Source organism: Chlorogloeopsis sp. ULAP01 (assembly GCF_030381805.1).
Classification (GTDB): domain Bacteria; phylum Cyanobacteriota; class Cyanobacteriia; order Cyanobacteriales; family Nostocaceae; genus Chlorogloeopsis.
In genome coordinates this window covers 403,699-461,369 of record NZ_JAUDRH010000004.1, presented here as the reverse complement: position 1 = coordinate 461,369, position 57,671 = coordinate 403,699, and the positions used below count along the sequence as shown (strand labels likewise).

The window sequence follows — 57,671 nt, the reverse complement described above, 5'->3', positions numbered from 1 at the left end:
ATATAGTGGTCTTAAAAAAGGATTGAATACTTCTACACAGGTTACTATAATTGCTAATGTAGCTAAGAAGATAGGAATATGCCAAAGTTTAATATTTGGTAAGCTTATTGTTTTTTTTCTTTGAGTTTCTGAGGTTTGAAAAGTTGGTGGCTGAGTTAATGGTGGGCTAATTTCAGTTTTACCCAAATCGTTAACAACCTCTTCTACAGACTGGTAGCGTCGCTCAGGATTGTTATAAACCATTTTTGTTAAAATCCCAGCTAAAGAGTTATTAATAACAAACTCATGAGTCCATACAATTTTGTCTTCGTCATCCCGTCTCAATTCTCTGGGATGCATTTTAGTAAGTAGCTGGATTGCTGTTAAACCTAATGAATAGATATCGCTATTAAAACGTGGTTTTCCTGCCATTTGTTCTGGAGGAGCATACCCAGGAGTTCCAATCATTGTTTGCGTATGTGGTGATTGGAAAGATGGGTAACTAATATCAACTTGTTTGACTGAGCCAAAGTCAATTAAGACAAATTGTTTGTTTTCATTCCTGACAATCAAATTGGATGGTTTGACATCTCGATGAATAATATTTCTTCTGTGCAGAGATGCGAGAACGTCAAGAATCTGTCGTAAAAAATTAAGAACCTCCTGCTCTGTCCATTGTTCATCAAGGAGTTCAGTCAAAGGTAAACCTTCTATATATTCTTCAACTAGATAAAAATTACCTTCTTCCTCAAAATAATTAAAAAACTTAGGAATAAGTTTATTGGCTTGTAAATTATTTAATATATTAACTTCTCTATGAAATAATTTTTTGGCTGTTTCAATATCAGCACTGAGAGGATCTAGTTTTTTTATGGCACACAAAAAGTTAGACAACACATCCTTGGCAAGATAAGTTATCCCAAACCCACCTCTTCCTAATTCTCTGAGGATTTGGTAGCGACTACACAATAATTGTTTTTGCACTTCTGCCATTTTATTATACATTCCTTACATCTTACTTAAAGTAATGTGTTTATTTGTTGACAAAAATCGCTCATGACTCACCCTCTCAGCTATATTTAAGTATTACATTTTATTTCAACTTAAATGACAGTTACTACAAACTATATTAATGTTACTTTTATTAAAAATATTGAGATTAATAAAAATTAATTCCTTTGAATGGGTAGGCAGTCTTTGAAACTAAATTTAACCATTTCTTTGTTGACTTTGAAGGTATTAATGTCCTTCTATACTGGCAAAACATTGGCTGTTAACTTAGCGACTGAACCTCTCAAAGTTAAAGGCTTATTCGCTAAAGTTGATAATATAAATAGCCAGATACAGACCAAAGTCAAAAAAGATAGAAACAGCTTAATTGCTGCACAAATTAGAAATAGTCAGGACGTAATAGCAGGAAATAGGAACGAAAATAATTTTTTAGGTCATAAATACCAGATCTTAACTCCTACTCAAAATAGTACAGCACCGACTTGGGTTGTGGCGCAACTTCCCAATCCTATTACTCCCACACCACCTCCACCAATACAACCCATTCCGACACCAGAACCATCACCAACACCTCCTCTAGAACAAACTCCTCCTCCAGCCATAGAATCTACACCCCGTCCTGAAATTCCTGGAAGCGTCACCATTAAACAATTTGAGTTTGAAGGAAATACAGCATTTAGCGACAAAAAGTTAAGTGAAGCAACAGCCAATTTTCTAAACCGCCCACTCTCCTTCACCGAACTCCTACAAGTTGAAAATATTATTACCAAGCTTTACACCGAGGCGGGCTATATCAATTCTGGTGCTGTAATTCCAGCGAATCAAACTCTATCAAAGGAAGGAGCAATTGTCAAAATTCAAATTATTGAAGGTGGAATAGAAGATATTCGAGTGGCAGGTACGAGGCGGTTGAACCCCAGCTATGTACGCAGTCGCATCGCCCTTGGCACCTCTAAACCTTTAAATCGCAATCGTCTTCTAGAAGCATTGCAACTATTACAACTTAACCCTTTAATTAAAAATCTTTCTGCTGAGTTATCTGCGGGATCGCGTCCAGAACTAAGTTTGTTAGAAGTCACAGTTCAAGAAACGGACTCTTTTCGGACAGAGTTTTTTGTTGATAACGGACGTGTTCCCAGTGTTGGCAGTTTTCGCAGGGGTATTATTCTGAATGAAGAGAATTTATCGGATTTGGGCGATCGCTTTAACTTTCAATACACCAATACTGATGGAAGCAACACCTACGATCTGAGCTATACACTACCGTTTAATCCTCGCAACGGTACTTTTACAATAGCTGGAGGCATAACAGATACAGATGTCATTGAACCACCTTTTGATCGCATCGATATTACTGGTGACTCTTTTTACCTAGATTTTGGCGTTCGTCAGCCGATTTTTCAAACTCCCACCCAAGAGCTAGCACTAGGTTTAACCTTTTCTCGCCAACAAAGCCAAACCAAACTACAAGGGGAGGATTTCCCATTATCTGCGGGTGCAGAAGACAATGGAGAAACGCGCATCTCTGCACTGCGATTTATCCAGGAATATACACAGCGCAGTCCGCAACAAGTTTTTGCTGTGCGATCGCAACTTAGTTTAGGAGTTGGTTGGTTTAATGCCACTGTGAACGAAGATCCTCCTGATAGTCGCTATTTCTCTTGGCGCGGACAAGGACAGTATGTACGATTGCTAGCACCAGATACTTTATTAGTATTGCGCTCAGATTTGCAGCTAGCAACTAGACCCCTCGTACCATTAGAACAATTTGCAATAGGAGGGCTGCAAAGCGTTCGTGGTTATCGACAAGACAGACTTTTGACCGATAGCGGCTTTTTTACCTCAGCAGAAGTTAGGTTTCCTGTGTTGCGAGTGAATGAAGTCCAAGGGCTACTACAAGTAGTACCCTTTGTGGATTTTGGTGTGGGCTGGAACAGTTCCGATAGTCCTAGTCCCGATCCAGATCCCAATACATTAATCGGTGCAGGCGTGGGATTACTGTGGCAAATGGGTAATAATTTTAACGCCCGTATTGACTACGGCATTCCTCTTGTCAGTGCAGACGACAGCGATCGAACTTTACAAGAACAAGGATTGTATTTTTCCATTAATTACAGTCCTTTTTAGGAAATTTTCAAACAGTCCCTATGAAACAAGTTTTACCGCTAGGCATGAAAAACCTTACTGTGTGTGATCGGATATCCCTTGCTATAGCAATGCTACCGTTTATACACAACTTATGTGGAGTTGCGCCGCAGGTATTTGATCCCCTCAACCCCCCTTACTAAGGGGGGCAAGAAGTTTCTCTTCAAGTCCCTCTTGTTACGGAGGCAAGAACCTTCTCTATAAAGTCTCCTTTTTTAAAGGATGAGAAACTTCTCTTAAAGTCCCCTTTGTTACGGGTGTAAGGAGCTTCTCTTAAAGTCCCCCTTTTTTTAGGGGGATTTAGGGGGATCGCATTGAATTTACAAGCGCACCAAATTTTTGACTTTTAAATTTTGAATATATTGATGATGAAATCAACTTGGTCATTATTTTTTACTACTTTATCTCTAACAATTTTGGGCAGTCTTGCACCAATATGTTCTGCCACAGCACAAATTACACCAGATAGCACTCTAGGTAATGAAAGTTCAACGGTAAGTCCCCTGAATACTAATATTGACATCATTAATGGTGGTGCTACTCGCGGCTCAAATTTGTTTCACAGTTTTCAGGAGTTTAATGTCGGTGAAAATAGAGCAGCCTATTTTTCCAATCCTAATGGTATTACCAATATTCTGACGCGAGTTACTGGTGGCAATCCCTCAAATATTCAGGGAATACTGGGTGTTGTTGATACCAATCTAAATTTAAGTACAGCAAATCTGTTTTTGATAAATCCCAACGGAATAAACTTTGGTCCAAATGCTCAATTAGTTTTGGGTGGCTCATTTTTTGGCAGTACAGCCAGCAGTATAGTATTTGACAATGGAGTTGAATTTAGTGCTGCCAACCCGCCAGCATCTGTGTTGACTGTGAATATTCCTGTGGGTTTGCGGTTTCGGGATAATCCAAGGGACATCACTACTAATCGTTCTGTAGTGGGTGATAGTGTTTTTCGTAGCATTCTTCAAGTGCAACCAGGCAAGACTTTAGCACTGGTAGGCGGTAATGTTAGCTTAGATGGCGGAATTCTTTTTGCACCAGGAGGAAGAATTGAGGTAGGGGGATTGTCAACAGCAGGAACAGTAGGAATAAATCCTGATGGCAGTCTGAGTTTTCCCGATGGTGTAGCGCGAGGGGATGTGTTTTTTAAAAATAACGCGATCGCCTTTGTAGCTGGTGCTGGTGGTGGTGATATTGCAGTTAATACACGAAATCTAGATATATTAGGACTCAGTAGACTTTTTGCTGGCATAGAAACGAATTCGGGAATAGCAGACCCAAAAGCAGGCGATATTACCCTTAATGCAACAGGTACGATCAGGCTTGAGGAAGCCAGTCTCATACGGAATAATGTTTATCCTAATGCTACAGGTAATGCTGGAAACATCAACGTCATAGCAAATTCACTATTGGTGACTGGTGGAGGACAACTGATTTCCAGCACCTTTGGCAAGGGGGATGCGGGCAACATCACAATCAATGCTGATATAGTTACCTTTGATGCCAACGTTAACCAAGGATTTCCTAGTGCAGCCTTCAGCACAATTGAACCTGGAGGTGAGGGTAAAGGAGGAGACATTAGCATTACTGCTAGATCACTCTCATTAACTAATGGTGGTGAGTTGAATACCTTTGTACGTGAAGCTTCAACAACAGCAGCTGGAGGCATTGGTGATGCCGGAAATGTGAAGCTGAATATCAGCGATACTATAAAAATTGCAGGAGTTAGTAATAATGGCATCCGCAGTGGGATCTTTAGTAATCTGGGTAATGGGGGAACAGGCAAAGCTGGAAATATCGAAATTTTTACAGGGTCACTTTTCGTCACTGATGGAGGGCAAATCAGTTCCAACACCGCAGGCAAGGGGGATGCTGGCAATATCACAATTAATGCTGATACTGTCTCTTTTGATCGCACAGATAATCAAGGATTTGCCAGTGCAGCCTTCAGTATCATCGAAGCAGGAGGTGAGGGTAAAGGAGGAGATATTAGCATTACTGCCAGGTTACTCTCGCTGACCAATGGAGGTAATTTAAATACCTTTGTGCGTGAAGCAACTACAACAGCTACTAATGGTATTGGTAATGCTGGAAATGTAAAGCTCAACATCAGCGATACTATAAAAATAGCAGGAATAAGTGACAAACTTGCCCCTAATGACGTCTTTGCCCGCAGTGGGATATTTAGCAATTTAGGAGGCGGGGCGAAGGGCAAAGCAGGCAACATAGATATCAATGCGGGATCGCTCTTGGTGACTGATGGCGGGCTAATTAGTTCCAACACCGCAGGTGAAGGGAATGCAGGTAATATCAGTATTGACACTAGGGAATCTGTGCTGGTAACTGGTGGAGGACAAATTACTTCCAACACCTTTGCAAAGGGAGATGCAGGCAATATCACAATTAATGCCACCGATACTGTCTCTTTTGATGGCACAGATAACCAAGGATTTCCCAGTGCAGTTTTCAGCACCATCGAACCAGGAGGTGAGGGTAAAGCAGGGGACGTCAATATTACAGCTAAATCGCTCTCACTAACTAATGGCGGTGAGTTAAATACTTTTGTGCGTGAAGGTGGTAGCGGTATTGGTAATGCCGGAAATGTGAAGCTCAACATCAGCGACCAAATCAAGATTTCAGGAATAAGTGACAAACCCGATCCCAATGACATCTTTGCCCGCAGTGGAATTTTTAGCGGTGTCGGTAGTGGGGCAACGGGCAAAGCTGGAAACATCGAGATTTTCACAGGGTCACTTTTTGTCACTGATGGAGGGCAAATTAGTTCCAACACTGCAGGCAAGGGAGATGCGGGCAACATCACAATTAAAGCCACCGATACAGTCTCTTTTGATGGTACAGACAAAATCTTTGCATTCCCCAGTGCAGCCTTTACTACTGTGGAAGCAGGAGGTGAAGGTAAAGGAGGAGATATTAGCATTACAGCTAGGTCGCTCTCACTAACTAATGGTGGTCAGTTAAATACCTTTGTGCGTGAAGCTACCGATACAGATCCTGGTGGTGTTGGTGATGCCGGAGATGTGAAGCTAAATATTAGCGATACGATCCAAATTGCAGGAATAAGCGATAAACCTCAACCGAATCAGATCTTTAACCGCGCTGCTATCTTTAGCAGTGTAGAAAGAGGGGCAAAAGGCAACGCTGGCGACATCGAGATTATTGCAGGGTCACTTTTTATGAGTGATGGAGGGCTATTGTTTGCCAGCACGGTCGGTGAAGGGGATGCTGGCAAAATCAAGATTAACGCCCGATCGCTATCACTGAAGAATGGCGCTCAAATAAGTACCAACAGTGATGTGGAGAATCGCCAAGCAGGGGATATAGAAATCACAACTACTAAAGATATCCGACTGGACAATCGAGCGTCAATCACTGCCCAAACTAGAGGGGGTCAAGGCAACATCATCCTCCGCTCCCGCGACCTAATCATGCGCCGCAACAGCAATATCTCTACTAATGCTACAGGTATAGCTACGGGTGGCAATATAGATATTACAACAGGCAACCTTATAGCCTTAGAAAATAGCGATATCAGCGCTAGAGCAGAAGAAAGCTTTGGGGGCAGGATTATCATTACGGCAGATAGCATCTTTGGCACCCAGTTCCGAGAGGATTTCACGCCAGAGAGCGATATCATCGCCTCATCCCAATTGGGGCCGCAGTTCAGTGGTACGGTACAAATTAATACCCCAGATGTTGATCCCAGTCGCGGGTTAGTGGAATTACCAGAGACTGTAGTAGATCCTCAAGATCAGATCGCTCAGAACCCCTGTCAAAAACTTGGTGGTAGTGAATTTATCATCACTGGACGTGGTGGTTTACCACCTAGCCCCAATGAAAGCTTCAGCAGCGACAATGTTCGGGTTGATTTGGTACAACCTGCTGTCACTAGCAGTAATGTCCAAAGTGCAACTATCAACCAACCGACAATTTCTTCTACTACCAATACTCAAAAAGTTGTCCCTGCGCAAGGATGGGTGTTCAACAAAAAAGGCGATATAGTTCTTACAGCCTACGATCCCGCTGCTACTAATCTTCCCCAGCGCACTTCTTCTAAAACTACTGCGTCTTGCCCCGCACCTTTCTAAGATTTGTCGGTATCTCGTAGGAGTAAAAATGAGGGGTTTATTATGTTACTTAATTATGCGGTTTTGTTCGGGAATTACGTAAGCAATACAAAGAAAGATATTAACAGACGATCGCCTGCATATCGTCAACCAATTTCAGTTAAATACCGTTGGCAAATAGGATATGCTTGGCGATCGCTCTTTTTCTTCACCTTACCTCTAGCTATCATCAGCAGTCTTGCACCAATATGTTCTGCCACAGCCCAAATTGTTGAAGATAGCAGTCTCGATGCTACAGGCAGAACGAGCATTACTCGTGATGTTTTAATTAGGGGTATAACAAGTGATCGCATAGATGGCGGCACTACTCGCGGCTCAAATCTGTTCCACAGTTTTGCGGAATTCAATGTCGGTGCAAACAGAGGAGTTTATTTTTCCAATCCGGCTGAGATTGAAAATATTCTCACTCGCATTACAGGTACAAATCGCTCGAATATTCTGGGAAGACTAGGTGTCTTAGGTAATGCTAATCTTTTTTTCATTAATCCGAACGGAATTGTATTTGGCCCCAATGCCCGCTTAGATATTGGTGGATCATTTATTGGCAGTACTGCGGATAGCATCCTATTTAACGATGGTTCCTTGTTTAGCACCAAAATTGCTGAGAGCACACCACTGTTGACTGTTAGTATACCCGTGGGTTTGCAAATGAGAGCAAAACCAGAAAGTATTGCCGTGCAAGGGGCTGGTGGTTTCCTCAGTAGTTTGCGGGGGCTTGGTTTGATCGTACCTCCTGGTAAAACTTTGTCACTTGTGGGTGGAGACATAAACTTAGACGGTGCTTTTCTTAATGCTCCAGGAGGACGAATTGAACTGGGTAGTGTTGCAGGAAATAGTCTAGTTAATTTAAGCCCAACAAACCAAGGCTGGACAGTAAATTATCAAGGTGTGACAAATTTTGGGAATATCCAAATTTCGAGGAGCTTTGTGGATATTAGCATTGAAGATAACAGTGGTATCCCAGTCCTAGCAGAGAAAGGTAACATCGCTATCCGTGCTTCCCAGTTAGATATAGGCAGAGCCTCTGTTGTCAGAGCCAATACCTTTACCTCTGCACCTGGCGGAGATATTAGTATTGATGTTCAAAAATTTACTATACGAGAAGGTGCGATCGTATCCAGCCGAGCGTTTGACAGTGGCACAGCAGGAAATTTGACAGTAAACGCTTCAGAGGAAGTACAAGTAATTGGCACTTCAGCCAGTGGTTTATTTGCTAGTAGTTTGACTACTTCATCTGAGGAAGGAGCCACAGGCGCAGCAGGAAATCTAACTATTAATACAAGTAAGTTACTAGTTCGGGATGGGGCAGTAATAACAACTGATACTTTTGGTGCAGGCAAAGGGGGAAACTTAACAGTAAATGCTACAGAGGAAATACAAATCATAGGTACCTCACCCAGAGGTCAATCTCCCACTAAGCTCTCTACTTCAGCACTTCCAGGCTCAACAGGAACAGCTGGTGACTTGACAATCAACACAGCCACTTTAATAGTACGCGATGGAGCACAGATTGGTGCTGGCACTTTTGGCGCAGGTAACGGGGGCAATCTAACAGTAAATGCCTCTAACAAAGTGCTATTAGCTGGTATCTCTGTCACAGGTCAGTTTCCTAGTGGCTTATTCACTTCAGCACAACCAGGTTCAACAGGAACGGCGGGAGACATAACAGTTAACACTCCTACTTTACAAATTCAAGACGGAGCAGGAATATCTGTGAGAAGTCGAGGACAAGGCTTTGCAGGAAATCTCAACATCAATGCAGATTCTCTCCGCTTGGAGAATAAGGGAACCATAACAGCCGAAGCCAGTTCAGGAAGTGGTGGTGATATCTATTTAAATGTGCAAGATTACCTGCTGATGGTAGGTGAAAGTATTATCTCTGCTACCGCACTCGATGGTAATGGTGGCAATATTTTTATCAATGACAACCCAAATTACCGAGGCTTTTTAATTGCCCCACCCAACGAAAACAGTGATATCACTGCTAATGCTGGCAGTGGGCAAGGAGGTAAAGTGACGATCAACTCTGCTGGCATTTTTGGATTTGTACCTCGCAGTCGCCAAGACTTAGAAAGGTTGCGTCCAAATGATTTAGATCCAAGACAGATACCAACCAACGATATCACTGCTGTTTCACAACAAAATCCGAGCTTGAGTGGTACTGTGACTCTCAACACTCCAGAAGTTGATCCTAGTCGCGGTTTAGTGGAATTACCAGAGACTGTCGTAGATCCCCAAGATCAGATCGCCCAAAATCCCTGTCAAAGAGGTAGTGGTAGCGAATTTATCATCACTGGACGTGGTGGTTTACCACCTAATCCGAATGAAATGCTCAGTAATGACAATATTCGTGTTGATTGGGTAGAGCCTGTCGGCAGTAGAGGTAATTCTCAAAGTATAAAAATTAATCACTCATCTACTCAGCTGAGTGCCAAAAAGATTGTTCCCGCTCAAGGATGGGTGTTCAATCAAAAAGGTGATGTAGTTCTCACAGCCTACAACCCCACTGCTACTAATCTTCCCCAGCGCACTTCTTCTAAAACTACTGCGGCTTGCCCCGCACCTTTTTAAGGTTTGTCGATATTTCAATTAGGAGTAAGAATGAGGAGTCTATTATGTTATTTAATTATGCGGTTTTATTCGGGAATTACTTAGATGATAACAAAGAAGTTATTAACAAACGATCGCCTGCATATCGTCAACCAATTTCAGTTAAATACCGTTGGCAAATAGGATATGCTTGGCGATCGCTCTTTTTCTTCACCTTACCTCTAGCTATCATCAGCAGTCTTGCACCAATATGTTCTGCCACAGCCCAAATTGTCGAAGATAACAGTCTCGATACCACAGGAAGAACCAGCGTTACTCGTGATATTGAGATCAGGGGTATAGTAAGCGATCGCATCGATGATGGGACTACTCGCGGCTCAAACCTTTTTCACAGTTTTGCGGAATTCAATGTTGGTGAAAATAGGGGAGTTTATTTTTCCAATCCGGCTGGAATTGAAAATATTCTCACTCGCGTCACAGGTGGCAATCCCTCCAACATTCGAGGGACACTTGGTGTTTTGGGTAACGCGAATCTTTTCTTCATTAATCCGAATGGAATTGTATTTGGCCCTAATTCCCGCTTAGATTTGGGCGGTTCATTTTTTGGCAGTACAGCCAGCAGTGTAGTATTTGACAATGGATTTGAATTTAGCACCACCAACCCGCAAGCGCCACTGTTGAGTGTAAATATTCCCGTAGGATTGCGATTTCGGGATAATCCGGGAGACATCACCACTAATCGTTCTGTAGTGGGTGATAGTGTTTTTAGTAGTTTTCTTCAAGTGCAACCGGGAAAGTCTTTAGCACTGGTAGGCGGTAACGTTAGCTTAGATGGCGCTATTCTTTTCGCACCAGGAGGAAGAATTGAGATAGGGGGATTGTCAACAGCAGGAACAGTGGGAATAAATCCTGATGGCAGCCTGAGTTTTCCCGATGGTGTAGCGCGAGGGGATGTATTGTTTAACAATGAGGCGATCGCTTCTGTAGTTGCTAGTGATGGAGGCGATATTGCAATCAATGCTCGAAAGTTAAATATTTTGGTAGGTAGTGGTTTATACGCAGGGATAAGGCAAAATTCAGGTTCCACTAGTAGTCAGGGGGGAAACATCACATTAAATGCTAGTGAGACAACAGTAGCAAATAGCTTTATTTACAACTTTGTGAATTTTGGGGCTGTAGGTAATTCAGGAAACATAAACATTGATACTGGACGATTAACCCTTACTGATAGCGCAGAGATTGCAACTTATACTTTAGGTCAAGGAAATGCAGGAAATGTGACTGTTAATGCTTTTGACTCAGTAGAAGTCATAGGTGGCAGTATTTTGGGTTCTCTTGTCCTAAGAGGGGCTATCGGTCAAGGGGGAGATTTGACGATCAATACTAAACGTTTGAGTATACGAGATGCATCTATACTAGCAACTAGTACACTTGGCAATGGAAATGCTGGCAACCTACTCATAAGAGCTAGTGACTTGGTAGAAGTGCTTGGCACAGGAGAGCCCGATGTAGATCCTTCTTTAAGGGCTAGCGTAGAAACAGGAGCCACAGGGAATGGCGGAGACTTAACTATCGAGACGAAAAACTTGGTGATTAGAAACGCCCAAGTAGGAACTTCAGTCTTTGGTAAAGGAAATGCAGGCAATCTCACAGTTCGCGCTACCGAGTCAGTAGAAATCATCGGCAAAGTCTTTAGAAGCAATCCAGATCCTGAAAAGCCACCAATTAGAAACCCTGCTGGCTTGTTTTCTCAAGTGAATAGACAAGGAGAAGGTAACGGGGGAAACATAACAGTTGAAACTCCACGTTTAAGTGTTGGTGATGGTGGCAAAATCCAAGTTGCTGTTTTCGGTAAAGGTAATGCAGGCAATATACTGATTCGTGCTTCTGATATCGACATCTATGACACACCAGGCAAGGCTGACTTCTTTCAGGGGGGTATATTTGCCGGTTTTCAAGTAGATGAGGATGAAACTACGGCTCCACCCAAAGGCGATTTTGGCGGCACAGTAACCATAGAAACTGATAGATTACGCGTTAGAGATGGAGGAACAATAACAGTATTTACTGAGGGTGATGGCAATGCAGGTACATTGCGAATCACTGCTAAGGATTATATAGAAGTATCCGGTGAAGTTTTTGGTAAAACAACCAACCGTAGATTCACGAGTTCAATCAGTGCAAGAGCGACAGCAGATAGTACAGGTAACGGTGGTACATTGATACTTGATACTGACAAATTAATTGTTAGGGATCAAGGACAAATAACCGTCAGCAGCGAAAATAACAAACCCGCAGGAAACTTAGAAATCAAAGCTCGCACCATCAAACTAGACAATCGAGGGGGCATCACAGCTACTGCCAGGGGAGGTGACGGTGGTAATATCACTCTCAACATCCGCGACTACTTATTTATGCGCCGCAATAGTGAGATTTCTACCTCCGCAGGTACAGCAGAAACTGGCGGTGGTAACGGTGGCAATATCTTTATCAATTCTCCAAATGGCTTTTTAATTGCCCCACCCAACGAAAACAGTGATATCACCGCCAATGCTTTCACCGGGCAAGGAGGTAAAGTGACGATCAACTCTGCTGGCATTTTTGGATTTGTACCTCGCAGTCGCCAAGACTTAGAAAGGTTGCGTCCCAACGATTTAGATCCAAGACAGATACCAACCAACGATATCACTGCTGTTTCACAACAAAATCCGAGCTTGAGTGGTACTGTGACTCTCAACACTCCAGAAGTTGATCCTAGTCGCGGTTTAGTGGAATTACCAGAGACTGTCGTAGATCCCCAAGATCAGATCGCCCAAAATCCCTGTCAAAGAGGTGGTAGTAGCGAATTTATCATCACTGGACGTGGTGGTTTACCACCTAATCCGAATGAAATGCTCAGTAATGACAATGTTCGTGTTGATTGGGTAGAGCCTGTCGGCAGTAGAGGTAATTCTCAAAGTATAAAAATTAATCACTCATCTACTCAGCTGAGTGCCAAAAAGATTGTTCCCGCTCAAGGATGGGTGTTCAATCAAAAAGGTGATGTAGTTCTCACAGCCTACAACCCCACTGCTACTAATCTTCCCCAACGCACTTCTTCCAAAACTACTGCGGCTTGCCCCGCACCTTTTTAAGATTTGTGAATTTTTTAAACTAAGTGGAGATGGAGATTATAATATGCGGCTTACTCAAACCGTTTTTATTCGCAAGTTAAAGAATTCGGTCAAAAGAATTTATAAAAAACGTTCATTATTTTTGGCAAGTTTGCTGTTTCTTTTTTCAGCAGTAACTCCGCCTGTAGTCGCCACAATTCCACCAGCAATCTCGATTGTACAAACTCAGCAAGATGCCAGACAATTAGCTAACAAAGCTATTCAATTATATCGCTCTGGAAAGATTCAAGAAGCGGCAGATTTATGGGAAAAAGCAGTGCCTGCCTTTGCTACTCAAAAAGATAGCTTAAACCAAGCAATGGCTTTGAGCAATCTTTCTTTAACTTATCAACAATTAGGACAATGGGAGCAAGCTAAAAAAGCCAGTGAAGATAGTTTATCTGTGCTGAAGATTCAACCCCAGAGCCAAGAGAAATTAAAAATCTTAGCTCAAGCATTAGATATTCAAGGCAATTTGTACAGAGAAATGGGACGGGCAGCAGATGCTCTCAGTAATTGGCAAGAAGCGACAAAAATCTATGGTCAAATCAATGAATCAAACAAATTAGACCAGAGTAAGATTAATCAAGCTCAAGCTATGCAAGATTTGGGTCTTTATCCCCGTGCTTGCAATAATTTATTGGAAGTTTTAAATCAAGAAGTAGGGGTTAAAAATTGTCAAGAATTCAGTCAATTAAGTTCTCAAGAGTTAAGAACAAAGTTTGAACAAAGTACTAGCAATTCACCTTCTTTAAATGTCATATTGGGATTGAGAAGTTTAGGCGAACTGCTAAGAGTTATTGGTCAACCAGAACAATCAGAAATTGTTTTGGAACGCAGTTTAAACTTAGTGCAAAAATTGAATTCCCCGGAAGAACAAGCTGCTACTTATCTGAGTATAGGTAACACGGCAAAAGCTTTAGCTGAAAGTGAAAGGGTACGTCGTAGACGAGAAAATTATGACCAGAAAGCGTTAGATGCTTATAGTCAAGTACTTAAGCTTAGTAAATCTGCAATTACGCGACAGCAAGCACAACTAAATCAACTCAGTCTCTTGCTTAAACTGAAAAGATTTTCTGAAGCAGAAGCTTTATGGACATCTTTGAATTCTCAACTCAGTAACTTACCACCAAGTCGCACGGGAATTTATCAGCAAATCAACTTAGCTCAGAGTTTAGTAAGATTAGCGCAAACAGAAAAATTCCAATTAAAGGCTAATTCTCAACTTCCTAGTTTTAACGATATTGACCAAATTTTAACTCGCTCTGCTGCACAAGCTAAAAGTTTGGGAGACAATCAAGCCGAAGCTTATGCTTTAGGAAATCGTGGTGCATTGTATGAGAGGAGCGGGAATAAGGAGGATTTATCACAAGCGGCAACATTCACGAATCAAGCTTTGAGTAAAGTTTCTAGCCTAGAAGCGCCACAGATAAGCTATCAGTATTTTTGGCAACTGGGTAGGATACGTAAAGCCCAACAAGAAATTCCAGATGCGATCGCTGCCTATACCAAAGCTTATAACGCCTTGCAGTCATTGCGCAGCGATTTAGTAGCGGTGAATCCAGAAGTACAGTTTTCTTTTCGAGATACTGTCGAACCGATTTATCGACAATTAGTCGAGTTAGAGTTGGAGTATGCTGATTCCCTAAAGAAAGCGGGAAAAAATGAAGAAAGTCAAAAACGGATTACTCAAGCTCGTGATGTGATTGAATCTCTGCAATTGGCTGAAATCAACAATTTCTTTCGCGAAGCTTGTGTAGAGGCAAATCCCAGAAATATTGATGAAGTAGATGCTAGCGCCGCAGTTATTTATCCGATTATTTTGCCAGATAGGTTGGAGGTAATTCTCAGTCTTCCAAATAAATCTCCACAGCTTTATACAACTAAGATTACTAAACCGGAACTGGATAAGACTGTAGAACAGATGCAGCGTTTTCTGAGGGTTCCTCAAAGTGATATTGAAGAATCTTTGCCTTACTACCAAACAGTTTATAATTGGCTAATTCGACCTTTAGAAAAAGACTTGGCAAGCAGTAAAGCCAAAACTCTAGTGTTTGTGCTAGATGGAGAACTACGAAACATTCCTATGGCTGTGCTGCACGATGGCAAAAATTATTTATTAGAAAAGTATGCGATCGCTTTGACTCCCGGTTTGCAACTATTCAACCCCAAACCCCTAGCAGACATTAAGATTCAAGCTTTAACCGCAGGATTAAGCCAAGTTCGCAATGATTTACCAGCACACGAAGGTTTTGAACCGTTGCCTAACGTACCTTTAGAACTAGAACGAATTAAGAAGCTGGGAATTTCAACTAAGTCTCTTCTCGACAATCAATTTACTAGCAAAGAGATTCAAACTGAGATTGATGACTCTGCTTTTCCAATTGTTCACTTAGCTACTCATGCTCAATTTAGCTCCAATGCTGAAGATACCTTTATTCTATTTTGGGATAGACGCATTAATGTCAAACAGTTGGGTAGCTTACTACAAGACAATACACTCAAACCGCGCAGACAAATAGAATTACTAGTTCTCAGTGCTTGCGAGACAGCTATTGGCGATCAAAGAGCTGCTTTAGGACTAGCGGGGGTTGCGGTGCGCTCTGGTGCTCGTAGTACACTTGCAACATTATGGTCAGTGCAAGATGAAAGTACTGCTAAATTCATGGGCGAATTGTATAGCCAGTTAGAACAAGCCAAAAAGACAAAGCTCAACAAAGCACAAGCCCTCCAGCAAGCACAACTAACTCTTCTTAAAGATAAACAGTACAGTAATCCCCATTTCTGGGCTCCTTTTGTTGTTGTCGGCAACTGGCAATAAGGAGCAGGGAACAGGAGACAAGGGATAGGGAACAAACAAGGTTGGGGAAAATAATGTTGTGTAATTAATTCTGTCTAGGAACTTAATAGGAAATATTTCTCGTTACCACCGTGAAATGAGGATACTGGTAACGAGAAAAAGACTACATTGTAAATACATGAGTGAGAAATGCTATTAACTAAACGCTAAAAATCATCCGGGATGAGTACTTGGTCAATTTCAATAATCACACCATTCGTGGTAGTAGTAGAGGGATGTTTGGCGATCGCATTATTTAACTGAACTGTGCCATCAGCCCGATCGCTGATTTTAACCTCTGCGCCTTCCACAGTTTTGATTGTCCCACTATTCACTTGCTTGGGAGTGATTTCACCAGAGACCAAATGATATTTTAAAATTTTAATTCGGTTGTCTGGCTGGCTGTATCGCTTGAAGACGTTATCGGGTAAAGAATCAAAGGCACTATCTGTTGGAGCAAAAATCGTGAAATAACCCGGTTTTTTTAGCGAGTCAAAAAGCCCAGCCTCTTTCAATTCATCAACCAGATTTGCAAATTTTTTATCTTTGGTAAGAGTATCTGCAATGGTACTGTTAGAGGTACGATAGGGATAGTTCTTATAAGCTGACGGTTGAAACAAAGCAAAGCGTGGAAAGAATCTTCTCGCTAAAACCGGAGAACTTATTAATGTTGTGACACCAACAATTCCTATAAGACACGCTAATTTGACCGATGTTTTTTTGCCTGTCAAGGCACGAAAATCCTTATCAAACATAAGTGTATCTAACCAATGCGGTATTTTAATGCTAATACTACAATGGCTCGGTAATATATTTCGGAAAAAAAGTTTATAAAATATGTTAAGTTTTGGATATATTTTATTGATTACTTGCTAATATTAGAAGCTTTGTATTATTTATTATATTTATATTGAGTAACTATACTTAAAATATAGTAAATACAGAATGGAAGTTTGTTTTTTTAACTTGAGCTCTGTTAATCTAACCTCAAAAATTCAAGGTACACAAAAGTACAATTTAATACCTCTATACATTGAAATAATAACAAGTCTGCTTTTCCATAAGTTAGCTTCTCAACAAAATATAGGAATCCGGTTGATGACTGAAAAAATTAAGTATTTGTATGGGAGGTAGTTTGCGGTGTAGATTTTCTGACCGCAAAACTGCCTTCGTTGTGTTATGACTTTAGTTTAACGCACCCAACCTTTGAAAACGTTGCCTTACGTTTCGCGACAACATACCCTACGTGTCGTCATTATCTATAATCACCTTTTGGAGAATTAGTATTAGAGAGGGATGTGCTTCATTAACTTGCAATCCGCTATATATGTGATCGTACTTTATTCGGAGAGGTTGCAACGGTGCTAATAAAACTCCTCCAGATTGTTGCCCTTGTTGCACCTGCGTAGCGATCGCGTTAGGGGACAGGAAAAAGGAGTAAAATTCTAAATACTTCTCCTACTCTCCCCCTTTTCCACTCTTCAATCTCCCAAGCTCTTACTCCCCTCTACCTTATTTACTTTTGCTTCTCCACAGGAGCTAATTTTAGAGATACCTGTCGAAGTTGAATATTAAGCGTGGCTTGCAATTTCATCTTTTTCCCGTCCCACATCCTGCTATGAAGCCTACTTGAATAAACTTTGCCTGAGTGTGATCTTGCCGTAGTTACAACAAAATTTTACTACTCAAGCAAAGCTTTGGACAAGTACCACTGCTTTACCTAGCTTTTGGGAGCTGGTAAATGGATGCGCAATCTGAATAGACGCCATACGTTTAATTTTGGTTCCTAGCGAAGCAATAGATAATAGTGAATTGCGAGTTCCACAATAATAGATTGATATCTCTAGCTGGGCAGACGATTAATATCTGGCAGTTTAAGTCGAACCAGATGATCGGTATATTAGATATTTGGGGTTATTGCAAACACGAACAACTCAAAAGTCACGGCAACTACGATGCAAGCGATCGTGTGGATTGCGCATTATATCAACAAGCAAATCAGATACAACTATTTGGCGTTTTGAATTGTACAACACAGCACCAGGAGCAGCTATTCCTGGAGGTTTTAAACTAAAACTACTCACTGAAAATTTACAACCTTTTTCTAACAACGGAGATATCGCCACAACAACTATAGAACAACTGTTTGTAGAAGTTATCTTATAACCTGGTGAAGGTATGGTTTGAGAAATAGAACCGCTTCCTGAAAACTACGATCAAGAAATTCTCAGAATTTAAGTTTTGTCTAGATTGTTACATACTACTATTATGGTGGAAAATTGTTATATATATCCACCAAAAAATCAATGAGAGAACAAGACAATAAGCAAATACGCATTTGGGCAATGCTCTGTCATCTCTCAGCTTTGTTATGGATACCATTGGCTTTATTAGTATTGCTCAAAATACCTTTATATCTACCTTTACTCAATTTATTAGGGCCGCTCATCATTTGGCGATGGAAAAAGGCACAAAACCCTTGGATTGATTTCCAAGGAAAAGAAGCTTTAAATTTTCAACTTTCGCTGACAATTTATACTTTAGTTGTCATTATTATTTCCTTATTTTTAGTTTTTACAACCTGTGGAATTGCTTTGACAACTGACATGAAATCGCAACAATTAGAAATAATTTTTAATACATTATTAACTTTTTTAGGTATCTTAATTTTATTATTAATGCTAATGCAATTAATTTTAGTAATTTTTGCAGCAATAAAAGCCTACAAAGGACAACATTATCGTTATCCTTTCACCATTAGATTTTTACAGTAAATTTGTTCTCTATTCTTCGCACAAGATGAGCCACATATACTTGGAGATTTTCTCGTTAATAGATGCAGTTTTTTATCATGGGTAATTCAGTAGATTTAATACAAGTGGTTTTGCTCATCTATGAAATGCATTAAGTAGAACAACCAAAGTTAAAGTAAAATTCATTCTGTAAAATACCTAACTTCTTTGAGAAGTCGAACATCTATATTTTTAGTTTAATTATATTGAATTTTTCCTAATATTTTAGTTATTTTTTTAACATTTTCTCTTTTCTCAAATATTTTAAGCATTTATACTTTTTTTATCACTGATTTTTCTATTATCAAGACATCATAAGATTTAACTTAATCATCTCTAAAAATTAAAACTATAATTAAATTTAACCGAAGAAAATACTTCTCTAGAAACTTCTTAGGAGAGTAAGTAATGACTCAAGAATATTCCACAAAATGGTGGGCTGCTTTTTCATGCCTTGCTTTCATTGAAGGCATTTTGCTGGTGATGTTATTTTCGGGACGAGGTTCGGTATTAATTATAGCAGCATTGATTTTTATTGCTCTATTAATGTTTTTTCTGCCACGGGCAGATGATGTAGTAGCACTGACATTCGACCGAGATAAAATAGACAACAAAATCAATTCTCTCAACAAAAAAATGTCTACTACTAAGAATAGAGTTGATAAGTTATTTATTTTATCAATGCCAGAATCAATGTATAAAACTCTCCAAAAAATTAACTCTGGTAGCTATGGTAATTATGATTTATCAGCAAAATTAGAAAGGGAACTATATTTCCTACGAGATATAGGTTACATAGATGATATAGAAGAAATTCGCGATATCCCTTATAAGGGAAATAATCTTTCTAACTATGTAAAAATAACATCAGCAGGAAAGCAATTTATTGAACTGCGTAAGAGCATCGAAGAAGAGAATAGTAAGAAGAAAGATTAAGTAGGTCGATACAAATAAAGCTAACTAGTGAGCCACTGCGATGCGCGGGTTAAGCGCGCTGTAGCAACTGTCGTCGGCTTTGCCGACTTGTAGACGCCCGTCAGGGCGGCTTCCTGGAGGGTAGCGACTGGCGTGAACTGGCGTAGACGCCCGTGCTTGCCGCAGGCTAGGGCGGCTTCAAGGTAGGGTACCCGTAAGGGTTAGGATCGTCATTTGTCCTTTGTCATTTGTCATTGGTAAAGGCTTCAAGCATAGTTACTTTTCGTAACTCGCTTTACACTTAGTACGATATTAACTGTCTTGAACAATCTCTAAACCGATCTCTAGAATTTGCCCTCCGCAGTTGTAAAAAAAGGCGATCGCTTGTTTACACTAACTCTGGCTCACCTAGCCAAAGTATGTGATCGCATCATTAATATTGGTTAATTAGTTCTAAATAGCCGTTTACAGCATTTTCTACAGAGAACTTGTGAGCTTGTTGTTGTAAAGCTTCAATATCTGTGGGATACTTAAGTGTAGATATAATGGCACTAGCCATATTTATTTCATCCCCGACAGGCACTAATTTACCAAACTTGCCACCCTCCAAAATTTCACTAGGGCCGCTAACACAATCTGTAGAAACGACTGGAGTACCACAAACCATCGCTTCTACCAGTACAAGACCGAATGCTTCAAAAGTAGAAGACAGGACAAATACCGCAGCTTTGGACATATAAGCATAAGGATTCAAGATAAAACCAGGTAGAGCAACTTCCGAGGTTAAACCCAACTCTGCAATTAGCGCTTCCAGTCGCGATCGCTCATATCCTTCACCCAAAATCATCAACCGGGCTGTTATCTGCTTGCGCACAATCGCAAGTGCTCGAATGAGAGTCGGAAAATCTTTCTCTTGACTCAAACGCCCTACTCCTAAAATCACCGGAGGCGCTCCCTCCACAAACCATTCATGCTCTATCGGCTCTTTTGCTTGTTCAAGCAGTTGGGGAGTTACGGCTGGATTGTATATCACTCGCATACGTTTTAAGGGTTGTCCAGCCATCCGCTCTAAATCATCTGCAACTCCTTGAGATACGGGAGCTATGGCATCAGCCCAGCCATAAAACCAGAGGAAATTTCTCAATAAAAAGGCTGTCGGACTGACTCTTACTCTCCACGGACTGTTCTCTAGAAAACTTGACAAAATAGTATGAGAACTGATGACAATCTGCGTTCTCACTCCTGCCAAGTACTTAGCCATTGACCCGTAGTTAATATCATCTCCAGTTACTAAAGCGTCGGGTTGGACTTTTCGTAAATACCGTGCCAAGGATAACAAATACGAGAACTTATATAAACCCCGATTTCGACACTGAAGTTCTACCAATCGTGCCTTGGGAGGGAGCCATTTCAATGCTTCTCCCTCTGCCTTTAAAACAATAATATCTACCGCCAAGCCGCGTTCGACAAAACCCTGGGCTAAACTCAGAGTAGCTCGATTGCCACCGTCAGCATCAAGGGTTATGAGCAAAAAGCTCACAACTTTTTCCTGTTTGCTAGATTTGTTCACTAACTTTTACCTAGCTTGACCAAAAATTAAGTATCCCGCAGTAGGATTGAGGGACGATTTCAAAATAGTCGAGAATAGCAATATAGCCACTAAGAAGAAAATATGCTTAACACTCACTATCTGTTTCTAATCCCTATCGCTTATTTTGATAGAAATCGGACATTATGAGATCTCCACACAGATAGATGATTTTATTAATCTGTGATTGCAAAAATATGACCACTAGACCTGAACAAAATAAACTCTTCTAAACTCAAGCCTAAAAAGTCAAAATATTTCAGGTGAGACTTACGATTCTCAATAATTAATACGTGTGTACTGCTTTTACCCAACAGTTTAAATTTAGTTATGGCTCATCCTCAGAAAAAGTCACTCTCATCTCAAGCAATAGTGACATTACTTATAAGTAAGTTGTATAGGTATAAATAATAACAATACAAGCTTATTAGTAGAACGATAAAAAAGACACGAACACTAAGTTTTAGAATAACCGTTGTATCTCTCGTCACTGATTAAAAAAAGTAGAATAAAAACGTCACAATTACTGCCAACATAAACAGCAGAGGCGTGTTAACTTGTTAAGTTCACCGTCTCCTCTCTTTGCATCACCAATGCATCTGTACCATTTATACCCCGAACACCTTGAAGAAATTGTCAAGAGCAGCAGTATAGATATACACATTGCTCAACTTAACTTTATTTCTCTTCAAGATGAAATTGCCTACGATTATTTGTTAATTTCTGAGCATTTGCCACGTACCAACACAGGTATGGTTAAGAGTGGCTGGCTGCATCGGTACGCTCATGTTGCCTCTGGTGGTTGGTGGTGTTCTGGGCTAGATCCCCTAAGTAATTGGCAAGCGATGGAGTGGGGTTGCTTTAAGCCAAGACAGCCCCGATTGAATGAGAAAGGCAAGTCTATCAAGTACGAACATCCTCCCTGCACAGCAACGCGAGTCTTTTGTCTGCGAGTTCCTCTGCACGTCTGGCAGCAAGTTGCCCAGCGTTACAATCAAGCTATGCCTGAAAATATCAGCATAGCTGAAAATGGTGAGGCTGTGGGTTTTTGGCAATGGGTGATGGAACAAAACATACCCGTGATTATCTGTGAGGGCGTCAAGAAAGCTGCTGCACTATTAACACAAGGATATGCAGCTATAGGCATTCCTGGAATTACCAGTGGCTACCGCGTTACCAAAGATGAATTGGGCAAAGTTATCAGTCGTCAGATCATACCCGACTTAGCTGTATTTGCGCTCAAAAAGCGCACGTTTTATATTTGCTTCGATTTTGAAACTCAACCCAAAAAAATTGCGGCGGTAAACAATGCCATCTCTCAACTAGGTTTTTTATTCCAGGCAAAAAATTGTCCTGTACAAGTCATCGATTTGCCAGGGATGGAAAAAGGGGTTGATGAGTTTATTGTTGCTAAAGGTGCGATCGCTTTCGAGAAAGTATATCGTCAAAGCATGGATTTAGAAGTTTACCTTGCTCAAACAAAACCCCATAGCGAGTTAACTGTTGCTCCGGCACTTACTCTCGACTGTCGTTATTTAGGAGAAATAACTTTTCCTGATTCTGGAATAGTAGGAATAAAATCAGCAAAAGGAACAGGTAAAACTACAGCCCTGCAAGCACTTGTCAAGCGAGTAAAAAGTAGAAAGAAACCAGTTTTATTAATAACTCACAGAATCCAACTTGGGCGATTTTTATGTGAAAAGATTGGTATTCAATGGGGAATGGGTAAAGAAGATATAGAGAGTGGGAGAGTCGCAGAAGAAGGAATTGCTAAATTACTTTCTCCTTTTTCAGATTTTTCAGGGCAGGGACAAAGCACCATCCCTACCAAGTCACTTGGATTATGTGTTGATTCTCTTTGGAAAATTCATCCTCAAGATTGGCAAGGAGCAGTGGTTATTTTAGATGAAGTAGAGCAATCTTTATGGCATCTACTAAATAGCAGTACTTGTAAAGAAAAGCGCGTCAAAATCTTAAAAGTATTTCAGCAGCTAATTTCTACAGTGTTGACTACAGGTGGATTAGTTATTGCTCAGGATGCTGATTTATCGGATGTTTCTTTAGAATATTTACAAGCATTAGCAGGAATTAAACTAACACCCTGGGTAATTGTTAATCAATGGAAACCACAACGCGGTTGGGATGTAACTTTTTACGATTCTCCTAATCCAACTCCACTAATTCACCAACTAGAATTAGATTTACTTGCAGGAAGAAAATGCTATGTTACAACTGATAGTCGCTCTGGACGCTACAGTTGTGAAACTATAGCAAGTTATTTGAAAGAGCGATTACAAAAACTGCAACAACAATTTCCCAAAACTTTAGTAGTGAGTAGTCTCACAACCAACACTCCAGGGCATGAAGCAGCCGATTTTATAGGAGCTATTAATCATAAAGTTACTGAATACGATTCTGTTTTTGTCACTCCTAGCCTGGGAACAGGAATTAGTATTGATGTTAAACATTTTGATTGTGTTTACGGAATTTTTCAAGGAGTAATTCCTGACTCAGAAGCACGACAGGCATTGTCAAGAGTACGCGATGACGTGCCGCGAATAGTATGGTGTGCCAAGCGCGGTATTGGTTTAATCGGTTCTGGCAGCACCAATTATCGGTTGCTATCTTATTGGTATCAAGAAAATCAAAAAGAGAACTTGTCTTTACTTAGTCCCCTTCATCATATAGATGTGGATTTACCATTAGTTTACGATCCAATTCATCTACGAACTTGGGCAAAACTAGCAGCAAGAGTTAATGCTTCTATTAGCTTGTATCGAGAATCTATGAAAGATGGCTTAACGAATGATGGCCATCAAATTCAAATGCGTAGTAATGCAGTTCATAATAATATTATTCGAGATTTACGTCTGGCTTTTTTAGCAACTGATCCAAATGATTTGCCAACTCGCAGAAGGCTGATTATAGAAATTGTGAAAGTGCAAAAAGATTGGTCACAAAGACGGTACAAAGCCAAAGATATTAAGCGTAAATTTAGAGAAATAAAGCAACAAAATCAATTAGCGGCAGCAATTGCTGTAGTTCATGCTCCAGATATTGATTACATAGAATATGAGCGGTTATTAGCTAAACATTCATTAACTAATGAGGAGCGAAATCAAATTGATAAATATATTCTCAAACAAAGATATGGTGTGAGTGTCACTCCTCAACTCAAGTTATGGGATGACAAAGGCTATTATGGCCAATTACTAACCCATTATTATCTTACACATCAGAGTGAGTATTTTCGCATTAGAGATAAACAAGAATGGCATCAACAATTATCTTGGGGAGAAGGAAAAGTTTTTCTACCAGACTTAAAAATTTACACTTTGAAAGTAGAAGTATTAAGAGCTTTAGGAGTCCTCAATTTTCTAGAACCACAACGAAAGTTTACTGAAAATGATGCCGAGCTACTTGTATTTAGAAATACTGCTGTTAACTTTAGTAAAGATATCAAAAGAACACTTGGTATTAATTTAGTTAGAAAAAATGAAAATACTTCGGCGTTAAGAATACTCAATCGATTATTAAAGTTGCTGGGTTTGAAGCTAAAGCGGATCAATGAGTTTTATCAAATCGACTCAGAGACACTAAATGATGGCAGGGAAAAAATATTTACTGTTTGGCAGCAACGAGATGAATTAATGTTAACCGCTCATAAAGGCATAGGATCTAATATTACGAATTATCCCTTTGACAAGCAATCTGAAAAGCAGTGGCTACAACCAGAATTAGCCCTGCGGTAAGGTGTCTTTGTAGATTATTCAGATTATCAAAAATAGCTTTAGACTCTGATGGAGAACTCTACCACATACTCAAACTAGGAACTCCTTACTAGCTACTGGGAAAGAAATTCTTCCCAATCCCCAATCACTAATCCCCAGTCCCCTTGAGAAGTACAAATTTATTGTTTCAAAATTTAGCTTCCCAGTGCTAGCATTCCCAAATTATTGCGTTTTTGGGGATTGCGATTGGAAACTCATCAACTTGACTTGTTCTCACTCTCGGAAATTAGTTCTGCACCAACTAGTAGAACACCTGTGTTGCTGATGGATGAGAAGACTTTAACAAAGTGGAAATCACAAATCACCATCCATCAACAACAAGTAAGAGCAAGCAAACCAACTCAACAAGCTACCTTATTTCAAATGCCATCAGCACACATCGATCCTGGTGCGATCGATCCCTTTAATTTGTCGCCATGTTCTTTATCATTTTATCGATTGCCAACAAATAACCCTGGTGAAGCCTGTCTGTACTTTGTCATAGACATAGCAGCAAACTTGCTACTCTATATCGGAGAAACTTGTAAATCTAATAAAAGATGGAAAGGTGTACACGATTGCAAGCAATACATTGAAAATTACTTGGACTTGCACTACCGTTATGAATTAAAAACAGCAGTGAATATAGCCTTTTGGTGGGATGCGCCAACTAAAACGCGATCGCGCCAAAGGCTAGAACTGACACTCATTCAAAAATGGAAGTCTCCCTTTAATAAGGAGAACTGGAGACTCTGGGGGCAACCTTTTGGGTAACTAGAAAAGACGGAGTCGCGGCTATACAAATCTAATTCACCTAGCCAGTTTAGTTTGTATAGCTGCGATATGTATATTTATAAAAGCGCTATATTCATATTTATTGAAGCAAAGCGCACAAACTGACAATCATACAGAACTCCGCAATTCAACCTAAAAAATTACGCGAAGCATGGGAGCAAGGTTTGCAGCAGGGATTAACCCAAGTTGCACTCAATATGCTGCGGGAAGGCATCGATTTAGCTTTAGTAGTAAAATTAACCGGACTAACACTTGAAAGAGTTAAGAATTTGCAAGCCAGTGATGCAGATGATTCTCAAATACTAATAAAAGATTTTCTTGAATTGAGTGAGACATCATTAAACAACATTTGGCTCGATCCAGAGGAAGACGAAGCTTGGAAGGATCTATAGAAAAACTTGGTAAAGGCGATGTCGTCTCAGTGCCTTTTCCATTTTCTGATGTATTTACCACTAAAAGACGACCTGCTTTAGTAATTGCAGAATCAGATAGTAACAATATTATGGTCTGTCCTATCACCAGTAAAGCAGGTAGAGATTATGAAATTAAGTTAGAAGACCAAAACTTCAAGGTTGGTAAACTAAACCTAAGTCATTGCTATATTCGCCCTAACATTATTGCAACCGTTGAGAAAAATAATATTATTCGCCATATAGGAAAAGTGAAGGGCGAAAAAACTAATGAAGTCATGACTGTAATTATTGAAATTCTTCAAAAGCCTCCCGAACCTCCACCAGCATCAAAAGCTTTAGAACGAGGCAAAAGTCCAAAAGTATAAAGTTTGTAAGCTTGGTGAAAGTGCAATATGACGTTCAAAGTAGCAACCAGCCTCAGAAAGAATCTTTTTTAACTCAGAAGTAAATGACACGCCCATCTAGGAAGTTGCCTTGATTAATTCTTGTCAAATGTCCACTTCGCTGTATCTGTAATTTTCATAGCTGCAATAGCGATCGCACATAATTTGGTAATTGCAACTAACCATCACAGAGACTTTGAGCAAATCTAGAGCCTAGAAGTAGAAAGGCTCCAAGTTTCATTGTTACCCTACTTCTAGAAGCACGGAGGAAATCAATTATGTTGAAAGTCTTTGCTGACAGGGGTGGTACATTCACAGATATTGTTGCTGTTACTGATAATCAGGCAATTATAGACAGACTCTTAGAACATCAAGAACGTTTTTTGATTGTTCCCCTTCCTAACCAGCAATGTGTAATAGTCTACAAACTACTCTCAGAAAATCCCGAAAAATACCAAGATGCAGTAATCCAAGGTATTCGAGATATTATAGGACTTTCAGACAATAAACCCATTCCAACCGAAGCGATAGAAGTGGTAAAAATGGGGACAACTGTAGCAACAAATGCACTGTTAGAAAGGAAAGGCGATCGCGTGGTGCTTCTCATCACCAAAGGGTTTAAAGATGCCTTGCGAATTGGCTACCAAAATCGCCCTGATATTTTTGCCCGTCAGATCGTTTTACCAACCATGCTTTACGAGCAGGTAATTGAGGTTGATGAACGCTATGATGCTCAAGGCAACGAACTAACTCCAGTAAATCTCGAACAAGTCAAAAATGACTTACAAGCTGTTTACAACACGGGAATTCGTAGTTGTGCCATTGTTTTTATGCACAGTTATCGCTATCCCTACCATGAACAACAAGTTGCCCAACTCGCCCAAGAAATCGGATTTACGCAGATATCCGTATCTCATCAAGTTAGTCCTTTAATGAAATTGGTAAGTCGAGGAGACACAACAGTAGTAGATGCTTATTTAACTCCTATTCTGCGTCATTATGTTAACCAAGTAGCAAGTCACTTGCCCGGAGTCAGATTAATGTTTATGAAGTCTGACGGCGGCTTAGTCGCAGCTGAACAATTTCAAGGAAAAGATAGTATTTTAAGTGGCCCTGCTGGAGGTATTGTTGGTGCAGTACAAACTAGCCAAAGAGCAGGCTTCGATTCGGTTATTACTTTTGATATGGGCGGAACAAGTACAGATGTAGCCCACTTTAAAGGAGAATATGAACGACAACTAGATTCCGAGATTGCCGGAGCGCGGATGCGAGTTCCCGTCTTAGCGATTAATACCATTGCTGCTGGGGGTGGTTCAATTCTCTTCTTTGATGGCTCCCGTTATCGCGTCGGCCCTGAATCTGCGGGATCAAATCCTGGGCCTGCTTGTTATCGGCGTGGCGGCCCTTTAGCTGTCACAGATGCTAATGTTATGTTAGGCAAAATTTACCCTCAATATTTTCCTTCTGTCTTTGGCCCCGATGGCAATTTACCCTTAGATAAAAATGTTGTCATATCTAAATTTACAAAATTAGCCCAAGACATTGAAACTGCTACAGGAGACACTCGTACTCCCGAACAAGTCGCCGCCGGATTTATTGCGATCGCTGTCGAAAATATGGCAAACGCGATTAAAAAAATTAGTTTGCAAAGAGGATATGACGTCACCAAATATACTCTTTGTTGTTTTGGAGGCGCAGGAGGGCAAGTAGCTTGTTTAATTGCCGATACTTTGGGGATGAAAAAGATATTCCTTCATCCCTATGCTGGGGTTCTCTCTGCTTATGGAATGGGATTAGCTGATGTGCGAGCAATTAGAGAAGGAGGAGTAGAAAAGCTTTTAACGCAAGCATTAATACCGCAATTGGTGCAGTTAATGGAGACTTTAGAAACGCAAGCTAGAAGTGAATTACCTCTCCCCAACCCTCCCCTTATAAAGGGGAGGGTGTCCGATAGGGCGGGTTGGGTTGAAGCCAACAGCGAAGAGGAAGTAGTGCGAAAACTAAATTTAAAATATGAGGGAACTAACTCTACCTTGACAGTTAATTTTGCCTCGGATGTGGAATTGATGCGACAAGAATTTGAGGCTGAACATAAATCTCGTTATGGTTTCATTCAAGTAGAGAAAAACTTAATTGTTGAATCTGCATCAGTGGAAGTAATTCAGAAAATGGATACTCCCGAAGAACCCTTTATTAGTCGTACTCGTTCTATTGGTGAACCTGCCCAATCTGTTAAAACAGTCAAGATGTTTACTGCCGAAAAATGGCATGACACTCCCATTTATCGACGGGAAGATTTACAACCAGAAGATACTATTAACGGCCCTGCAATTATTGTTGAAAAAATTAGCACGATTGTAGTTGAACCTGACTGGGAAGCAATATTAACTGAACGCAATCATTTAATTTTATGCAGAAGGTAAGTAGAAGGATTGAATTAAATTAAAGTTCCTAGTACAGGCTTGAGCCGCTTACTAGGAACAAAACTCTAATCTTACATTTAATTATGTCTACCTATACCTTTTTATCTGAGTTAAAGTAACCAGTTTTTGATTTGAAGCAGCGATCGCCAGCCACTAAAACCTGCTATTCCTAAAGCCAGGAGTGTAAATGCGATCGCAATACCAGCCGACAACAGTTGCTTCTGCATACCACTCAAGAATGCAGTCGTCGCAGTCTATCCTAAAACCACTATTCCTAGCGACGCTGCTAAACTTACCATCCCAAGAGCGATCGCCGCAGTTGGTACTTTTTGCAAAATTCTAGCCAACCAGGCTCCTCCAATACTAGCTACCCCAAGACCTACTAGGATAAGTATCGAGGTTCGGAAGGTTTCAGATGAATAAAATGCTAAACCAATCGCACCTAGCACTAAAAAAAAGTCAGATAGCCTATTAAAATCACATATAGCAGCAAACCAAGGATTTTGGCAACAGTTAACATAAACCTAATTTCGCTAGATAGGTATTTTTTACTGAATAATTTAAACCAAGTCTATTCGTAATTTCCTTTAATCGTCATATATCAACAAACAGAAATCAAAAATGTACATTACATCTCAACCCGATCCAGTCCGTTTAGAAATATTTAAAAATCTATATCAATTTATTGCCGAACAAATGGGGATTGTTCTCCAAAATACGGCAGCGTCGGTAAATATCAAAGAGAGACTAGATTTTTCCTGTGCTATTTTTGATTCTTCTGGATTATTAGTTGCCAATGCACCCCACATTCCTGTACATTTAGGTTCCATGAGTGAAAGTGTCCGCAGTTTAATTAATGATAAAGGCGACACAATACAACCAGGAAATGTCTATCTATCTAATAATCCTTATAACGGCGGAACTCATCTTCCTGATGTGACTGCAATTACCCCCGTTTTTATAGACAGTGGCAATAATATCTCATTTCCCAATCCCCAGCCCCCAATCATCAGTCCCCTTTTTTATGTTGCTTCTCGTGGACACCAAGCAGATATTGGTGGCATTACTCCCGGTTCAATGCCTCCTCACAGTAACACAGTAGAAGAGGAAGGAATTATTTTTGATAATTTTCTTTTAGTTGAACAAGGAAACTTTCGGGAAATCCAAGTTCGAGAGATACTTTTAAACCATCCCTATCCTGCTCGCAATCCTAACCAAAATATTGCTGATTTTCAAGCACAAATTGCTGCCAATGAAAGAGGAGTACAAGAACTCCGTAAAATGGTTTCTCAATCTGGAATTGAAACAGTCCAAGCTTACATGAAATTTGTGCAAGACAATGCCGAAGAGTCAGTTAGGCGGGCAATTGATGTTCTCAGAGATGGTTCATTTATTTATGAAATGGATAATGGAGCAAGAATTCAAGTTAAAGTGACAATTCACCGAGAAAATCGCAGTGCCACAATTGATTTTACTGGCACATCTCGTCAATTAAATAGTAACTTTAATGCTCCTAAAGCTGTCACTCAAGCAGCAGTTTTATATGTGTTCCGCACTCTTGTCGATGATAATATTCCTCTCAATGCTGGGTGTCTAAAACCTTTAGAAATTATAATTCCTCAAGGCTGTATGCTGAACCCAACCTATCCGGCAGCAGTGGTAGCGGGTAATGTGGAGACTTCTCAAACTATTGTTGATGCTTTGTATGGTGCTTTGGGTGTAATGGCTGCGTCTGCCGGAACGATGAATAATTTTACATTTGGTAATGAGCAATACCAGTACTATGAAACTATCTGTGGTGGTTCTGGGGCAGGGGCTAACTTTGATGGTACTGATGCTGTTCATACCCATATGACTAACTCCCGCTTAACCGATCCAGAAGTTTTAGAAACCCGTTATCCTGTGCAGGTAGAAAGCTTTAGTCTTCGTCCCCATAGCGGCGGCAAAGGAAAGTATTCGGGTGGCAATGGGGTTATTCGTCGCATCAGATTTATAGAACCAATGACAGCTAATATTCTCTCTAGCCATCGTTTGATTCCTCCTTTTGGATTAAATGGTGGGGAAGCCGGAATTGTGGGATGCAATTGGATACAACGTCAGAATGGAACTAAAGAGGATTTAGATAGTACAGCAACAGTCGAAATGCAACCTGGGGATGTGTTTGTGATAGAAACTCCTGGGGGAGGGGGATTTGGTAATATTTGTCCTGAAATCCTCTAGCAAAGCAATACACTTGCTACTCCAAGTAGGTTTATGTAAGTAAATAAATTATCAAACTTGAAAAACAACAATTAATTATTAACAAATCATAAAACTGAATTATAAGATGGCCATCAAATTTAAATATTATGTAAGTTAATCTATGCTGATTTAGCAAAAACTTATTGATTTGCCGAAAACAGGCAACATATTTTTATTTATTTTCAGTAAAACTACTGGTTTATATCTAATTATTAATTCTCTTTTTTACATAAAACTTTGATTGTATGAGGATACAAAAATCAGTAAAGCCTCTAATCCTGTTTAAAAGAAAAATTGTGAATATAGAGGCTAAGTAAGAAGTAATGAGGCATTAAATCGTGCTGTTTAAAAAATCTGCTTTTATAACCACTTTATCTACTCTCGCTATACTTTGTTGTGCAGGATCAGCACACGCGATTACATTCAAAATGACTACAGGAATAGCAAGTCCTGATGGTAAAACAGATCAAGGTGCCTGGTCTGAGTTTTCTGGACTTTCGGATTTCAAAACGGTTGACTTCAATAATGGCCAACTACCAACCAGTGGGTTTGCCAAATACTCACTAGTTGGCAATGGCAGCAGCAGCGTTCGAGCAGATATGTGGGCTCCAGTTGGGCCTAACGGGGAGAAAAACACCTCTAAATATTTAGCAATTTTTGAGGGTCAAAATGCTGTTATTGAATTGGATGATTATTTAAACTACTTCGCTATCAATTGGGGTGCTGCTCACTCAGGTAACATTTACTCCTTCTATAATGGCGACACGCTTGTGAAGTCTTTCTCGACTGCCGATATCGATCAAGCTGGTGGTTTTGCTATCTACTCTCCTTTGCATCCTGGTAACAACGAAGCAGGTGCCAAATTAGTTAACACCCAATACTATCAGGGTAATGGTTACGTTCACTTTTACTCAGAAAGCAGCAACGATATTTTTAACAAAATTGTGATCTCACAAGTTGGAGGAGGTGGATTTGAAACTGACAACCACTCTTTTCATAAAGGAACGGGAAGATTTACAGGCTTTGATCCTAAATCTGTGCCTGAGCCAAGTACAGCTTTAGGTATTATGGCTGTAGGTGGTATCTTCTTGTGGAAGCGTAAAAATCAAAAAGCTGCACAGTATAGACAATAGTCTTGAAAGCAAATAATCTGGGAGTTCTTTGATATACCACTTTGCATAGGCTTTAATTTTTACTTGAATTATAAACTCGTAAAATGAGAAAATAAGGGGCAAACTAATAAGTATGTCCCTTATTTATATTTCTTATGCACAATCTCGAAAAAGCCCAAGCAGAGTATGAAAATTTTATTCACCAGTTTCAAAGCGTTATTATCAGTACTGTGAATACGCAAGGAGTACCAAATGCTAGTTATGCTCCTTTCGTCATGGATGAATCCAAGAATATATATATTTATGTCAGCGAGCTTTCGACTCATACTCAAAACCTTTCTGCTAATCCTCGTGTCAGTGTGATGTTAATTGAGGATGAAGGTAAAACAGAGCAAATCTTTGCCCGTTGTCGCTTAACCTTTGATTGTATGGCAACTTTAATAGAACGGCAGACAGATGCATGGCAAGAAATTGTTTATCAATTCCAAGCTCGTTTTGGAGAAATTATCGATATATTACGCGATTTAGCTGATTTTCGGATTTTCCAACTCACTCCTCAACAAGGGCGTTTTGTAACTGGTTTTGGAGCAGCTTACTCTATTAGCAACGAAAATCTTAGCCAATTGAAACATATTACAAGAACATAAGTAGGTTGGTAAAAATAAAATTAACTAGTTAAGGTTTTTATTAGTTACTAGTCATTAGTAATAGTTACAGCTATTTTATATTCCTTAACGTGCGTTGCTTTTATTCTTATCTACTGCTTCGTGACGAAGAAAAAAGAGTTACTTTCCGATATTTGTTTATTAGGTTAAGTATATTAATACTTCTTTTACTTCTTTTATTTCTATTTTCAAGTTTGTAATATCAGAGAAATATTGCAAAAATTTTATATACTTCCAATTTTTCTGATGAGTCTGCCTTACAAATATTTTAATTATTTGGATGTTTTGTTAGTTTTTAATTATTTTGTCATTAAACAATTCCATTTTATTTATAAAACAAGAAATTGAAAATCTGAATTCCTTAAAGAATTGAAGAAGTCGGAGTTCTTGCTGCTCACAAATGATTGAGAATTACTCAATTTGGGTACTTTAAGAATAGATGTATCTCAAAAATCCCATGTTCAATACTAGCAGGCAATGGATTAGAGCTTTTGCAGTAGTACCCACGCTGATATTTTTGGCATTTCCTCCACGGACAACAGCTGTAGATCCAGGAGCTTGTTTTATGGTTACTTCTTCTGGTAGAACCATTGGTTTAGGAAAGCTTTGTGGTGTCACTCCTGTAGACAGTGGAGTAATTCGGGTTCCTATTAAACGCCGTATTGGTAGAACTCCTGTTGTTAGTGTTACTTTCAATGGGAAGCAAAGCTTTGAAATGATTTTTGATACAGGAGCTAGTAATACATTGATAACTATGGGTATGGCTGACGCTTTGAAATTAAAAGCTACGGGAATGGTAGAAGCACACATAGCTGATGGTAGCAAAGTACAATTTTTAACGAGTAAGGTAGAGTCTATAGCTGTTGGTAGAGCCGTAGCTAATAATTTACAGGTGGCGATCGCTCCAAAAGCCAGCGTTGGATTGTTGGGACACGATTTTTTCAGCAATTATGACGTTAAAATCATGGAAAAAGAACTGGAATTACGTCAACGCTGAAGTATTGACATAGTTATGAGAAAGAATATGCAACTGTTAGTTGCTGGAATGATTGTTAGCTTAGGATTTTTACCATCGCTAGCACAAGCACAAAAGCCAGTATCTGATTACCAAGTTTCTACAATGGTAGAAGCATTGCGACTGGCTGCACCAAAAACTGATACCAGCAACGATGGGCTTTATAGCGCATGGCAAGTTAAGCCAGAAACCCTCAAAAGTTGGTCAAAATATTGTTTGAAAAAAGAAGTGACACCAATGCAGTTTGAAAACAACCCTGCACTGGCACGTCAAGTTGTTTCATGCATTATGCGCCGGGAGTTAAACAATCAGTATACCGCTCGTCAAAACAATGAAATTGCTGCTATGCGGGGGGTTGCTTGTTGGTGGATGACTGGCTATTACACAGGCTGCAAAGATGGTTTGACTGGAGCCTACGTGCAAAAAGTAGTTGATTATTATCAGCAGCAGCGCTCCAAACCAGTATCTAACACTTCCCAAATCAAATCGTAATTTTGAATTTTTTTGCAGAAATTTCTTTAGCGATCGCAATCATTTACCAACTTGGCGATAATTTCGTCTCTCACCTGTTTGTCTTTGATTTGACTTATAGCTTGGGCGATCACAAAAGTGGCTTCTGCTGCCTTTTGATATGCCAGTTTGATATCTGCATTTGCTTGCTCGCTCATAGTCTTATGTTAGTGACTCAGCACATATTATTATCTAGATTAAGATAAAAGATATAAGTCTTTCTTCATCCAGTTGACTCACCTGATCGGGTGAATCTAATTAGGGGTGGGTGTAAGAGAATAAGAAAATTTCTTCCTACAGCTATAATTACAGCGGTTTTTTAAACCTCACCCTGCCCTCTCCGAATTCGCAGGGAGGGGATTGGAATGATATTGTGCTCTAATACTATTTCACGAAAAGGCTGATATGGATGTACCCCACCGCCTACGGCACCTCCCCTTACTAAGGGGAGGTTGGGAGGGGTTGAATATGAATCACTCAAAAAGTGAAATGATATAACAACTGTAAGATTAACTTCTCAAAAATGCTTCTAAATCTGGTACATTTACCCAGTTTGATGTTTCATTCGATTCATGAGATAAATCCATCAAAAGCTGGGAATAAACTCCTTCTTGCAGTGATGGTGTTATTTGCTCACACTTTGTGATTCCCTGCACCCATTGGTCTACTACTCTAATAAAAGCAGAAATGCGACCATCGGCATAATTTTTGGGAAATAACAACCTGTTGGGAATTTCTATTTCCGTTAAAGGTTTACCGGGTTGGGATGCCCAAACACGGAAGCCATGTATATAATCTTTTTGATTTTCGCTGCCTAATACTAAAGTACCGCGATCGCCATATACCTCTAACCAATGAGTTCGTGGTGCATATACTACCGCACTGATGGAAACTTGGCAGGGTGTACCATCAGCTAATTCCAGCATCAACATGCAGGTGTCATCTGTATCAACTGGCTTGAATTCACCTGTGCTGGGATCGCTGCGCTGAGGAATAGCAGTATTAAAATGGGCGTTTAATCTGCGGATCGGGCCAAATAGCCAATTAATATAGTCAAAGGTGTGGGAACCTAAAGATCCCAATGCACCCCCTCCTTTTTCTTTTTGAGAATACCAGTTCCAAGCTCTTACGGCATCGGCGCGAGAAGAACCCAACCAATCAATTCTAATTAGACGTTTATTGCCGACATATCCTTGTGATAACAGTTCAGCAAACAATTGCCATCCCGGCACAAACCGAAATTCAAAATCTACAGTAGCAACAACACCTTTTTGTTTTGCTAACAAGTAAAGTTCTTTGGCTTCAGTTGCATTAAGAGTTACTGGTTTTTCTATTAACACGTGTTTCCCAGCTTGCAGAACTTCCTTTGCCATTTCATAATGCAAAAATGGTGGAGTAGCAATGCTGACTGCTTGCACTTCGCTTAAGGAAACAATATCTGCAATTGTGTTGCAGGCGTGGGGAATATTGTGGGATTGGGCGATCGCTTTGGCTTGATCCAAATCTCGATGATAAACAGCAACTACCTGGGTGCGAGGATGTGCCTGGAATCCAGGAATATGGACTTTTTGACCAAATCCTGTGCCGACAACTGCAACACCAATTACATCCTGATTAACCATAGATTTGATTGTTCTGCGTAGACTAGTCTATAACAATCTACACCTTTATTTCCACTAACTATATGCAACTGCTGTTTGTCCTAAGACTTCGGGCGATCGCACTCTCAAACTCATGCGATCGCACTGCACGCTCAAAAAAGGTTGAGCAAAACCAAGACTTGAAAACGGACTTTCTACTGGAACTTCTAACTTAGAACTAATCAACCCTAAATTTGATTCTAGTTCAGCAATAAAAGTCAAAAGTTCAGAATTTTTAGTACTAAAACTAGATCCACCTAGCCACTGTCGCCACGCAAATAATGGCTGATCATATTTCAAATTACACAGTATTTGATTGTTTTGACGAACAATAACACTGTTATCTTTTTCCCAAGTAAACTGGGCTAATTCCTTCGGTAGTCCCCAAATTTCTCGACCGCCAGCCACAGAATCAGGATTATCTACATAAATATGGGAAACCCAACCACCTACTGTACCTCGATAACCCACAAATGCGGGTACAACAATTAACTCACTGTACTCCAGTTCAGACTCGGAACCATAATAGGACAAATATACACCACCTACCGTTTTACCAGACCATACAGAAATTATTTCTAATTCGGAGGGGATGAGGTGACGCACTCGGTCAATATTTAATAGATGTAAGGAAATGAGTGCATAACCTTGTAGTATCCAAGGTGCTGGAGGATAAAACATTAGGAATTACTAGTAGTTGATTATTGTGAAAGGCGCAAAGCCTTGCGCCCGGAAAGGATTTGTTAGCAGTTAGTAGTTTTTCTAGCTACTAAATACTGTAAAGGCGGATTTAAAAGATAAATTATCGGTTACAACCGAAACATCATCAACAAAACCCACCTTTACTATCCACTATCACTAACCAGTAACCACTTTAAAACCTAAACTCAAAAAAAATGCCCACCCTAAGATATACCTTTAGGATGAAACATTTATAAGTAAAGGCACAGCAATTGCCGTACCTCTACTGTTTTATTTGCTTTCAGTAAAATCAGCGTCAATTACATCATCACCGCTACCACCAGGTGTGGAAGTACCATCATCGGCAGCACCAGTACCAGCACCAGGAGCAGCACCACCAGCTTGTTGATATATATTACTACCAACCGCGAATAGTGCCTGTTGCAATTCTGGCATCAACTTTTTGATTTGCTCGTCGTCTTCTTTGGTGATGGCTTCGCGCAGATCTTTCACCAAACCTTCGACTTTGCTCTTGTCGGCTGCATTGACTTTATCACCTAAGTCCTGTAACTGTTTCTCGGCTTGATATGCCAAAGAGTCAGCTTGGTTCTTACGATCAATTTTCTCCCGACGATCTTTGTCATTAGAAGCGTTTTTCTCGGCTTCGTTAACCATCCGCTCGACTTCGGACTTATCGAGGGTAGAAGCACCAGTAATGCTAATAGACTGTTCCTTACCAGTACCTTTATCTTTGGCGGTAACGTTCAAAATACCGTTGGCATCGATATCGAATACAACTTCGATTTGGGGTACGCCACGGGGTGCAGGAGGAATACCATCAAGGCGGAAGGTTCCAAGGCTCTTGTTGTCAGAAGCCATTTCCCGTTCACCTTGGAGAACGTGAATTTCAACGTTAGTTTGCCCATCCACGGCAGTAGAGAATACTTCCGATTTCTTGGTAGGAATAGTGGTGTTACGAGGAATAATCTTAGTCATAACGCCACCCAAGGTTTCTACACCCAATGACAGTGGTGTTACATCTAACAACAAGATACCCGTGACATCACCAGCAAGCACACCAGCTTGAATAGCAGCACCAACTGCTACAACTTCATCAGGGTTGACGCTTTGGTTAGGATCTTTACCAATGACCCGCTTTACTAACTCTTGTACTGCGGGAATGCGGGTAGAACCACCGACTAAAACAACCTCATCAATATCGTTTTTGCTTAACTTAGCGTCGCGAAGTGAGTTTTCTACAGGAATGCGGCAGCGATCAATCAAGTCAGAGCAGAGTTCTTCAAATTTGGCACGAGTCAGTGTAGTATCCAGGTGCTTGGGGCCATCCTGAGTAGCAGTAATAAATGGTAGGTTAATCTCTGCTTGGGTGACGCTAGAAAGTTCAATTTTAGCTTTTTCTGCGGCTTCAGTCAGACGTTGTAAAGCTTGTCTGTCTTTACGTAGATCGATACCTTCTTGTCTTCTGAATTCTTCTGCTAAAAAGTCAACGATTTTCTTATCGAAATCGTCACCACCAAGGTGAGTATCACCAGAAGTAGATAGTACTTCAAACACGCCGTCCCCTACTTCGAGGATAGACACGTCAAATGTACCACCACCAAGGTCAAATACGAGAATAGTTTCGTTACTCTTTTTGTCTAACCCGTATGCCAAAGAAGCTGCGGTAGGTTCGTTGATAATCCGCAACACTTCAACACCAGCAATTTTACCAGCGTCTTTGGTAGCTTGACGCTGAGAGTCATTAAAGTATGCCGGAACAGTAATTACCGCTTGAGTTACCTGTTCGCCCAAATATTTGCTAGCATCTTCTACCAGCTTGCGGAGAACTTGTGCTGAAATTTCTTCGGGAGCAAACTGTTTGCCAGCAACGGGGCAATCTAATTTAACATTACCACTGCCATCCCGCAACACTTTGTATGAAACTTCTGTTGCTTCGTGGGTGATTTCATCAAATTTTCGGCCAATGAAGCGTTTGACAGAATAAAAGGTGTTTTCCGGGTTCATCACCGCTTGCCGCTTTGCGATTTGCCCAACTAAGCGATCGCCATTTTTAGCAAACGCCACCACAGAAGGCGTTGTCCTAAAACCTTCTGCGTTAGCAATAACCGTGGGCTTACCACCTTCCATTACTGCTACGCAGGAGTTTGTTGTACCTAAGTCTATTCCAACTACTTTTGCCATTGTCAGCGCTGGCTCCGTATAACTACAAATGAATGAGAGTATAAAGGCTGGTTTTTGAACTAACTGGATTTAGAAAGCAGCCAGTCCAGCATCAATACCTTTGGTTTTACTAAGGTCAAAACCCAATACTATGCTGATATATATACTGAGCCTGTGTAGCCAGTCCATGAAGGGTGGTTTTCCGAACCTTAGAAAGGACGGTTATGCTTCATGTTTCCAGTCGGCTCATATAAATTGATTTGCTTTCACTGTGTCTAATGTATGAGAATTAATACTGTCAGGGTTGGGGGTGAACCGTAACGCTTTGGTGGTGTTTGCCGTCTTATTAGGCATTAGAAAGCCACAAAGAGCGTAATTCTGCAAAATCAAGCATTAACTCCTTTCACACTATGACAATGTCCATCGAGTCAAAATGAAAAGTTGCTTGACTCAAACTTCCCAGTAGGCGATCGCCAATCTTCCTGTCCTGCATTAACTCTCACAACTGGGGAAACTCTGCGTACCTCAGCGCTTCCTTTGCGTTACTCTGCGTTAAGACGAAAAATAAAAATGCTAGTCTAATACCAAAATTAGCATTAGACTGCAAATGCCGAGAACGTGCATGTTCTAAATATCAACTTGCATATTCAAAGTACGCACCAAAAAAGCCCACTTATCTGCTACTTCTTCAATCATCTTAGTTGTAGGTTTGCCAGCTCCATGTCCCGCCTTCGTCTCAATTCTAATTAACACTGGCGCATCACCAGCATGAACGGTTTGCAGAGCAGCAGCAAACTTGAAACTATGAGCTGGAACAACGCGATCGTCGTGATCGGCAGTGGTAATTAAAGTCGCTGGGTAAGCAGTACTAGGCTTGAGGTTGTGCAATGGCGAGTAAGCATAAAGTACTTTAAATTCCTCCGGGTTTTCCGGCGAACCATACTCACAAACCCAAGCCCAACCAATAGTAAATTTGGGGAAGCGCAACATATCCATCACACCGACTGCTGGCAACGCCGCAGCAAATAAATCAGGGCGCTGAGTCATGCAAGCACCGACTAATAATCCGCCATTGCTTCCACCCCCAACCGCCAATTTTATAGTTTTAGTGTAGTCATTGGCAATCAACCACTCAGCAGCAGCAATAAAATCATCAAACACATTCTGCTTTTTCAGTTTCATCCCTGCTTGATGCCATTCTTCCCCATACTCACCTCCACCACGAAGACTGGGAACGGCATAAACACCACCCATTTCCATCCATACCAAATTACTAACAGAAAAACTTGGAGTAAGAGAAGCATTGAAACCACCATAACCATAAAGATAGGTGGGATTATTGCCATCTAATTTAATACCCTTTTTATGGGTGATAAACATCGGCACTTGTGTACCATCTTTACTTTGATAAAAAATTTGCTTTGTTTCGTAATCAGCAGGGTTAAAATCTACATTTGGTTGACGGAAAATTTCACTTTTGCCGCTCACCATGTCATAGCGATAAATAGTTGCTGGCGTCGTAAAGCTGGTAAAACTATAAAAAGTTTCGGTGTCGTAGCGCTTGCCACCAAAGCCACCTGCCGAGCCAATACCAGGTAATTCTACCTCACGTACAAATTCACCACTAAGATTAAAAATTTTGATTTGGCTGTGAGCATCTTTAAGATAATCAGCAACAAATTGGTTATTGATAATGCCAACGCTTTCTAAAGTTTCTGTTACTTGCGGAATAATTTCTTGCCAATTTTCTAAAGTAGGTTTTTGAGTATCAATGGCAATCATTCGTCCGCGTGGAGCATCTAAATCAGTGCGAAAATAAAAAACATTTCCATCATTATCAATAAAACTATAATTTGCTTCAAACTTGTTAATCAGTTCTATTACTTCTGAATTTGGATTAGTTAAATCCTTGTAGAAAACCAAATTTTTGGGATCTGTTCCCAACCAAACGGAAATAATTAAATAGCGTCCATCTTCTGTAACGCTACCATCAAAACCCCATTCTTTCTCGTCAGGACAATGGTAAATTAAAGTATCTTCAGATTGAGATGTACCCAAACGATGATAGTAAAGCTTTTGATAGTAGTTAACATCTGCTAATTTAGATTTTTCATTCGGCTCATCGTAGCGGCTATAGAAAAAGCCTTTATTGTCATTTGTCCACGATGCACCAGAGAATTTAATCCACTGTAGATGGTCTTCTAAGTCTTGGCAAGTTTCGATATCGCGTACTTTCCACTCTTGCCAGTCAGAACCAGCAGTAGATAAACCATAAGCTAAAAGTTTACCATTTTCGCTAATTGCTAATCCCGAAAGAGCGACAGTGCCATCTTCAGAAAGAGTATTGGGATCGAGTAGAATTGTTGGTTCTTCGTCGAGAGATTTGAGGGTGTAAAGTACGCTTTGATTTTGTAGTCCGTCATTTTTAAAGTAAAAGTAGCGCTCTCCTTCTTTAAAAGGAACACTGTATTTTTCATAGTCCCACAGCTTGGTAAGGCGTTGTTTAATTTTTTCCTTAGCAGGAATTTCTTCAAGATAGCCAAAAGTAACTTTGTTTTGTGCCTCCACCCAAGCTTTAGTTTCTTCTGAGTCTGGATCTTCTAACCACCGATAAGGATCTACCACCGCAGTGCCGTGGTAATTGTCTACTTGATTGCTTTTGCGGGTAGATGGGTAGATGAGAGGTTTTGCAGCTGGCATAGTCTGGAATGGAAATCTTCTTTGTACATGGTACTTAGAAGATGAAGACTTGGAGCGATCGCTCATACCATTTTAGATTTCGGATTTTGGAAACTGGAATTGGAAATCGCCTTGGTGTATCCGAGTTAGGTGAATTCACCTGCCCTTAATTATTTTTTAAATTGGTATCAGTGGAAATAATGTAATATTAGGAGTTGGCAACCAGCAAAATACTAAAATTGTTGTCAAAAAAAATACTAAATATAGTCGCGAACCGAAAAGCAATTTAATCATCAATTACGTTCATGATTGGAACTTTGATTGTAAACTCGGCTCCTCTCCCTGGCTGAGAGTTTACTTCCAATGTCCCATTGTGTTTTTCCACAACAATCTGATGAGCGATTGATAAGCCAAGCCCGGTTCCTTTACCAACAGGCTTTGTGGTAAACAAAGGCTCAAATAATCTTTGTTTGATTGATTCTGGCATACCTAAGCCATTGTCAGCAATCCGAATTATAACCCAGCCATCAGCATCTATCTCTGTTGCAATCTGAATCTGAGCAACCCAATTGCTCAATTTGTCAAGTTTTATGGCGTCGTCAAGGGCATCAATTGCATTTGCCAAAATATTCATAAACACTTGATTCATCTGCCCTGGATAGCAGTTTACCTCTGGCAATGTGCCATAACTTTTGATGACTTCGATACAGGGGCGATCGCCGCTAGCTTTGAGACGATGTTGCAAAATCATTAACGTACTATCAAGTCCTTTGTGCAAATCCGCAAGTATTTTGACATCTTGATCCGAACGCGAGAAGGTACGCAGTGATATAGACAGATTCTCTATTTGCTCTGTGCCTAGCTTGAGTGAGTACAAAATTTTTGCCATATCTTCGAGAGCAAATTCTAGCTCCAAGTCTTTAATAGCAGTAGTAATTTTAGCTGTCGGATTTGGATACTCTTGTTGATACAATTGCAGAATTTCAATTACTGCTGCAATGTATTCTTCTAAGGGCGGGATATTATTGGCTATAAAGTTGATGGGGTTGTTGATTTCGTGGGCAACTCCGGCGATTAACTCTCCCAGTGTTGATAGTTTTTCTTGTTGCACCATTTGAACCTGTGCTTTTTGCAAGGCAGTGGTGCGATCGCTTACTTGCCGCTCCAATGACTCAGTAAGTCGTTTCAGTTGCAAATGTACGCGCACTCTGGCAAGAACTTCCTCCTGTGCAAACGGTTTAGGAATATAATCGACTGCACCAAGGGAAAATCCTTGAGTTTTGCTGTCTGTATCCGCCAAGGCTGTAGTGAAAATCACTGGAATATTTTGGGTAACAGGATTAGCTTTGAGGCGACGGCAAGTTTCAAATCCGTCAATTCCTGGCATTTGAACATCCAGTAAGATTAACTCTGGTGGATTGCGTTGGGCTTGAGCGATCGCACTTTCTCCATCAACTGCAATTCGGTACCGAAAACCAGCATTGCTTAGAGCTTCGGAAAGAACGGATAAGTTTGTGGGGTTGTCATCCACAAGTAAAATAAATCCAGTGTCTAAGTCCGTTGTCATAATCTATCTGCTCCTGGTTGAGGGTTTAAGCGTCAAAAAAATGGGATGAAGTTTGAATTAATTGATGTATTGCTTAATGAAGGTTTCCAGGCGCTTGACTTGGAAATTGCTAGCAAGCTGCACAACTTGCTGGGCAAATAAAGTCAGCTTGTCATCGGATGCAGATAGTTGCGGAGCCATTTCTTGAATTTTTTGAATATCGCCATCCTGCACTAGATTGAGTAACTGCTGTAAAATCTCCTTGGCAGGAGCAATTATCTCTGCTGGATGATTTGAACTGGCAAAATTTGCTTTTGTCTTTGTCTCTACCTTATTTTCATATACCCATTCCAATTGCAAATATTTTCGCAGCAGTTCCAGCAGCGTTTCAGTTTCTATAGGCTTTGGTAGAAACGCATTTGCACCAGCATCAATACTTTTATATTGATCAGTTTCAAACACACTGGCAGAAGAGGCAATCACAACAATTTTCTCAAATTGGGGAGACTGATGCAGACGATTGATTAACTCAAATCCATCCATTACAGGCATCATCAAGTCTGTGATAATTAAGTCTGGCTTGTGGGCGATCGCCTGTTGTAATGCTTCCTCACCTTGACTAGCTTCCACTACGACAAATCCAATTGGCTCTAACAAATTGACAAGCACCGAGCGGTTTTCCCATTTGTCGTCCACTACTAGAATTGTTCGCTTTTCCCCTCGATAGCCTACAACTGTTCCCTGTTGCATTACTCTAGAAGTCTTAGCCCAGTCTTTGGCTTCCTGCAAATCCACCTCAAAGTAAAAAGTGCTGCCTTTGCCAAACTCACTTTCCACCTCAATTTGACTGCCCATTAAACAGACAATCTTTTGGCTAATTGCTAATCCCAAGCCTGTGCCTTCAGCCTGTCGTTTCCGATCTCCTACCTGTTCAAAGGGCTGAAAAATTTTGTTGAGTTGCTCGGCACTCATGCCCACTCCAGTATCAGTCACTTCAAAGCGAATTTTGTAGTTTGTAGTTTGTTGCTTTTCTTGAGCAATAATTGATGACTGTTGACTTATGACCTTAACTTTGAAAGTGACACTGCCCTGCTCGGTAAATTTAATTGCATTACCAAGTAGATTGATCAGAACTTGACGCAAGCGTTTTTCGTCAGCACGAATGCCCACAGGCAAATCTGATTCCAATTCAATCTGAAGCGCGATGCTTTTCTGTTCTGCCCGGATACGGCAAATTTCCGTCACACTATCTAGAAAGGCAGGAAAGTAGAAATCAACAGGATTTAGCTCCAATTTTCGAGCTTCAATTTTGGAGAGATCTAGGACATCATTAATGAGAGTCAATAGATGAGAACCGCACTGCTGAATGATTTCTACCCCTTTGCGCCCTTTATTAGTCAAAGGTTCCGTACGTTGAAGGATCTGCGTATAACCCAGAATGCCATTGAGGGGTGTGCGTAGCTCGTGACTCATATTGGCGAGGAATTCACTCTTGGCTTGGCTGGAGTTTGTCGCAACTTCCTCTGCTTGGCGTAGCTCTTGCTCAATTCGCTTACGTTGAACAATTTCACTAGCGAGCGATCGGTTGACAGCTTCTAACTGAGCAGGGCTGGGTAGCATTAGAGCTTGTGGGATGAGATTAATTAACGCAAACGTCGTATATATTGAAATAATCGCAGTAAAAGCCTTAAGAATACCTGCAATCCAGTAATTTGGATGCCACAGCGTCCAAATTTCCATTAAGTGGCCAGTACCACAGGCAATAATAAAAGCACCAAACAACAGAAATACTCCATTAAAAGGAACATCTTTGCGTTTGGAAATAAAGTAGATAAGTAAGAAGGGAATTGAATAATAAGCAAGAGCGATCGTAGCATCAGCTAGAATGTGGAGCCAAACGAGTCCTGTTTTCCAGAGATAACAATGCCCGTGGGGTATGAAACCATTTGAGTGTAAGGAATAACTTAATAATTTCAACATCATGGTGGGGAGCGCTGGATATCTAAGGGATACCTACAACTCCAGTATTCCCAAATAAGTGGGTAGTAAAACGCACTATAAATACTTAATGTGTGTTAGATGTGCCGGAGCGATCACCTCCGTGGTATGAAGAAAGCGGAGAAGGCTTTGCTAATAGTGAAGTAGTAGCAATAGAAGAAGCCCCAAGTCGAGCGCAGTGGATTGTCAAAACTAACGATGTAATTACGTCAACCGTTCGCCCCATTCGCAGACTTTTAGCCCTGATTGAAACAGAGCAAAATAATTACATTTGTTCATCTGGTTTTGCTGTTTTAAAACCAACCAAAATTGAGCCAGAAGTTTTACTGGTTTATTTGCGATCGCCCATTGTCTGCGAAATCCTTGATCTTCATACAACTGCCAGTATGTATCCGGCAATTTCCACTGAAGACTTGTTAAATATTCCGATCACGTTGCCAAAAGAATCTACTCGCCAGAAAATTACAGAAAAGGTCAGGGCATCTCGCAAAGCGCGGGAGCAATCCAAACAACTGCTAGAAATTGCTAAAACAGGAGTAGAACAGGCGATAGAAACTGATGAAGCCGCAGCAACAACTTGGATAAACCAGCAACTTGAAGCATTAGGCATCACCCTAACTACTACCACTTAAACCATCTGGGAGTAATCATGAAAGCACTGAAAGTCATGGCAACGATTAATGAGGAGGGACAACTAACTTTAGATCATCCGCTTTTAACTGATAAAAATAGCCGAGTAGAAGTCATTGTGCTAATTCCTGAAGAAGAAGAAGTTCTGGATGATCAATCTCAAACAGAAGTCTTAGCAGATTTCCGGCAAGCTTGGTATGAAGCCATGACTGGGCAAACAATCCCGGTGGCTCAACTTTGGGAAGATCTTGAAGATGGTTGATCAGCCTTTTATTCAAGTTGAAGCCTCGCCAACTTTTAAACGAAATCTACGCGCTCTTGCTAAGAAATATCGCAGTATTAGGAATGACATACAACCTGTTATCGCACAACTTGAGCAGGGAGAGTTACCAGGAGATCAAGTACCTGGAATTGGTTATACAGTCTTCAAGTTGAGAGTCCGAAATAGCGACACTCAAAAAGGTAAAAGTGGTGGCTATCGTTTAATTTACTATGTCAAAACAGCAACAGGAATCATTTTACTAACCATTTACACAAAATCTGAACAAGTCGATATTGCCGCAGATGACATTCAGAGCATCATTACAGACTATGAGCAACGGACGCTTACCGATCAAGATGATATCAAAGACAATAGCTAGAAATTGCTAAAACAGGAGTAGAACAGGCGATTGAGACTGATGAAGCGACAGCCACAACTTGGATAAACCAGCAACTTGAAGCCTTGGAGGTAAACCTGTCATGATTGCTCAACCTGAGACAAAACACTACACCGTTGAAGAGTACCTGGAACTCGAAGTCGCCTCCGACATCCGCAACGAATACCGCGATGGAGAAATTGTTCCTATGACGGGTGGAACCCCAGACCATAATGATATTGCCAGCAACCTTGTGGCTATCCTGAAAGTAGCTTTGCGGGGAAAGCCCTACCGTGTATTTATCCTGGATCAGCGACTCTGGATTCCCGGTGCAAATCTCTATACTTACCCCGATGTGATGGTTCTGCCCAAACCCTTAGAACTTCAAACTGGACGCAAAGATACTTTGGTTAATCCCTGCTTTATCGCTGAAGTGTTGTCTAAGTCCACCCAAAACTGCGATCGCGGTGAGAAATTTGTTGCCTATCGTACAATTCCCACCTTCCAAGAATATCTGCTGATCGATCAATATCGCATACACGTTGAGCATCATATCAAAACAGCGCCTCATCAGTGGCTATTTTCAGAATACGACGACCCAAATATCACCCTTTGTTTGAGTACCTTTAAGGTGCAAATCCAAATTGCAGAACTTTACGAAAATATCGATTTTTCAAGCATTTGAGTGAAATTGCTAAAACAGGATGGATGAACCAGCAACTTGAAGCCTTGGGGGTAAGACTGACATGATTATGCAGGCTGAAGCAAAGAAAATCTATACACCCGAAGAGTATCTCGATTTTGAGGTAAATTCAGATATTCGGCATGAGTATATTAATGGAGAAATCATCCCTATGACTGGCGGCACTCCCGAACATAATGAAATTGCCAGTATTCTCAATGCCGCCTTAAGAGTCAGTTTGAAAGGGAAACCATACAGTATTTTTGTAGCAGATCAACGGCTTTGGATTCCTGCACGCACGCTTTACACCTACCCGGATGTCATGGCTGTCCCCCGCCCACTCGAACGACAACAGGGACGAGCTGATACGATTACTAACCCGGTGATGATCGCCGAAGTGCTTTCAAAATCAACCAAAAGCTACGATAGGGATGAAAAATTTTCAGCGTATCGTACCATTCCAACGTTTCAAGAATATTTATTAATCGATCAATATACTGCTCATGTTGAACAATACTCTAAAACAGACTCCCGCAAATGGATCTTTACTGAATATGACGATCCAGAATCGTATATTTCCCTCTCATCGATTCCCTTTGAAATTCGTTTAGCAGATATCTATGAAAGTATTGAATTTGAGCCATAGTGGAAATTGCTAAAACATAGGTAAAACGGGCAATTTCTACTCTTTGTGTCCTACCCTTACGGGTAGACACGTAGACGGACGTAGTCCGGCTTCAAGGTAGAGTAGTGGCTTCTGTAGACGGGCTTTGCCCGGCTTCCCGTAGGGTAAGTAGCCGCTCCGCGTCTAATGCGTCCTTTGTGGTTCGTAGCCAAAATAATTTTCATGAATTAAATAGGTTTGCTATATATTTGTTTAGCTATTTTTAGTTTGTAGTAGTGAGAATAATAAATTAGAATTTAGCCAAGCAAAGAGTTTTAGAGATACATTGTCATTTGGCTTTGATTTGTATTCACCGTTTTGAATTTCTTCGAGAATCTTATAATCTCCTGGTTTGGCATCATTCTTGATCAAGTCCTCAAACATAGTCAGTGGAAGCAATACGCTTTCAACTTCTACGTCATCTTCTTCAAAAACAATAGTTTCAAATCTAAACCTATAACCAGACCATCTGATAGTAGGTAGTCCATCTACTCTGTTCTTTAAGTTCTCTATTATACGGTTATAGTGTGGATCGGGGTTTTTTTGTCTGTGCATTATCCACCAGTAAACATTGTGCCTGACAAAATATTTACCATTTGTATTAGTACATACTTCTACTTCTACGCCGTCTACATACAAGAACTGGCGAGTCATGATTCTCACTTCACCTTCAGGCATTGGCTCTAATTCCTCCCAAGGCTCTACTTCAACGACATTTTTATTCTTCTCTTTGCCATGCTGATATTTATCAACAAGCTTGACAGGAATAGGATCATCTTCTAAGGCATCTAAACCTAAAATATTGTTTTTAAACTCTGGTGTATTTTCTAAAAGCATTTCTAGCTGCTTGCGACCAAAAGCCATAAACCTACACCAGCGACAGTTCTATGAGTCGAATTATCCATAAAATTAACTAAGCCTTGAAATGGACTTAAGTCTATTCTTATACCGTTGTAATTAGTTTCCCAGTATCCGAATTTACCTAAATGCTTAGGATCTGTGTGGTACTCTTTCCACTTCAAAGCGCTAGCTTTTTTGTTGATATTTCTCAGCAAACTACGTATGCTGCCCGTTAAACTACATCTACCATATACAGGATACATTAAGTATATTGTCGGTGGTTCTTCGTCAGCTATTGGGTCAAAGCCAAATATCATAGTATTCAACTTGGCTAGTTGCTGAAGGCTCTGCTGTAGTGCTGTCTCAGAGGGAGTTATTCTTTTAATTGGCGATACAACTTTTGCCCAGTTCAACGGCGGCTTGTGTAACTTGATGAACTCATTTTCGAGATTTGAAAGAGTTTTTATATCGTTACTACAAGTCATCCAACTAATTCTGATACAGTCTTTCCGATTTAACCTTTTTAGTTGATTAAATCTATGGTGTTCTCTCCATCGTTCAACCAAGTTAACTGTTCTGCCGATATAAAGAACTTGACCTTTACTGTCAGATACAAAGTATATAGCTGCACAACTAGGAAGATTATTTTTTTCTAATAAAGAAACTGATGGCAGGTCAGACAGTTTAATGTCTTTTATTAACATCGCATCTTTACTACGAGCTACTGACTTTTAAGCATTAGTACTACTAATCAATTTCTCACCTTTGAGCATCCGCGATGCTGCTTCCAGTAGAGCTTCTTCCAGATAGGGCTTGGTGAAATAGCCACTTGCTCCCAAGGAGATTGCCATTTGCCTGTGCTTGTCTGCACCCCGTGAGGTGAGCATGGCAATGGGCAGATGGTTGAGATTCGAGTCTTTTTGGATGCGAGAAAGTAACTCTAAACCATCGCAGCGCGGCATTTCAATATCACAGAAGACGAGATCGCAAGGTAAACCAGAACGAAGCTTATCCCACGCTTCTTGCCCGTCACGTGCCTGTTCTACCCGATAACCTGCCTTATTAAAGGTCAACGACAGCAGTTCTCTAACTGTAATTGAATCATCAATAATTAGTACTGTTGGATCAATCTTAGTAGCAGGTACTTGTGTTTGATCGGGAGTTCCTTTCTGATTTAGAATACTAACAGCACTTTGTTTAGCCGTCCGTCCTTGGAAGATGTCGATAATTTCTAAGACATCGGCAATGGGCATAATCCGACCATCACCAAGAACGGTAGCACCTGCTACACCAACAGGCTTAGGTGCCGGGCCTTCAAATTGCTTGATCACGATTTCTTGTTCGCTTAATACTTGATCAACCTGTAATGCAACCATTGTAGTTGCCGATCGCACGACAATTACAGAAACCATATCATCGTCTCGGTTGCCGCCATAAACGTTGCCGCGACTTAGTTGACGATTTAAGGTTAAAAGTTCTTTCAAAGGTTTAAATGGCAGTACGCGATCGCGCCAGGAAATAAATTTTTGCCCGTCGGCACCCTCTTGAATATTTCTGACAGGTAAATCCAGAGTATCTTCTACGCCATCCATAGGGAAGGCAATTCTGGCTTTATCAGACACGCAGCAGAGAGCTTTGCAAATACTCAATGTCAATGGCAGACGAATAGTAAAGGTTGTTCCCTTTCCTATAGTTGAATCAATAGTAATTGTTCCCCTAATTTCGCTGATTTTGGTGCGAACTACATCTAAACCAACACCCCTGCCCGCCAGATCGTCAGCTTGATCTTTGGTGCTAAAACCCGGTTGGAAAAGTAAATCGTAAACTTCTATCGGGGACATGATTTTGGCTTGGGCTGGGGTTATTAAGCCTACTTTCATCGCCTTTGCTTTCACCCGTTCAGGATCGATACCTGCACCATCATCACTGACAGAAATTACGGTTTGGTTGCCTTGATGAAAAGCATTGAGGGTAATAACTCCCACAGTTCGCTTGCCTTGAGCTTGCCTTTGGTTTGGCGTTTCTACACCGTGAGCGATCGCGTTGTTGAGCAAGTGTGTGAGTGGTGTCTTGAGATGTTCTAAAATCATCTTGTCAATCAAAGTATCCCGACCTTGAACGATCAGTTCCACTTGCTTGCCATACTTAATTGCGTTGTCGCGCACACCTCGCGGTAGTAAATCGGTAGCTTGAGAAAAAGGCTCCATTCGCGCTCTTGTCAGCCCCTCTTGCAGCTGGCTTGTTACCTGCCTAAATTGCCGGGCTACACGTTCGGTTTCTTCGGTAACAAAGTCAATGTCACTTGCAGACTCACGTACTCGCACGATTAATTCAATGATTTCCTGAGTCAGGATATGAAATGGCGTAAAGCGATCCATTTCCAATTCGCTAAAGCCCCGATCTGTATCTGCTGGGGTAAAACCACTGTTTTTACGGCTGGCTAACAGAGAAGCTTCTAGGAGCGATCGCTCATACAATTCCTGCATTTTTGCTCCCACATCCGAGAGTTGATGCACCTGAATCAGTAAGTTATCGAGCGACTGACGCAGACGTTCTTGATCTTGCTCTAAGGTATTGCGGTTAACTACCAATTCCCCAACCAAATTGCTCAGATCGTCGAGATGTTTAACCGGAACTTTCATCAACTGTTCAAATCTGGAAGCACTCCAACCAGAGTTACGTCCACCTGGTAAATTTCTTGCACCGGGTGTCATGGCTCTTCCTACCATCCCCTCCAAATCCCTAAATTCGTTGTCAATTTCTGGAGAGGAAACAGGTTTGTTAGCAGCTTTTGAAAAATCAGTTGCACTAGGCTGGGCTGCCATATCCTCATTTTGATTTGTAGCCAGCAATTCTTCTAAATCACTAAATTCTTGATTTTCAACAGATTCGACATCAAGATTTGATGCCACATCCTCTTTAAGCAAATCATCTAAATCACTAAATTCTTGATTTTCAACAGATTCAACATCAATGTTTGGTGCAACATCCTCTTTAAGCAAATCATCTAAATCGCCAAATTCTTGATTTTCAACAGATTCGACATCAATGTTTGGTGCAACATCCTCTTCGGACAACTCATTGAAACCAATGAATTCTTGCTCAGAGATAGACTGAACACTAGTATTTGATGTAACTTCTTCTTCGGGCAACTCATCGAAGTCAGCAAGTATATTTTCTCCAGCATCAATTTCTGAAGCCTTGGGAAAATCTAGGGCAACTCCTACCAATTCTGTAGGTGCAATAGCAATATCTTCTTCTACTGCTGTATGCTCATCATCCTGAGTTGTTTCCTGGATTTGAGGAATTTTTGTTGCCGATATATCTTCGCTAAAATCAACTTTGGCAGCATCAGCTTCTTGTTCAGTCTCAAAAACTATCGTTTCAGTTGACTGCCAGACATCCACTAAGCTAGTGTTAGCCTCAATATCTGCAATCTCCGAGGATGTTTGCAATACTTGGGATTCAGAAGCATCTGTAAAATTGAGATCAGGTTCAGTAATTGTGGAGAATTTATCGTCAGTCCACTGCTGTTGTGGTGTGGCAATGGAAAAATCTGTATTATCAGCCTGTAAATCATGAAAATTAGGTGCTGGTGAATCTTCAAATAAAATTTCCAGACTCTCGTTATTATCCTCTTCTATGGCATCTAACCAACTAGGTTCTTGCCCAACTGGTGGCTGTGATAAATCAACCTGTGAAATTTCTGTAGATAAGTCAGTAAATGCAGGAGACAATTCCAGAGCTTCTGGTTGTTGTGAAATAATCTGAATTCGTGTGTCAGCAAATTCGCGATCGCTTCCAGGTAGCGCAGTAATTGAGTCATTGATTACCAACTCTTCAAATAAATTATCAGCACCACCATCAACTGAAAGCGTTAGATTTGAGTGTTGTTCCTGGGATAAATCTATGTCCAAATCTCCCAGAACTGGCTCTGATGCAGGTGCAGACTGTTGGCGATCGCCAAACATATCATTAGCACTCGTCGCTGCAAACAAAAGCTCTTCTAAAGCTTTAGCTGTATCTTGCTCAAGGGGTTCCTGCAATTGCGGCTGTTGTTTACCCGTGTCTTCTGGTATCCATATATTCAGATCCTCTTCAACAGGAGAAAACAAGGAAGATGTTGCAGAAACTGTATCAAAGAAATCCCCAAACTCAGATTCATCAATTTTTACATTTAAGCTACTATTTTCTTCTGCTTGGTTAAACAGATTGTCTAAATTCCAATTTATTTGTGTTTGTGGCGTATTTTCAGAATTACTTTCTTCTATAGAATTCTGATTATCTTTTAATGAAAACAATTCATCAAAATTATCTTCTATATCTATTTCTAACGAATTTAATTCTTTTGTAGATTGTAAGTTACTGCTTTGGAGAATTTCATTAGTAATTTTATTTTGTTGATTTACACTTTCTTCTTCTAAAAAATCATCACCAAATAACTGTACCAAAGTTAAATCTTCTTTAGTATTTATGTTCTGATTATCTTTAAGACTTTTTTCTCCCTCTACAGATAATAATTCTGCAAAATCGTTACTAATATCTTCTGTTTCACTATCATCAATTTTAAGTTCAACTTCGTTACTAACGGGATCAGGTTCGATAATTTCCTCTTCTATATCCCAATTGTCATTGAAATCAGGAGTTTCTCTTTCAAATAATTGAGCAAGGGTACTCAGTTCAGCAACTCCTACCTCTGGCCCATGAGCATTAGTATCAAAGCTACTATATATTGAAGCTTCGTCTTCATCATCATTATTAAATTGATATGATAGTTCAGGTAAGTTAGTACTAGAGTCCTGTAAGTCAAAATCTATTAGCTGTGGTTCAGCATTAAATTCATCAAAATTGTCTATATTACCATCGGTATTATTGATAATTTGGTCAGATAGTTCAGATAGACTAGTAATACTGTCGTCTGATTCATAGTCTATTAATTCAGATTCGGCAGTAAACTCGCTGAAATCATCGGTGTTTGAAATAATGAATTCGTCAGCGCTAACTATCTCAAAAGGATTTGGAGACAACAATTCTTCTGGTGTTTGTGAAGATAGTGTTAATTCCAGTTCAGACTTATCATTTCCAATATTAGTGGCATTATCTAAAGATTCAACTATTTGAGGAATTAATACTTCTAATTGCTGACTAATAGTAATTTCGTGTTCCTTTGCTGCTAAAGCAAGTTCTAGCGCTTTTTTAATATCTGTAATAATGATTTTTGCTAAAGTCAGAAAAGTATTTTCTTGATTAGCGATCGCCATTCCTGCCGCATCACACAAATTAGACCAATTTTGGCAACTAAATTGTGTACCTAGTTCAGCTAATTTATTGCAACAATTCTGAAGACTTTTTCGTGTTTCTGGCGTAGAGTCTTGTTTAAATAACTGCAACATCTCGCGCAAAGTTTGCATCACCAGGTTTTGGTGATTTTGCCAGCAATCACTATCTCTAGAATTTTCTCCACCGCTTTCTTGTTGTACAAGAAAATTTAAATGTTGGTTCAACCAGCCAAAAGTTGGTTCTACTTTTGAGATAATTTGATTAGCAGTATCTTCTGTTAAACCAAACGGCCCTTGTAAATTTTCTAGCAGTGCTTTGAGAGCATCAGACACATCAAGAAACAAAGATTCAAGTTTTTGATCTACTTGAACTGAATTCTCTTTTAAAACTTTAAAACAGTCTTCCAAACGGTGAGCAGTTAACTGAATACTACTTAAACCCAGCATCGCAGCTCCTCCTTTAATTGAGTGAGCGGCTCTGAAGATTTCGTTGAGCATTTCTGGGTCTTTGATGGTACTTTGAAGGTTTAGCAATCCCTGCTCAATTGTATTCAGGTGCTCTTTAGCTTCCTCAATAAAGTAACCTAGAATACGCTGTTGTTGTTCTGGCAGCATAGGACAAGATGAAGGATAAAGGATGGAGGATTAAGAAGCAAGATGAAGAATGAGTAATGAAGAATGAACGAAACTTCATACTTCATAATTTCATACTTCATTCTTTACCTAGTTTCGGAGGCTTCCACTCGGAAACGTTCTACAGAGGAGATTAAGTCACGGGAAACACCCACCAAGTTTTGCAAAGCACCAGAAACCCTTTGTGCTTCTTGGGAAGTTTCTTGGGCTGTTAGTTCGACTGATTGCATTACCTGAGCTACAGCACGGGAGGTTTCTGTTTGCTCAACTGTGTCGGTAGTGATAGAGCGCACGAGAATATCGATACGATTCGCTACTTGAATGATGTTTTCGAGCGATCGCTTGGCTTCTTCTGCCAAGATGGTTCCTTGGATTACCTGTTGTGTGCCTTCCTCCATTGCTGTCATTACCGAGCTGGTTTCGCTCTGTATTTGGCGGACAATTTCTTCTATTTCTTTGAGTGATTTAGCCGATCTGTCCGCTAACTGGCGTACTTCATCCGCCACAATTGCAAAGCCCCTGCCGGCTTCTCCTGCCCTTGCCGCCTCAATACTGGCATTGAGTGCTAACAAGTTGGTTCTGGAGGCAATTTGGGAAATCAACGCCACAATTTTAGAAATTTCTTGAGAAGATTCTGCCAAGCGCTTGACTTTGCGAGTAGTCTCAGCTACAGTTTCCCGAATTTCTAAAATACCTGCCACGGTATTTTCCACTGCTTCCCCACCTTTAAGAGCGATACTGCTGGCATCGCGGGCGACAGCTTCCGCTTCCCGTGCTGCTTCTGCCACCCTCTGAATAGAATCAGTCATTACCTGTACGGAATTTAAGGTAACTGCCAACTCTTCTGCCTGCCGTAAGGCATCACTAGATAATGCCCTCGCAAATGTCTCGGAGTTGGTAGCCCCTTTAGTAACTTCCCGTGCTGCTACTTTTACCTGCTGCACAATATCGCGCAAGTTTTGAATAGTCAGGTTAAAAGCATCGGCAACTGCTCCCAATACGTCAGCAGTCACTTCGGCTTGTACAGTCAAATCTCCTCTAGCCGCTCCTTCGACATCATCCAGCAAGCGAATTACTTGGCGTTGCAAGTTTTCTTTAGCTTCTTCCTGTTCTTGAGCTTTGCGTGTAGCTTCATGTGTAGTCGTGAAAATTACACGAGTCATTTCATTGAAGCCTGCCGCTAATTGCCCTAATTCATCTTGAGAATAAACGGTGGCTTTGACATTAAGATTTCCTTGCCGTACTGCATCAAATTGGGCTTGTAAATCTTTGGTGGTGCGGCGCAATTGCCTAATGCTGAGATTACCCATCACACCTGCGGTTGCAAAACTGGCCATTCCTGCTGCTAATGCCATTGCCCAACCTGTATTTCGCAGTGATGCCCGTTGTTGGGCAGGGGACATTGTCGTAGCGGTGAAGCTAACCGCAGCTACAACCACTGCCGAAACAATACCCGCAGTACTACCAATTATCCATTGCTTAGTTGTGAGTGGAGCATTTTCAAAGGGAGCTAATAAACCTTGCTCAACACCGACTTGTGGTTCAATATTAGCAGCACTACCTTGAGTAAAAATTGGCACTGCTTCTTGCGAACCGGTGATACTAAATAGCTCATCATCGCGATCCTTGTCTGTGTTGCTGCCAGCAGCCTGATTTTTTTGACTACTTTTGTTGTTTTCAAATGCTCTGCTGTGATTTTTGCTATCTAGGGCGATCGCTCCAGAATGCAGTTGAGAGTCACCCAAATTAGAGTCTGCAACAAAGTCAAACTCTGCTTGAATATTCCCTAGATCGTCAAAGTCATCAAAGTCATCTAAAAACTCTATATTGCTTCCCTGAGAAGATTTGCCATTTAAAAGGCTGCTTGTGTCTTCACTATCTGCAAACGTCTCCGATCCAAAGGCAGATTCAAATGCCTCTATATCAAAGCTGTCATTTTCCTCAAAACTATAACTTTGTTTTACATCAGAGCTTGAGTGAGATTTTTGGTTTTCTAAATTGAAAGTGCTGTTTGAATTTGTTGATGAGAGCTTTTCTTTGCTAGTGTAACCTAAACTATTTATTCCTGATAAATCACCACTGGTACCTGCTTCTTGTACCAGTAAAGTCTCATCCTCAAACCGATTTAATAGAAAATTAGAATGCGGTTCAACTGGTTTTGGAACTGTTTGTTCAGGTAAATTTACTTGATTTTCTAATTCAGGTGTAGCAAAGGAATCGTCTGGTAGAAATGGCAAAGAATCTCTATTCTTCTCCTGATGAAATTCTGAATCTTCAGAAACAGAATCTGTACTATCTATGAATAAATTGTTAGGTTCTTCTGCTTCTTTTTCTGATTCTACGGATATATCTTCTTCTAAGAAGGCAGGGAATTTTAGTTCAGTTTGTTTATTCCAAATGTTTATCTGTGAATCTTCTGCCTCTTCGGAACTAAAAGCAAAAGGATTTTCATCAGAATTTTCTGATGACTCTAATGTTGTATCAAATAAACTAATATCTACGGCTATATCAAATGGATTACTATCTAAGGAATCCTCTTGTGGCCCCTCCAGAACCTCTTGCTGCTCAAAGGCACTAAAATCAAAGTTTTGGTCGCTAGAGTCTCCTATTGCTGCCAAATCTTCTAATTCTTGTTGTCCATCTTCCCCAAAATCAGACAAGTTAGGGAAATTTGCTTCAGAGTGATCATTTACCTCAAAATCAGCTTCTAATCCTTGTTGGTAGTGAGCGATATGCTCTAGACCATTTTTAGCAAAATTAACAATTTCTGGATCTTCAGTTAACTTTAATACCTCTTGATATTCCGCTTTTGCTATACCGTACTGCTGCAAAACATAATAAATGTGACCCCTCAGCAAATGAGTATTGGGATCGTGTGGTAAATTTTGCACCACCTCATCAATAAGAGTGGCTGCTTCTTCATAATTTTGTTGCGCGTAGGCTGTTAGAGCCTGTTGATATGTCTGCGCGTAATCATCTACACTCGCTGCCATTTCCTGCCTCCCTATTTCATCCCGCCCAGCGCGCACTTCGTAAAATTGCCGTTTGATCTAACAGTCGCAAAAACTGTTTTTTGTGAGCATCTAATAACCACTCTCCCCGCAAAAAAGGAGCCATCGTATCCGGCACATTCG

General features: G+C 40.5%; 39 protein-coding genes (2 of these 39 only partly in view). 23 read left to right on the top strand and 16 right to left on the bottom strand.

Annotation, left to right across the window (positions count from 1 at the left end; translation table 11 throughout):
• A protein-coding gene (locus QUB80_RS10530; protein ID WP_289789441.1) for a serine/threonine-protein kinase crosses the window boundary here: on the bottom strand, positions 1-972 show its 5' portion. The gene continues 1,059 nt to the left of window position 1, outside the view; only the first 972 of its 2,031 coding nucleotides appear in the window; it begins with the start codon at positions 970-972; its stop codon lies off the left edge, out of view.
• Between the two features lie 189 nt (positions 973-1,161).
• Here QUB80_RS10530 and QUB80_RS10525 point away from each other — a divergent pair, with 189 nt between their 5' ends.
• From QUB80_RS10525 to QUB80_RS10505, 5 genes are all read left to right on the top strand, one after another.
• A complete protein-coding gene (locus QUB80_RS10525; RefSeq protein ID WP_289789440.1) occupies positions 1,162-3,117 on the top strand; it encodes a ShlB/FhaC/HecB family hemolysin secretion/activation protein in 1,956 nt (651 codons plus the stop codon).
• 386 nt (positions 3,118-3,503) lie between these two features.
• Positions 3,504-7,244 (top strand): two-partner secretion domain-containing protein, encoded by a 3,741-nt coding sequence (locus QUB80_RS10520; protein ID WP_289789491.1) that lies wholly within the window; start codon positions 3,504-3,506, stop codon positions 7,242-7,244.
• A 42-nt stretch (positions 7,245-7,286) separates the two neighbouring features.
• The gene (locus tag QUB80_RS10515; RefSeq protein ID WP_289789439.1) at positions 7,287-9,854 is read left to right on the top strand and encodes a beta strand repeat-containing protein; all 2,568 of its coding nucleotides are present in this window, start codon (positions 7,287-7,289) and stop codon (positions 9,852-9,854) included.
• A 44-nt stretch (positions 9,855-9,898) separates the two neighbouring features.
• On the top strand, positions 9,899-12,967 hold the full coding sequence (locus QUB80_RS10510; RefSeq protein ID WP_289789438.1) for a beta strand repeat-containing protein: 3,069 nt from the start codon (positions 9,899-9,901) through the stop codon (positions 12,965-12,967).
• 43 nt (positions 12,968-13,010) lie between these two features.
• Positions 13,011-15,806: a CHAT domain-containing protein gene (locus QUB80_RS10505; RefSeq protein ID WP_289789437.1), complete on the top strand. Its 2,796-nt coding sequence runs from the start codon at positions 13,011-13,013 to the stop codon at positions 15,804-15,806.
• Positions 15,807-15,991: 185 nt separating this feature from the next.
• Here the strand turns inward: QUB80_RS10505 and QUB80_RS10500 are convergent, their stop codons facing one another.
• Positions 15,992-16,579, bottom strand: coding sequence for a fasciclin domain-containing protein (locus QUB80_RS10500; protein ID WP_289789436.1), 588 nt, complete (start codon positions 16,577-16,579; stop codon positions 15,992-15,994).
• 1,162 nt (positions 16,580-17,741) lie between these two features.
• Here QUB80_RS10500 and QUB80_RS10495 point away from each other — a divergent pair.
• From QUB80_RS10495 to QUB80_RS10485, 3 genes are all read left to right on the top strand, one after another.
• On the top strand, positions 17,742-17,990 hold the full coding sequence (locus tag QUB80_RS10495) for a DUF1822 family protein (RefSeq protein WP_289789435.1): 249 nt from the start codon (positions 17,742-17,744) through the stop codon (positions 17,988-17,990).
• Between the two features lie 140 nt (positions 17,991-18,130).
• Positions 18,131-18,598 carry a DUF4870 domain-containing protein gene (locus QUB80_RS10490; protein WP_289789434.1) on the top strand — a complete coding sequence of 156 codons (468 nt, stop codon included), beginning with the start codon at positions 18,131-18,133 and terminating at the stop codon, positions 18,596-18,598.
• 426 nt (positions 18,599-19,024) lie between these two features.
• Positions 19,025-19,552 carry a hypothetical protein gene (locus QUB80_RS10485; RefSeq protein ID WP_289789433.1) on the top strand — a complete coding sequence of 176 codons (528 nt, stop codon included), beginning with the start codon at positions 19,025-19,027 and terminating at the stop codon, positions 19,550-19,552.
• 412 nt (positions 19,553-19,964) lie between these two features.
• On the opposite strand, the gene QUB80_RS10480 is transcribed toward QUB80_RS10485, so the two are convergent.
• Entirely contained in the window at positions 19,965-21,101 is a 1,137-nt protein-coding gene (locus QUB80_RS10480; protein ID WP_289789432.1) for a glycosyltransferase, read from the bottom strand.
• Between the two features lie 611 nt (positions 21,102-21,712).
• Between QUB80_RS10480 and QUB80_RS10475 the strand changes: the two genes are divergently transcribed.
• The 5 genes from QUB80_RS10475 (at position 21,713) to QUB80_RS10455 (ending at position 28,903) form a co-directional block, all read left to right on the top strand.
• Positions 21,713-24,871, top strand: coding sequence for a plasmid replication protein, CyRepA1 family (locus tag QUB80_RS10475; RefSeq protein ID WP_289789431.1), 3,159 nt, complete (start codon positions 21,713-21,715; stop codon positions 24,869-24,871).
• Between the two features lie 204 nt (positions 24,872-25,075).
• The gene (locus QUB80_RS10470; protein ID WP_289789430.1) at positions 25,076-25,663 is read left to right on the top strand and encodes a GIY-YIG nuclease family protein; all 588 of its coding nucleotides are present in this window, start codon (positions 25,076-25,078) and stop codon (positions 25,661-25,663) included.
• Positions 25,664-25,848: 185 nt separating this feature from the next.
• Positions 25,849-26,076, top strand: coding sequence for an Rpn/YhgA-type helix-turn-helix domain-containing protein (locus QUB80_RS10465; protein WP_289789429.1), 228 nt, complete (start codon positions 25,849-25,851; stop codon positions 26,074-26,076).
• Positions 26,061-26,462, top strand: coding sequence for a type II toxin-antitoxin system PemK/MazF family toxin (locus QUB80_RS10460; protein ID WP_289789428.1), 402 nt, complete (start codon positions 26,061-26,063; stop codon positions 26,460-26,462). Before QUB80_RS10465 ends, QUB80_RS10460 begins: the two co-directional genes overlap by 16 nt.
• 296 nt (positions 26,463-26,758) lie before the next feature.
• Positions 26,759-28,903, top strand: coding sequence for a hydantoinase/oxoprolinase family protein (locus QUB80_RS10455; protein ID WP_289789427.1), 2,145 nt, complete (start codon positions 26,759-26,761; stop codon positions 28,901-28,903).
• Positions 28,904-29,157: 254 nt separating this feature from the next.
• Here the strand turns inward: QUB80_RS10455 and QUB80_RS10450 are convergent, their stop codons facing one another.
• The gene (locus QUB80_RS10450; RefSeq protein ID WP_289789426.1) at positions 29,158-29,352 is read right to left on the bottom strand and encodes a hypothetical protein; all 195 of its coding nucleotides are present in this window, start codon (positions 29,350-29,352) and stop codon (positions 29,158-29,160) included.
• A 172-nt stretch (positions 29,353-29,524) separates the two neighbouring features.
• On the opposite strand from QUB80_RS10450, the gene QUB80_RS10445 reads away from it, so the two are divergent.
• The 5 genes from QUB80_RS10445 (at position 29,525) to QUB80_RS10425 (ending at position 34,428) form a co-directional block, all read left to right on the top strand.
• Positions 29,525-31,123, top strand: a complete 1,599-nt coding sequence (locus QUB80_RS10445; protein WP_289789425.1) for a hydantoinase B/oxoprolinase family protein — start codon at positions 29,525-29,527, stop codon at positions 31,121-31,123.
• A 359-nt stretch (positions 31,124-31,482) separates the two neighbouring features.
• Entirely contained in the window at positions 31,483-32,277 is a 795-nt protein-coding gene (locus tag QUB80_RS10440) for an Npun_F0296 family exosortase-dependent surface protein (RefSeq protein ID WP_289789424.1), read from the top strand.
• Positions 32,278-32,411: 134 nt separating this feature from the next.
• Positions 32,412-32,903 (top strand): HugZ family pyridoxamine 5'-phosphate oxidase, encoded by a 492-nt coding sequence (locus QUB80_RS10435; protein ID WP_289789423.1) that lies wholly within the window; start codon positions 32,412-32,414, stop codon positions 32,901-32,903.
• A gap of 475 nt (positions 32,904-33,378) precedes the next feature.
• Positions 33,379-33,918 carry a retropepsin-like aspartic protease family protein gene (locus QUB80_RS10430; RefSeq protein WP_289789422.1) on the top strand — a complete coding sequence of 180 codons (540 nt, stop codon included), beginning with the start codon at positions 33,379-33,381 and terminating at the stop codon, positions 33,916-33,918.
• Positions 33,919-33,945: 27 nt separating this feature from the next.
• Positions 33,946-34,428 carry a hypothetical protein gene (locus QUB80_RS10425; RefSeq protein ID WP_289789421.1) on the top strand — a complete coding sequence of 161 codons (483 nt, stop codon included), beginning with the start codon at positions 33,946-33,948 and terminating at the stop codon, positions 34,426-34,428.
• Between the two features lie 26 nt (positions 34,429-34,454).
• On the opposite strand, the gene QUB80_RS10420 is transcribed toward QUB80_RS10425, so the two are convergent.
• The 7 genes from QUB80_RS10420 to QUB80_RS10390 all read right to left on the bottom strand — a co-directional run bounded on the left by QUB80_RS10420 (position 34,455) and on the right by QUB80_RS10390 (position 45,153).
• On the bottom strand, positions 34,455-34,604 hold the full coding sequence (locus QUB80_RS10420) for a hypothetical protein (protein ID WP_289789420.1): 150 nt from the start codon (positions 34,602-34,604) through the stop codon (positions 34,455-34,457).
• A gap of 351 nt (positions 34,605-34,955) precedes the next feature.
• A complete protein-coding gene (locus QUB80_RS10415) occupies positions 34,956-36,068 on the bottom strand; it encodes a Gfo/Idh/MocA family protein (protein WP_289789419.1) in 1,113 nt (370 codons plus the stop codon).
• Between the two features lie 54 nt (positions 36,069-36,122).
• Positions 36,123-36,767, bottom strand: a complete 645-nt coding sequence (locus QUB80_RS10410; RefSeq protein WP_289789418.1) for an acetoacetate decarboxylase family protein — start codon at positions 36,765-36,767, stop codon at positions 36,123-36,125.
• Positions 36,768-37,058: 291 nt separating this feature from the next.
• A complete protein-coding gene (gene dnaK, locus QUB80_RS10405; RefSeq protein WP_289789417.1) occupies positions 37,059-38,969 on the bottom strand; it encodes a molecular chaperone DnaK in 1,911 nt (636 codons plus the stop codon).
• Positions 38,970-39,575: 606 nt separating this feature from the next.
• Positions 39,576-41,648: a prolyl oligopeptidase family serine peptidase gene (locus QUB80_RS10400; RefSeq protein WP_289789416.1), complete on the bottom strand. Its 2,073-nt coding sequence runs from the start codon at positions 41,646-41,648 to the stop codon at positions 39,576-39,578.
• 265 nt (positions 41,649-41,913) lie between these two features.
• A complete protein-coding gene (locus QUB80_RS10395) occupies positions 41,914-43,194 on the bottom strand; it encodes a sensor histidine kinase (RefSeq protein WP_289789415.1) in 1,281 nt (426 codons plus the stop codon).
• 57 nt (positions 43,195-43,251) lie between these two features.
• Positions 43,252-45,153 carry an ATP-binding protein gene (locus tag QUB80_RS10390; protein ID WP_289789490.1) on the bottom strand — a complete coding sequence of 634 codons (1,902 nt, stop codon included), beginning with the start codon at positions 45,151-45,153 and terminating at the stop codon, positions 43,252-43,254.
• 92 nt (positions 45,154-45,245) lie between these two features.
• Here QUB80_RS10390 and QUB80_RS10385 point away from each other — a divergent pair, with 92 nt between their 5' ends.
• The 5 genes from QUB80_RS10385 to QUB80_RS10365 all read left to right on the top strand — a co-directional run bounded on the left by QUB80_RS10385 (position 45,246) and on the right by QUB80_RS10365 (position 47,767).
• Complete coding sequence (locus QUB80_RS10385; RefSeq protein ID WP_289789414.1) at positions 45,246-45,803, top strand: restriction endonuclease subunit S; 558 nt, start codon at positions 45,246-45,248, stop codon at positions 45,801-45,803.
• Between the two features lie 17 nt (positions 45,804-45,820).
• Positions 45,821-46,063, top strand: a complete 243-nt coding sequence (locus tag QUB80_RS10380) for a type II toxin-antitoxin system RelN family antitoxin (RefSeq protein WP_276747404.1) — start codon at positions 45,821-45,823, stop codon at positions 46,061-46,063.
• Entirely contained in the window at positions 46,056-46,442 is a 387-nt protein-coding gene (locus QUB80_RS10375) for a type II toxin-antitoxin system RelE family toxin (RefSeq protein ID WP_289789413.1), read from the top strand. The genes QUB80_RS10380 and QUB80_RS10375 overlap by 8 nt, the downstream gene beginning before the upstream one ends.
• 100 nt (positions 46,443-46,542) lie before the next feature.
• Positions 46,543-47,124 carry a Uma2 family endonuclease gene (locus tag QUB80_RS10370; protein WP_289789412.1) on the top strand — a complete coding sequence of 194 codons (582 nt, stop codon included), beginning with the start codon at positions 46,543-46,545 and terminating at the stop codon, positions 47,122-47,124.
• Between the two features lie 61 nt (positions 47,125-47,185).
• Positions 47,186-47,767 carry a Uma2 family endonuclease gene (locus QUB80_RS10365; protein ID WP_289789411.1) on the top strand — a complete coding sequence of 194 codons (582 nt, stop codon included), beginning with the start codon at positions 47,186-47,188 and terminating at the stop codon, positions 47,765-47,767.
• Between the two features lie 231 nt (positions 47,768-47,998).
• On the opposite strand, the gene QUB80_RS10360 is transcribed toward QUB80_RS10365, so the two are convergent.
• The 5 genes from QUB80_RS10360 to QUB80_RS10340 form a co-directional block, all read right to left on the bottom strand.
• Complete coding sequence (locus QUB80_RS10360; RefSeq protein WP_289789410.1) at positions 47,999-48,649, bottom strand: hypothetical protein; 651 nt, start codon at positions 48,647-48,649, stop codon at positions 47,999-48,001.
• Positions 48,625-49,329 carry a GIY-YIG nuclease family protein gene (locus tag QUB80_RS10355; RefSeq protein WP_289789409.1) on the bottom strand — a complete coding sequence of 235 codons (705 nt, stop codon included), beginning with the start codon at positions 49,327-49,329 and terminating at the stop codon, positions 48,625-48,627. The genes QUB80_RS10360 and QUB80_RS10355 overlap by 25 nt, the downstream gene beginning before the upstream one ends.
• A 27-nt stretch (positions 49,330-49,356) precedes the next feature.
• Positions 49,357-54,519 (bottom strand): hybrid sensor histidine kinase/response regulator, encoded by a 5,163-nt coding sequence (locus QUB80_RS10350; RefSeq protein ID WP_289789408.1) that lies wholly within the window; start codon positions 54,517-54,519, stop codon positions 49,357-49,359.
• 104 nt (positions 54,520-54,623) lie between these two features.
• Positions 54,624-57,530, bottom strand: a complete 2,907-nt coding sequence (locus QUB80_RS10345; protein WP_289789407.1) for a methyl-accepting chemotaxis protein — start codon at positions 57,528-57,530, stop codon at positions 54,624-54,626.
• Between the two features lie 16 nt (positions 57,531-57,546).
• A protein-coding gene (locus QUB80_RS10340; protein WP_289789406.1) for a chemotaxis protein CheW crosses the window boundary here: on the bottom strand, positions 57,547-57,671 show its final stretch. It continues 406 nt past the right edge of the window; only the last 125 of its 531 coding nucleotides appear in the window; its start codon lies beyond the right edge, outside the window — the gene reads right to left on this strand; its stop codon occupies positions 57,547-57,549.

Coding starts and splice junctions, on each gene's coding strand:
- QUB80_RS10520 (WP_289789491.1), top strand. CDS start 3,504: ATGAAATCAACTTGGTCATTATTTTTTACTACTTTATCTCTAACAATT.
- QUB80_RS10355 (WP_289789409.1), bottom strand. CDS start 49,329: ATGTTAATAAAAGACATTAAACTGTCTGACCTGCCATCAGTTTCTTTA.
- QUB80_RS10425 (WP_289789421.1), top strand. CDS start 33,946: ATGCAACTGTTAGTTGCTGGAATGATTGTTAGCTTAGGATTTTTACCA.
- QUB80_RS10370 (WP_289789412.1), top strand. CDS start 46,543: ATGATTGCTCAACCTGAGACAAAACACTACACCGTTGAAGAGTACCTG.
- QUB80_RS10505 (WP_289789437.1), top strand. CDS start 13,011: ATGCGGCTTACTCAAACCGTTTTTATTCGCAAGTTAAAGAATTCGGTC.
- QUB80_RS10500 (WP_289789436.1), bottom strand. CDS start 16,579: ATGTTTGATAAGGATTTTCGTGCCTTGACAGGCAAAAAAACATCGGTC.
- QUB80_RS10525 (WP_289789440.1), top strand. CDS start 1,162: ATGGGTAGGCAGTCTTTGAAACTAAATTTAACCATTTCTTTGTTGACT.
- QUB80_RS10400 (WP_289789416.1), bottom strand. CDS start 41,648: ATGCCAGCTGCAAAACCTCTCATCTACCCATCTACCCGCAAAAGCAAT.
- QUB80_RS10430 (WP_289789422.1), top strand. CDS start 33,379: ATGTTCAATACTAGCAGGCAATGGATTAGAGCTTTTGCAGTAGTACCC.
- QUB80_RS10485 (WP_289789433.1), top strand. CDS start 19,025: ATGACTCAAGAATATTCCACAAAATGGTGGGCTGCTTTTTCATGCCTT.
- dnaK (WP_289789417.1), bottom strand. CDS start 38,969: ATGGCAAAAGTAGTTGGAATAGACTTAGGTACAACAAACTCCTGCGTA.
- QUB80_RS10395 (WP_289789415.1), bottom strand. CDS start 43,194: ATGACAACGGACTTAGACACTGGATTTATTTTACTTGTGGATGACAAC.
- QUB80_RS10345 (WP_289789407.1), bottom strand. CDS start 57,530: ATGGCAGCGAGTGTAGATGATTACGCGCAGACATATCAACAGGCTCTA.
- QUB80_RS10375 (WP_289789413.1), top strand. CDS start 46,056: ATGGTTGATCAGCCTTTTATTCAAGTTGAAGCCTCGCCAACTTTTAAA.
- QUB80_RS10420 (WP_289789420.1), bottom strand. CDS start 34,604: ATGAGCGAGCAAGCAAATGCAGATATCAAACTGGCATATCAAAAGGCA.
- QUB80_RS10410 (WP_289789418.1), bottom strand. CDS start 36,767: ATGTTTTATCCTCCAGCACCTTGGATACTACAAGGTTATGCACTCATT.
- QUB80_RS10380 (WP_276747404.1), top strand. CDS start 45,821: ATGAAAGCACTGAAAGTCATGGCAACGATTAATGAGGAGGGACAACTA.
- QUB80_RS10510 (WP_289789438.1), top strand. CDS start 9,899: ATGTTATTTAATTATGCGGTTTTATTCGGGAATTACTTAGATGATAAC.
- QUB80_RS10475 (WP_289789431.1), top strand. CDS start 21,713: ATGCATCTGTACCATTTATACCCCGAACACCTTGAAGAAATTGTCAAG.
- QUB80_RS10365 (WP_289789411.1), top strand. CDS start 47,186: ATGATTATGCAGGCTGAAGCAAAGAAAATCTATACACCCGAAGAGTAT.
- QUB80_RS10350 (WP_289789408.1), bottom strand. CDS start 54,519: ATGCTGCCAGAACAACAACAGCGTATTCTAGGTTACTTTATTGAGGAA.
- QUB80_RS10360 (WP_289789410.1), bottom strand. CDS start 48,649: ATGGCTTTTGGTCGCAAGCAGCTAGAAATGCTTTTAGAAAATACACCA.
- QUB80_RS10490 (WP_289789434.1), top strand. CDS start 18,131: ATGAGAGAACAAGACAATAAGCAAATACGCATTTGGGCAATGCTCTGT.
- QUB80_RS10455 (WP_289789427.1), top strand. CDS start 26,759: ATGTTGAAAGTCTTTGCTGACAGGGGTGGTACATTCACAGATATTGTT.
- QUB80_RS10515 (WP_289789439.1), top strand. CDS start 7,287: ATGTTACTTAATTATGCGGTTTTGTTCGGGAATTACGTAAGCAATACA.
- QUB80_RS10435 (WP_289789423.1), top strand. CDS start 32,412: ATGCACAATCTCGAAAAAGCCCAAGCAGAGTATGAAAATTTTATTCAC.
- QUB80_RS10390 (WP_289789490.1), bottom strand. CDS start 45,153: ATGTTGAAATTATTAAGTTATTCCTTACACTCAAATGGTTTCATACCC.
- QUB80_RS10445 (WP_289789425.1), top strand. CDS start 29,525: ATGTACATTACATCTCAACCCGATCCAGTCCGTTTAGAAATATTTAAA.
- QUB80_RS10415 (WP_289789419.1), bottom strand. CDS start 36,068: ATGGTTAATCAGGATGTAATTGGTGTTGCAGTTGTCGGCACAGGATTT.